At 35.1% G+C, this 57,671-nt stretch carries 25 protein-coding genes; 1 reads left to right on the top strand and 24 read right to left on the bottom strand.

From position 1 onward, the window contains the following. Positions 1–204 precede the first annotated feature (204 nt). The 24 genes from ACQKCJ_RS19965 to ACQKCJ_RS19850 all read right to left on the bottom strand — a co-directional run bounded on the left by ACQKCJ_RS19965 (position 205) and on the right by ACQKCJ_RS19850 (position 55,918). On the bottom strand, positions 205–1,218 hold the full coding sequence (locus ACQKCJ_RS19965) for a PQQ-binding-like beta-propeller repeat protein (RefSeq protein WP_271335993.1): 1,014 nt from the start codon (positions 1,216–1,218) through the stop codon (positions 205–207). 37 nt (positions 1,219–1,255) lie between these two features. After that, positions 1,256–11,065: a SpvB/TcaC N-terminal domain-containing protein gene (locus ACQKCJ_RS19960; RefSeq protein ID WP_427402773.1), complete on the bottom strand. Its 9,810-nt coding sequence runs from the start codon at positions 11,063–11,065 to the stop codon at positions 1,256–1,258. Between the two features lie 90 nt (positions 11,066–11,155). Beyond that, on the bottom strand, positions 11,156–13,120 hold the full coding sequence (locus ACQKCJ_RS19955; RefSeq protein ID WP_427402772.1) for a T9SS type A sorting domain-containing protein: 1,965 nt from the start codon (positions 13,118–13,120) through the stop codon (positions 11,156–11,158). Positions 13,121–13,151: 31 nt separating this feature from the next. Next, positions 13,152–13,883 carry an outer membrane beta-barrel protein gene (locus ACQKCJ_RS19950; protein WP_271335990.1) on the bottom strand — a complete coding sequence of 244 codons (732 nt, stop codon included), beginning with the start codon at positions 13,881–13,883 and terminating at the stop codon, positions 13,152–13,154. A gap of 14 nt (positions 13,884–13,897) precedes the next feature. Next, the gene (locus tag ACQKCJ_RS19945) at positions 13,898–14,599 is read right to left on the bottom strand and encodes an outer membrane beta-barrel protein (RefSeq protein WP_271335989.1); all 702 of its coding nucleotides are present in this window, start codon (positions 14,597–14,599) and stop codon (positions 13,898–13,900) included. Between the two features lie 278 nt (positions 14,600–14,877). Beyond that, on the bottom strand, positions 14,878–15,699 hold the full coding sequence (locus ACQKCJ_RS19940) for a phospholipase A (protein ID WP_271335988.1): 822 nt from the start codon (positions 15,697–15,699) through the stop codon (positions 14,878–14,880). A 554-nt stretch (positions 15,700–16,253) separates the two neighbouring features. Next, the gene (locus ACQKCJ_RS19935) at positions 16,254–18,239 is read right to left on the bottom strand and encodes an alpha-L-arabinofuranosidase C-terminal domain-containing protein (RefSeq protein ID WP_427402771.1); all 1,986 of its coding nucleotides are present in this window, start codon (positions 18,237–18,239) and stop codon (positions 16,254–16,256) included. A 127-nt stretch (positions 18,240–18,366) separates the two neighbouring features. After that, complete coding sequence (locus tag ACQKCJ_RS19930) at positions 18,367–19,815, bottom strand: glycoside hydrolase family 28 protein (protein ID WP_271335986.1); 1,449 nt, start codon at positions 19,813–19,815, stop codon at positions 18,367–18,369. 235 nt (positions 19,816–20,050) lie between these two features. Next, positions 20,051–21,610, bottom strand: a complete 1,560-nt coding sequence (locus tag ACQKCJ_RS19925) for a glycoside hydrolase family 28 protein (RefSeq protein ID WP_427402770.1) — start codon at positions 21,608–21,610, stop codon at positions 20,051–20,053. Between the two features lie 219 nt (positions 21,611–21,829). Next, entirely contained in the window at positions 21,830–23,467 is a 1,638-nt protein-coding gene (locus ACQKCJ_RS19920) for a sodium/sugar symporter (protein ID WP_271335984.1), read from the bottom strand. A gap of 230 nt (positions 23,468–23,697) precedes the next feature. Next, positions 23,698–24,843, bottom strand: a complete 1,146-nt coding sequence (locus ACQKCJ_RS19915; RefSeq protein WP_271335983.1) for an acyltransferase family protein — start codon at positions 24,841–24,843, stop codon at positions 23,698–23,700. Positions 24,844–25,030: 187 nt separating this feature from the next. Beyond that, positions 25,031–28,171, bottom strand: a complete 3,141-nt coding sequence (locus ACQKCJ_RS19910; RefSeq protein ID WP_427402769.1) for a glycoside hydrolase family 2 TIM barrel-domain containing protein — start codon at positions 28,169–28,171, stop codon at positions 25,031–25,033. A 66-nt stretch (positions 28,172–28,237) separates the two neighbouring features. Next, positions 28,238–29,110 (bottom strand): inositol oxygenase family protein, encoded by an 873-nt coding sequence (locus ACQKCJ_RS19905; protein WP_271335981.1) that lies wholly within the window; start codon positions 29,108–29,110, stop codon positions 28,238–28,240. Between the two features lie 699 nt (positions 29,111–29,809). Further along, complete coding sequence (locus ACQKCJ_RS19900) at positions 29,810–33,481, bottom strand: hypothetical protein (RefSeq protein WP_427402768.1); 3,672 nt, start codon at positions 33,479–33,481, stop codon at positions 29,810–29,812. A 407-nt stretch (positions 33,482–33,888) separates the two neighbouring features. Beyond that, positions 33,889–37,929 (bottom strand): hybrid sensor histidine kinase/response regulator transcription factor, encoded by a 4,041-nt coding sequence (locus ACQKCJ_RS19895; RefSeq protein WP_427402767.1) that lies wholly within the window; start codon positions 37,927–37,929, stop codon positions 33,889–33,891. Between the two features lie 53 nt (positions 37,930–37,982). Next, positions 37,983–39,812, bottom strand: a complete 1,830-nt coding sequence (locus ACQKCJ_RS19890; protein WP_271335978.1) for a metallophosphoesterase family protein — start codon at positions 39,810–39,812, stop codon at positions 37,983–37,985. Between the two features lie 33 nt (positions 39,813–39,845). Next, positions 39,846–40,694 carry a DUF4861 family protein gene (locus ACQKCJ_RS19885; protein WP_271335977.1) on the bottom strand — a complete coding sequence of 283 codons (849 nt, stop codon included), beginning with the start codon at positions 40,692–40,694 and terminating at the stop codon, positions 39,846–39,848. A gap of 71 nt (positions 40,695–40,765) precedes the next feature. Beyond that, the gene (locus ACQKCJ_RS19880) at positions 40,766–42,559 is read right to left on the bottom strand and encodes a hypothetical protein (protein WP_271335976.1); all 1,794 of its coding nucleotides are present in this window, start codon (positions 42,557–42,559) and stop codon (positions 40,766–40,768) included. Positions 42,560–43,174: 615 nt separating this feature from the next. Then, the gene (locus ACQKCJ_RS19875) at positions 43,175–43,747 is read right to left on the bottom strand and encodes a hypothetical protein (protein ID WP_271335975.1); all 573 of its coding nucleotides are present in this window, start codon (positions 43,745–43,747) and stop codon (positions 43,175–43,177) included. 11 nt (positions 43,748–43,758) lie between these two features. Then, complete coding sequence (locus ACQKCJ_RS19870; protein WP_271335974.1) at positions 43,759–46,035, bottom strand: GH92 family glycosyl hydrolase; 2,277 nt, start codon at positions 46,033–46,035, stop codon at positions 43,759–43,761. A gap of 99 nt (positions 46,036–46,134) precedes the next feature. After that, positions 46,135–48,447 carry a GH92 family glycosyl hydrolase gene (locus tag ACQKCJ_RS19865; protein ID WP_427402766.1) on the bottom strand — a complete coding sequence of 771 codons (2,313 nt, stop codon included), beginning with the start codon at positions 48,445–48,447 and terminating at the stop codon, positions 46,135–46,137. 402 nt (positions 48,448–48,849) lie between these two features. Then, a complete protein-coding gene (locus ACQKCJ_RS19860; RefSeq protein WP_271335972.1) occupies positions 48,850–50,463 on the bottom strand; it encodes a RagB/SusD family nutrient uptake outer membrane protein in 1,614 nt (537 codons plus the stop codon). 19 nt (positions 50,464–50,482) lie between these two features. Beyond that, positions 50,483–53,494 carry a SusC/RagA family TonB-linked outer membrane protein gene (locus ACQKCJ_RS19855; protein WP_271335971.1) on the bottom strand — a complete coding sequence of 1,004 codons (3,012 nt, stop codon included), beginning with the start codon at positions 53,492–53,494 and terminating at the stop codon, positions 50,483–50,485. Between the two features lie 237 nt (positions 53,495–53,731). Continuing rightward, complete coding sequence (locus ACQKCJ_RS19850; protein ID WP_427402765.1) at positions 53,732–55,918, bottom strand: alpha-N-acetylglucosaminidase; 2,187 nt, start codon at positions 55,916–55,918, stop codon at positions 53,732–53,734. Positions 55,919–56,491: 573 nt separating this feature from the next. Between ACQKCJ_RS19850 and ACQKCJ_RS19845 the strand changes: the two genes are divergently transcribed. Then, positions 56,492–57,415: a hypothetical protein gene (locus ACQKCJ_RS19845; protein WP_271335969.1), complete on the top strand. Its 924-nt coding sequence runs from the start codon at positions 56,492–56,494 to the stop codon at positions 57,413–57,415. The last annotated feature ends 256 nt before the right edge of the window (positions 57,416–57,671 follow it).

Raw genomic sequence — 57,671 nt, 5'->3', positions numbered from 1 at the left:
TATTCTACTCTTTGTAGATTCTCTTTGCTAATGCAAAGTCAATCAGCAAAACCTCTAATAAATTATCAGCTTTTCGTATAACCCCTAAAACATTTTACAAAATTGTTCTCAAAGTAAGCAAAAACTATTGGTAATAAAATTTCACCTATCAAACCTTCAATCCGTACTTCTACTAAGAATACTTAGTATAGATAAATTACCAATTTATAATTCAACTATTAGACGTGAATTGTCAGGAAAAACTATTACTGCCTGATTATTTTTTTTATATACTTCTTCAATGCCGCCAAAATCTGATTTTCCTATTAACTCTTTTTTATAATTCAATAAATTAAATTTAAAAACATCAAAATTAGAATCCTGGAAAAAAATATTATTATCAATTAAATACATTTGACCTCCACTTATATCATCTGACGAAGTAAATTTGCCCACAACTTTATCTGTCCTCGTTTTAAAATCAAATTCATTGAGTTTCTTATCATAGGTATAAAAAAATACTTTATTATTTTTTATAAGCGGCTTTAACCTCTCTTCAAACAATAATTGTTTTTTAAAAACTACTATTCCTGTTTCTTTTTCTACTAAATATGCTCCGCCATTTTCATATGAATTATTAAAACCTAAAAATATGTAATCTTCATAAAGTAATGATGTATAAATTCCATCTTCTAGTTTTTTACTCCATAATACTTTACCGTTGGAAATATCAAATGAAGATATAGAGTTACAATTCCAATTTGAGATGTAAAAATTATTGTTGTCAACAATAACTGGGTAAGGAGATAAGTCTGGACTATGGCAATCATCTTTATTTCGTAAAATATTATACAAAACTTCACCATGTTCACTATTAAAAACCATAAAACCATAATTTTTAATATTAATTAAAATTGTTTTTTCATTTAATTTGATGATAGCCTTTACAATATTTGGGGTTTTCTGTTTCCATAAAACCTTTTTAGTTTTTAGATCCCAACAACAAATAACATCGTTTGATTCTGAAAAAAATATCTTATCATTAAAAATTAAAGGCTTATAACCAAAACTATTAGAGAGATTTTTTTCTAAAACTTTTTCATCATTCAAATCTTTAACAACCAATATGGTATCCTCCGCAACATAACAAATATAATTGTCAACTTTATTAAAATTAGAAATAGTTGTTTTAGTATCCAATTGGAAAAATTTATAGAATAATAATAGTAATACTACCATGATAAAAATTGTTATATAATATCTCATAATTTAAAAATTAAAATGCTGTGAATCTTACTGCTCCTCCATTTTTAATTAAAGGATTACAACCGCCTAAACTTCCACACTTTTTATAATAAGGTACAGCTTTTTTCATACCATGATCATACCTTTCTTTCCAATTCATTAGATTTCCTTCAAATTGTAATTCTGGGGTATTACCGAAAATTACTCCCAATGAAAATAATCCTTCTTGTTTTGCCATATCAGAAAGCGTACCTAAAGTAGCTTTACTTTGTCTTTTATAAATCGGGTCCACCACATCACGCTGTTCATGAGTTAAAGTGGCTCTATCCCAATTGATTGCATCATTACCTTTAAGAGCTGGCCCATCAATCAAATCCCTTAAATTATCAAACACATCTTCAAAAATTGCTTTATTACCATCTTGAGCAAATTTTAATTCATCACTAGAAAGTTTCCAACTAATCAAAACATTTTCAGTAATAGACATTTGTTGCGCTATAATATATGCCGCACCTGCCCATACTGTTTCAAATCCTTTAGATTCGGTTTCTGATTGAAACCATCCATAAAAATCCGTCCTTTGAGAAATTGTTTTATATTCTTTATATCCATCATTTTGTTTCAAATTATACTTATTGGCACTTTTCCAAACATCAGTATTTTTTAATCGATCCTTTCGTAACCAATCACCTTTTTCGAGCTTACCTGTATAATCATCATCATACTCTTTTCTGCCATCTGGGTCTACTAAATTAACAGGATTGTTAAAACAATATCTGTACGGAGTCCAATTTGGGGTTGATTCTGCTAGTGGATCTACACTCAACCAAAGCGAGGTCTTCATATCCAAATACCTAGCGCCGTAATAACTCAGATTCGTCTCACGATCCAACTCTTTCCCATTAAACAAATAAGGACTAGAAAACGAACTGGAATGCTCCTCAAATAAAACCTCTCCAAAGGCAATATACTCGACATGCTGGCTAATACTTCCGTTTTTTGCTGTAATATACGAAGTACTTCCCAAATGATCAGGGTGAAAATAAAAAATATCCTTCTCTGGTAAACCAATTCCTGTAAATCCTTCTCCAGGTTTTATGGTTGTAGGTTCTACAGGGGGACCAAATTGTACCGGTGGTCCCGGCACATCGCCCGGAGCATTAAAAATCGGATTTCTTGGCCAACCTTCAGGTGGTTCCTGATTTTCTTCAACAGGTTTTATTACTTCACTTGGGTACGGATTACCTGTAAACTCTGGTGTGGCATAAATACCCTGTTGCGTTGGCGGTCCCGGAGGTACGCCTAAACTTTTTACATACATATCTAATGCCTTCTGCTGTTCGGCTGTTAGTTTACTATAATTGATTCCTCCCGCTGTTAATTTTAGAGGTTGTGCAAAAGTTCCGTTTCCTAACTTGCTCACGATACGTCCTGCGCCGTCAAAATAATGTTTGGTAAATTTTCCTTTACTTATTACGAAATAAGGAGATATATAACCTGTATAATCATCCGTATGCACAATGGTTGCCGCAGTTTCTCCGTTAATCGCTACGTTTTGAGAATCTCCTGAGCTTTTTATTATTCTTTCTCCCGCTGCGTCGTATGTATATTGGTGAATTCTTCCGTTATCGTTAATACCTGACAAACGGTTTTCTTCGTCCCAGGTCATTTTTCTGAAACTTAGCCCCCCAGCCCCCGAAGGGGGAGTTTCTTCGTAATACGTAGGATTACCGTTGCCATCATACACATATTGTCGCGGTTCTGTCTTTCCTGCTTCAACAATTTTGCTTGGTGCGTTAGGATGTAATTCGTTATCATAATTATAATCTAACACATAGCCTTTTTGTTCGTTGTTTATCGTATGCACTAAATTTTTAGTCGTGATATTGTGCATCTTGTTATAACTCATATTCAGCTCATAACTTGCCTTTGTAAACTCGCCCTGATAGGTTGCTTTTGCTGATTTTAATCGATAAAAATCATCGTATTGGTATTCGTGAGCCGAAGTCCCGCCCAGTGTATTGTTTACAACTGGCGCACTATTTTTGATCCCTAAAACATTACCTACCAGATCATAACTATACGAGTTATTCATGACTTGTCTCGCAGCACTTTTTACCTGCAATTGCTGTAATCTGCGCATTACAGGATCATAGGTATAATTGGTTTCTGTACCGTTACCGTACTTTAAATATTTGCGCTGTTCGAATTCGTCATAACTCAGTTGTTTGATGTAATCGTAGGTGTGGCTTTCTTTCTTCCCCTGCATGCTTTGTAGATTCCCTGCACGGTTATAGGTATAGTTTACTACCTCTCCATCCGGATAGGTCATTTTCTGGATCCTGTTCCAGGTATCATATTCGTATTGCGAAATATAGGTTTGAATATCAGTTGGAGTGATACGAAGTGTACGAATTTCTTTTTCTACTTCGCCTAATTTTCCGTAGAAAAATTCCTGTCCGCCACTGGCATCCTGTAAAAACCATAGCCTTCCTCGACGTGATGCGGTTCCGTCGGCTTTACCATAATTATACTGCACATTATTCTGCGGATTTTTAGGGTATTTAATGGTTTCTAAACGGTTGTAATTATAAATATATTCTATCGCTCCTCCATTTGAAACTGTATTTTTAATATCCTGTGTAATACGGCTTATTAAGTTCCCTGCTAAATCATACTGCATTGTTATAGTTCCTGCATCAGGATGGGTAAACTCAACACGTCTGCCTAGCCAATCGTAACTACTTTTGGTGATATGATCCATAACATCGGTTACTTTAATCATTTCTCCTAATGCATTAGTTTCAAACTTAGTCATCAAATCATTTTGCATACTTAATAAACTCTGACCTTTTGCATCTGTATAGGTTTGGCTTGTTCTATTTAAGGCATCAGTTTTTGTAGCATGCAATACTGTTAGACCATCATAATTTTCTAAGGCAAAAGCCATTGTATTTTTACTTCCGTCCGGCAATGTTACTTTTACTGCACGGCTCACTTCGTCATATTCAGTTCTAGTTGGCGTTATATCTGATATTTCGGTGCTAAAATTATTATCAATTGTTGTGGTTGTGGTTGGATAATAACTTACTATTTGTCTACCTAATCCATCATAAATAATTTTTCCGGAAACAATTTGCGCTTCCTGATCTGCACTTCCTGCTGCTGTAAACAAACTGGCCGTTTTCTTTACCTGCAAAGCTCTTCCTAATCCATCAGCATATGTAAAAGTTTCAATATTCTTATCAAGTTCCGGATCGTAATTTTTGGTTTTAGCATACGGTACCTTGGCTTCCGGGAAATATTCATACGCGATTGTATATGGTTTTCCGGAGGCAATTTCGTAGGGTGCTCTTATAGTTGCAATACGACCTATTCTGTCTAGTGTATAAAGTGTAATTTGATCATTACGATCGGTTGTTTTTATAGGTATACCAAAACGATAATTGTATTCCATTTTGTTTTGGTATCCAAATGCATCTTTGATCTCTGTCATGAACTGATGATTCTCCGGATCATACGTATAATCCAATGTCATACGCTGTGCTTTGTGATTGGCAGGGCCTGTTATTTTCTGCAGATTCCCATAAGTATCATAGGCTAAATCTGTAATTGCAATTTTATCTGCCGCGCTGTAATTTTTTACCTGAATAACTTCAGCTGTTGTGGTGTTGATGGTTGTGGTTCTTTTACGGCGTAAAACTTCGCTAGTAAACACTTCTAACTGTTTTGGTATTCCGCCATAGTAAGGCGTGCTGCTTTCATAATAACTAATTTTTGCTGTTACTTTTTTAGCTGCGCTACCGTTTCCTAAATCCTCGTATTGTGTGATATTTCCGTTGGCATCATAGGTGTTAAATCTATTGGTTTCGAGATAATCGCTTCCGCCTTCGTATACTTTTTGATTGGCGTGAATCATTCCCACAAAAATACGTTTAGCATCACATGATGGTAAATTCAACTCTGAAACAGCAACACTTGCCTGTGTCACTACATCTGTAAAACTATATTCGTTTTCACCTTCCTGACGCATTTTGTTGTTTTTATCTAACGTATAACTTCTTTTTAAAAGATTTTTACGGAAATAATCCTGGTTGTAAAATTCCTGAACAGTAGTTAAGAAAACTGAATTATCGGCAGCATCAATTTGCTCTTCAATTACTTTTCCGAAACCGTAAAATTCTCTTTCTCGACGATCATGATATCCGCCCTCATATCTAAATTTTGCTAATGAGTGATCAATCCCATCACCCACGTGACCGTCAAAAACATCAACGGATTGTAAAACCCATTTGGCCGAAGGATTTTCGTAGCTTGGTTTTACTAATTCGTAATCTACCACATAGCTGTTACCTGCGCCATTGGTTACTCCTTTCAGTTTATTGGTTCTCTTAATATTGGATAGGCGAACTACCAAATGATCTTCATCATCAGAAAGTACGTAATCCAGGTTTCCGTCACCATCCATATCGTTAAAAGTAGCTTCGGTACGAGAAGTACTGAAACCTGCAGAAGCACCCAGACTAGGGGTAATTCTAATCAAGAAAATAGGAATATCATAACTAAAACCTGTACTAAGTCCGTAATTCGTACTATTATTTTCATTCATTCTTGAATACTTAGGATACTCAACTGGTGCCATAAAACTATCACCCATATTTAAAGCGACCATCATTTTACCACCACTATAAATCACTTTATCGGTAAGTCCGTCTGAATTAACGTCAAGCATTAAAGTCTTTGAATTATCAGTTCCTTTTCCAAAATTGAATCCACCAGTAAATGAACCTGATTTGTATGACATTCCGCTAGAAGGACTTATGGCCCAATTCTCAGAATAACCCGTTGCAATACCATCAAAATTCCATTTTTCTTCGGCTAAAAATCCATAACCTGAATTTAAAGCTACTTCTCCAGTTTTCTTGATTCTGTCAGCAAGTCCGTCGCCATTGATATCAATATACATATACTGAGACTCATCTTCATTGGTTCCCATATTACCGGATAATGACATAGTTGCCGAAATACCTATTGATTCCTGTACAGATCTAAGCTCATTTACCATTGAGCAATTACTATCTGAAACAGCTACCATTTTCTGAACCGTTTTTGTAAAACCATGAGAATAACTTCCATCAGAACTAATACCATCTGATTTACTCTCTCCATGACTGTAATTGTAAATTTCGGCTTTTTGATTACTTATTCCTCCTATCGGAGAAGTAAACTGTACCTCTTTTCCACGAACATAATCAGGAAAACGGTCACCGTTAAAATCAGCCATAGTCTGAGTAACATAACTTTTTCCTGTTCCTTTACTTCCTCCCGGTCCAAGTGGTCCTACTTTTAGTCCGGCAGAATAACTGGTACTTTCGTTCTCACTTAAGATGTTTAATGCCATAGTTCCTCCACCGTCTAGACTTGGCAGACTTGCATCAAAATAAGAGGCAATATCATCTTCTCCGAGACGCGAAGTTCCCATAAATCTGCTGTCGATAAAAGTGGTTTCTTCCAGACCAGTCATATTATTTTTAGAATATATGCTCTGCATAGCTACAAAGTAGACTTTTGCAATATCATAACCCTGCTGCTCAGTTTCTGATTGGTTTTCAGGATCTAAATTTGGCTCTGCATTATAAGCATCAGATGTTTTTAATTGCGACACCGCTACTACATCAGAAGCAAAAGTTCCTGTATTATTAATAACAAATCCGCCCCATTCTCTGTGCCCTAATCCTAACTGTAATTCTTCAGCAAAAAATGGCGAATAAACAGCGTATCTATTTGTATCTGCAGACCAGATTGCAGCAAAATCACCAAGTACATTTAAATAAACTGGCATTTGGAAAAGAGCAGCACAATATTGAGTTATTTCATTACTTTCCAACTCCGGAACGCTAATTTCCAAATCAATTGGTAATCCGTTTATAACTTTTGAAAAATCTGCTACCGGCTCTAAAATTGTCAAATCTTCCTGTAAAACGGCATTTACCATTTTATAATATTTTCTGGCTACTAACTGGTTATTTTGCTTTGCCGTAATGGTTACATTGCCATTTAATTTTGCTTTAAGAGGATTAAATCCAGGGATTAAATCAAGATCAGTAGCTGCTAAATTAAGGGATAGAATTCCATCAATAGTAGCAACTTTTTTCTCAATAAGATAATTTCCCAGTCGTTTTTTATAACGTTGCAAATACACATCTATTTTCTTATTTTCAGATACAGCAGGTGCCACAGCTGGCATATTTATCGAAGGATTAAAAGTAATGGTGTTCCAATTTACATTTGTCTGACTTTCTAAAACAAAACGAATCTGCGAAGTTGCATTGTTATTTAATACTCCAATGCTACTCATATTAAAATTAACAGCTTGATTTGCTTTAAACTGCTTTTCAAATAGTACTGTTTCAACTGCTCCGGTATCCAGATTTTTTCTAAATATTCGAAGGGTTACATGATCTGATGTAATAGGTTTTACAAAAGTTCCCGCAAAAGAAATTGTACCGGCTGAAACTAATAAGCCCGAATTTGTACTGCTTACAAAGTCTTTTTCGGCATCATAATTTTTCAGTGAATATAAGTTGGCATCTACAGCATCATCATCTATTGGCAATAAACTGCCTGTATTGTCATTTACTGTGATATACGAAATCTTTGGACTCCACAAAACCTGATCAAAACTTCCATCCATCACAGAACTTACCCTGAAAAACAGCTTCTCACCTTTTGTTACGGTAATTACATCTTCTTTAGTTTTACTATTATAATCTTTTGCGTCAATAGCTTGTTTCCATACTAAACTATTTCCTTGTTGAAAAAACAATTGCACACCATCGGCTTTATCTTTTCCATCATTGGTTAGATATTCCGTTCTTTCTTTTGATAAATCTTTTTGTAATTCATAGGTATGAGAAACTTTGATCTGTCCGGTTACTGGTGCTTGCCACATACGAACCACATCATGCAGCGGATTTTTAATCTGCATCTCCTCGAAAGTCATTGCAGGTGTCGGAAAACTCAGACTAAGTTCTCCATCTCCCGAAACTGGTGAAGGTGTACCTGTACTGCTAGTTTTAAAAGTTGGAATTCCATTAACTAAACGGTTGTAATAAACCTGCCCGTTATTGGCAAAGTCAACTAATCCGTCACCGTTAAAGTCCATAAAATAACTTTTGGTTTTGCTATTTGTATATTGCTTATCAAAACCAACACTGGCACTAACTTTTGAATATCCTATAACTAAATCTACTCCCCAATTAAAAGTTTTACTGGATGAGTTTCCTATATTATTTAATGAGATTTCCTGAATTTCACCAAAACCATTAATTCCCTGGTTCGAAAGATTTTTTCGGTAATAAACATTATCTCCTTTTCTAAATACTTTGTCCGGAAGCTGATCACCATCTAAATCTTCCAGGGTAACAATAGTTTCAGATGATCCCCAACTGTTTCCTCCGTGCGCCCCTACAGTATTTTGCTTAAAATTTCCAGAATCGGCAGATAATCCAACTCCAATTCGATAATTAACCCCGGCTGATTTACCGTTCGAACTATTGCCCAGCGTATGTTTACCGGAAATATCTATATTAGGCAAGATATTATTTTTTAAGTGGTCATCCGGCACACTCCAATTCTGTTCTGGTCCAAAAGGATTATATTTCCCCGAAGCATCACGAATATCATCGAAATAATTCAGCGTATTAGTATAAAACAATTTAGACTCTGAGTCGTATTCTGAAATCGATTCAAGCAATGTTTTCTTAAAAGCGCCTTCTTTATACTTCAGTTCATAGCTACGTACCATATCGCTTTTGTAGCGGACTTCGATTTTTCGCAATAACTGATTGTTCAGTTGCTTGAAACCTAATCTTGCCGAAACTTGTACATCAGGACGATTGGCTTCGCCTAAATCTCCGTTTTTTACAAAAGTTACGTTGTAGTTTCCTTTTGTACTGCCAAATCCTGTATAATATACTTTTTTAAGATAGAGCTCGCCGTCTTTTTTATCGTATTCGTATTCAACTGTATTTCCTTTTAGATCAACCTGAAGACAAAGTGCCCAATGCCCAATATTTCCGGATGCATCCTGCAATATTCCTCCACTCGAAAGTCCTGAAGCAGTTCCTCCATAATAACTGGCAACTCCGCTTTTGTCCCTTACAATCCAATAATAATTTTTAGGGGATGATCCTTTACGGATAATTTGCTGAAAAGCACCTTCGCGTCTTGGGTAAAATTGTTTGTCTGTTGTTCTGCCTACCCATTCGGTTCTGTGTGAGTTCGGGATTAATTGTTCTCCGGCAATCGCATAAGTCTCTGTTTCATTGGCAGCATCGTATCTTGGTGCTCCCCAACGGGTTTCGATGCTTACTGCCGGTGCTGAAATATCCCAGCCCATACCTGCCCAGCTATGTCCGCCATCGCTGTCATATTGCAGGTTAAATGAAGGCTGCATCCCTCCTCTTCCGTTTGGAATCACAATAGAAAATCCGGTACTTGCCGTTCCTCTGCCATTTGCCGAAGGTGGTGCGATTGACTGAATTCCAACTAACGGACTTGCCGCTTTTAGATCCTTGATGCTTGTTGGTGTATAACCGGAAGTTTCCGGAGATTCCGGCATTTTGATGATTCCGGCAATAAAATCAGTAAAATGGGTGGTTTTTGCCTTGATGATTCCTTGTTTAATATCTAATGAATCTTTGGTCACTTCCTGCCACAATCTTTTGTTTTCATCAAAATAAAATACATTGATATCTTTCTCTGTATAACCTTCGGGAATTGTTTTTTTGTCGTACGGTAATGATAAAGTCACTGCTTTATCGAAGACGGTTCCGTGTGGCAATAATCTGAATCCTGCATTTGCTCCTGTTACATTGACCATTGCAGCGTTTAATGGTGCAATATCAATTTTTCGTAAAGCACTTACGGAGACCGAAACATCATTTTTTAAAGCTCCAACCGGAAAAACAGCAAGAAAATCTTTGTACGCTAATTTATTTTCGGTTTGAAAATGAATTATTTTTGTGATTCTTTCTTTTGCATTTTCTAAAGGTCTGAAACTATCTACTTTTAAAAACTGATTTACCTCTAAATGCTCATTTATAAGTACTCCTGTTGTCGTTTCTTTGCTTACAAGAATAGTTTTTCCTGCAGTTGAGCTTTCTAAAACCAATTCGAATTCCGGCTGATTGAGATCAATCGAAATTCCGCCAATACTCATCTTTTTTATCTGGGATGGAAAATTAGTACCTTTTATGTAAAGCTTATTGCCTGACTGTAATAAAGTAAAATGATTAGAAGGAATGGCAGATTTATAAACAATTCTAACATTTTTAATTCGGTATGAATTCGAAATTCCCTCGGGAGCGGTAAATAATAAAACATTATCTCCTTCTCGCAATGATTTTTCTGAAAGCAGCTCGGATTGTTTGTTCCAGTTTTTATTCTGGGATAAAAATTGTCCTCCAATACTAGGCTCATTGTTTAAACTTCTTGAAATCGATGCTGCCTGATCGTAACCATACAATTCATATTCTAAATAGGCACTTTCGTCATTTGATGGTAAAACATCTACCTTGAGATGAAAGACGTTATCATAAGCATCATCAACATCAGATTCATCCATTACACCAATAATTCCTTCGGAAATATCTGCACTAAATGACTTTGTGTTTTTATTTTCGTTTTTAAGAACTGTAATAGAGTCTGATTTTGAGACAGTCAGTTCCTTTTCTGGAGTAGTTTGAGTAAATAAAGAAACGATCTTGTATGGGCCAAAATTGGCTGCAAACAAAAACGAACCTATTAAAAAAACCAGTATTATAATTTTATTTTTCATAAAGCGGGGTAATCGATTATGGACAATCCATCTATTTCTTCAATTCTTTCAATCTCTAATTCGTGTAATCTATTGACAAACAGACCTGAATTACTTCACAATAACTTTGAAAGTTTTAGTTCCAAAATCTGAATTTACTGTTACCAAATACATTCCGGCAGCATTTTTTATAGCATCTTCATACAAATAAGTTTCTATCTGCGTGAATTGTTTTTGTTTCACCAGTGCTCCTGTGGGACTATAAATTGTGATGGTTGCATTGGTCTTTTTGGGAAATTGCATTGCTACCGAAAAACGACCGTCTATGGTAGGATTTGGATATAAAATCAATACGCTTGAATCTGTTATTTCTTTTCCGTCAGAGGTAACTGCAATCTTAGTGGCTGTTTTACATTCCTGACCATTTAATAGTCGAAGTTCATAAATACCGGGCTGATCGATTAGTATTTTAGGATTGTTATCTATAAAATCACCTTCATAAAACCATTGGTATTCATAATTACCTGTTGGCAAACCGGCACTTGCATCAAGTGTCAGGGCGTTTCCATCTTTTAACAGATAATCAGATTTCAGATTTGGAAATGTTCCTTGTTTATCTGCTATAAAAACAGTTTCTGAGTACAAATTCCCTTTTCCGTCACGAACGATATAATCATAAGTTCCTGATGAAAGCTGTAATCCTGTCGTACTTTTTGCTGCCTGGTTCCATTGTTTTACTACAACATCACTTCCTTCTTTTTTTACGGTAACAGTAAACGGTGCTTCACCGCCTTCTATGCTATAGTTTAAACCTCCTGATCCTGTAACTCCACAAGTGGCTTCGGTAATCCAGACTCTGCTAAACATCTCGGGGGCTACTTTCAGCGTAAATTTGGCTTTGCCAGATTTTTGTTTGTCCCAATTGAAATCATTCAGCGCCAATTTTTCTGTACTCGAAGTACTTGCCAGACGAATGTATTCGGAATCTTTTTCGTCATATGTTCCTTTGCCTGAGTAATCGACTAATAACCAGTAATAGGTGTCTTTGGGTAAAGTCCCTTTGATAAAATTTGGATTAAAACTCCAGTCCAGACTCAAATCCGCAGGATTTGCAAAATCCAATTGCCACTCTCTTGCAATCCCGATTGGCTCGCCTTGTTCTTGTTTTTTTACCAGAAGATTTTTTCCGTTATCGCTCCAGAATGCAAAAAAATTATCCGGAATTATATTCGATTTACTTTTTAATCCAATGGTCAAAAATCCTTCTTCTGCCATATTACTGCTTTTGGGCTGCAATAATCCGCTGGCATCATCACGGCCAATTCCGGTAATCGAATTTTCGAATCCTTTATGCTGATTGATGTCCCAAATGGTCTGTCCTTTACTGTTCAGGTAATTTTTATTATCAAACTGCGAAAGCGAAATACCATATTTAACGGCTAAATAACTTGCTACTTTTTGGGTTTCAAAACCTGACAATACTCTGTTGTACACCAGAATTTCGCTTATGCTTCCTTTAAATTCTTCGGGTGGTAATTTTTCAAGTTTGGACTTTTGCCCTATCGTTAATGAAGATAACTTTGCAAGACTATCGGTAACATTCTGCTGAAAAAAATGAATGTTGGCTTTATGCGGTTTTATTTTTTCCTGATACGATTGATAGGAATATTTTTTTAGATCGACCAAACGTTTATTGGTCGCTACAGAAAGTGTTTTTTTAGGATCGTTTATTGTCCATAAAAATTGCTCTTTTAAACTGTCTTTTACTTTATAAACCATAAACAAAGTTTGCTTTCTTTTACTTTCTGTCCCCAGAGGTAAAATCAACGAATCTTGTTTGGTATCAAAAACAATACTCGGATTAAAATTAAAAATAGCTCCATTATGTTTTCGGTCTGATATTTTTGCTTCCTTTTTTGTGAGGTTTTCCCAATAATAAGCATCACCACTGCTTCTGGATTTAATCCAAAACTGTGGTTCTTCTACTAATCCCGGCACTGCTTTTTGCTGAGAAAAGATCGCATTGGTCATTAATAAAGCTATAAAAACAGGTATACAAAAAATCTTTTTACACATAATTTCCTAAGTTTAAGGATGGGGGCGATGATTAGAAATTAGCTAAATCATCAAAGTCAAAAGAATAACCAATTATCAATGAAATACTATTGATTTTGTTTTTGTTCTCGCTATAACGATGTCCGTTTTCCTCTGTTGCCAGCGCATCTGTAAGTCCTAAGGTATAACGCGCTCCTATAGAAAGTTTTGAATTGAACTCGTATCCTGCAGAAAGCATTCCATAAAAATAATTTTTACCGGTTAAGGACTCTTTCAGTACTTTTTGCACATTGGCATCGGGTTCGAAATAAGCTCCTGAGTTGCCAAAAATCTCCTGACTATTAGAACTGTATTTAATATTATCACTGGCAATATTAAAACCTACATACGGACCAACTCCTAAATAAAAACCTTCAACAGGATAATATTTAAACTGTGCCCCAACATTTAGATAGCTATAGCCAAAAGTCATTTTGTATTTAAGTCCTTTTATGTCTTCATAATTTAAATCTGTTCCCTGTCCTGAATATGAAATCTCTGTTTGTATACTCACTTTGGCATACGGATATTTCCAGTTGATTACCAGACCTGCCGTTGCTCCAAACTTACCTTCTTCGGCTAGCGTATATCCTTCATAAATTCCTTTTGGAACAATGACATCGGGAAGATTAGACATTTTAGAATAAATTCCGCCGGCAAAAAGACCATAGGTAATCTCTCTGTCACCTTGTGCAAACAACGATTTTGTGCTTACTAATAGAAGAAGCAAAATAATTTTTTTCATTTTTTTTATTGAAATTACCATTGATGAAAACTATAGCCTAAAGAAAAACATACAACACTGCTTTTGTTTTGATTTTCGATAAACTGAAAGGAGGAAGAATTACTTTTTACTACATCTTTTACACCCAGGTAGTAACGTAAATCAAAATGGATACTTTTATGCAGTTCGTAACCTACGGCAAAACATAATGAGAAATCATCTGTACCATCAAGACCGTCTTTATAAAATTGTCTTGTGGCTACATCATACATTCCTCCGGCTTCGTTGGATTTATAGGTTACATTATTGGCAGATAAACTGATTCCGTAGAAAGCTCCAAAACCTAAATTCAAACCTTCGTATGGGTATACTTTGTACAAAGCTCCAATTTGCAGATAAGCATAATGCAAACCAAGCTCAAATTCTTTGCCTGTTGCATCATGATAATTTACTGTTTCGCCTGATTGTCTGAATAAAATTTCAGGTTGTATGGCAACCCGGGTATCATAAAGTTTGAAGTTTAAGAAAAAACCGCCTTCTAATCCGTAAGCACCTTTGCTTTCCATCACGCTATTGTCGAAAGTATTGTCTCTTCCTTTAATGCTTTCCGGCAAATTGCTTATTTTAGAAAATAGCCCGCCAAACTTGAGCCCGTAAGTAATATTGGTTTCATTTTGTGCATAAACTGCACCGCTAAAAAAACAACAAAATATTAATAAGTGTAATAGTACTTTCATCCAAAAAAATTTTGGCGAATATATGTATTAATTTCCAATTTACACTACCTGTGAAATCGATGAAATACAAATTAACACGATGAAATACATAATATAGGTATTTTGAAAAGAAAGTTTATAATTTTATGTTTTTTGGCAAAAAAGTTAATTTTACTAAAAAAAGATAGTTTTTAAAAGTGAAAAATTAACAAAAAAAAATCCTTTCACATATTGAAAGGATTTAAATCTTACTAATGATATTACTGAATAAAAAAGTATATCACGCTTTATTTTTTTATCTAAAAAATACCCATGTTCTCAGGTTTAATAGTAAAGCCAATACGTACCATACTCCTGTGTTCCTGATAATCGATCAAACTTTCTGTATACCCAACAAACCATTGAAGGGTGAGATAATAATTTTCGTTTTTGTATGGTCTCCAGTTTACTTGTGTCTGCAGGGATCCATATTTAATAACGCCGCTTCCTTTTCTAAAAAGAACATCTGCGCTCCATCGTCCGGGTTGTATCTGATATGTTGCACTTGCTTCTCCATATCCTACATATTGAGTGAGATATGGATTATCTTCTTTATCGACTATAGGAATCCAACCTCTAAGCCCAACAACCCATCGTGGAGAAATTTGCGATTTTAATGAAAAGGCAAGCATATTCCAGGTTCTGGAATAAATAGAATCTCTTCCGTTCGACTCGTGTTCTAAGGAGACGGTCCCGTAGGTGAGCCTTCCTCCTTTTAAATAAAACGGACGAACGAGGGCTACTCCAGGATTAAAATTAATCTCTGAAAATGGTTTTGAGCTTGCATAAATATCCCAAAAGGCTTTTTGAGTGTACATTAAATACGGAAAAAAACCACCCCATAAAGGTTTTGAATTCAGCCTTAACTTAAAACTTACCTGATATTTTACATCGGCTGTATTGCGGGTAATAGCAGTATTGATTGGTACTCCTGTTAGAAAATAATTGTCTTTGTGCACCGAGAAACTTGGCTCTTTGAGCAGCGAATCTGCCGCACGAAAATTTTTCGAATCTTCTACAATTTGTGAATTTGTTTTAACGGAAAACAAAATGAGAAACGCTAACAGGTATTTTAAATACATTCTTACAGTTTAAATTGAAGCTTATTTTTAGTTCTTTACTAAGGTAAGGTGTATGGGTATATTTTATTAACTCAAAAAACATAAGTGTTAGCTCATTAACGTAAACCTATTGATTCTAATTAACTCAAGTAGGTTAGTTAATATGTGTTGTCCCTACGGCAATGTCATTAAGGTAAGAGATTTTTCAATGCAGATTAACTATTTCTGTATCATTAACTCTATCAGAATCCGCAATCTTTTCATCTCAACAAAGAGACCCGAGCTATAGCGAACAGGCGAAGCAAATCAAACAAGAAACGCGACAAAGATTGACGAATAGCTGAACGGAAATAATAGTGTGATCTCTCCTTCGTCGAGATGACAAACTTTGTGTTTAAACTTTGCGGAGAATGGATTAAAATCCATCCCTACAATATATTTTGTTCCTCCGGAACTCTTTCTAAAATTTCATAGTAATGGGTTCTTTTGCAGCAACGGATTTTAATCCGTTGAAAAAAACAAAAGATTTGGTTATAACAATCTACTACATTACCAACAAAAAAATATCTTTATAATTATTTGATTTTCAATTTCAAAATATTCACAGAATAAGCAGGTAATCTCAATTGTGCTTTCTCTCCTTTCAATTTGTATTCGCTTTCTTTTGGGCTTATTTTTTTAGGGTCAGCAAATGTATTTTCATCTTCTAAATTTGGACTTGTCAATGTTATTAAATTTCCTGTAGACTCCAATTTACTTCCCTTTACATCAATGATAATATCCTGCACCACTGCTGCTGTGTTTACTACTTTTATGATCACTTCTTTGGTTTTAGTGTCTTTTACCGCAGAGGCATATAAGTTGTTTTGCCCTGTTAATGGTTTTCTGTCTTGGGTAATCGTTAATAAATCTGTTCCTTTATTGAGCGAAAACAACTTTTGCACATAATAATTGGCAGAGCCATAGGTTTCGAGATTATTGAACCAAATCATGTCCGGTGTCCATTGCCAGGCATCTTCATGCGCCATTAGCGGTACATAAGAAGTTAAAGTAACGACCTCAGCATTTCGCTCTAATCCCGTCATAAAAGCAGCTTCAGAAAAAGCACATTCCCAATTATTCCTGTTATTGGGATTTGCACCTGAAACACTTTGTGCAGCATATTCGCCAGCAAATATTTTTGGTCCTTTTCTGTCGTATTGATCATAACGGGCCGCATTTTCTCTAAACCATTGGGGACTTTTATAATAATGCTCGTCTATGAGTTCTGCATCCAGTTTTTTAAGTTCCTGCATTGCGTAATCAAAATGTTCTCCATCCGGAGACGGACCGCTTCCTGAGACGATAATTATTTTTGGATATTTTGCTTTTATCGCTTTTTCAAAAACTTTGTATCTTTCAATATAATCGGATCCCCATTGTTCATTTCCAACACCAATATATTTTAGATTGAATGGTTTTGGATGTCCCATATCAGCACGCAATTTCCCCCATGGCGTATCAACTGTTCCATTCGCAAATTCAATCAAATCTAAAGCATCCTGTATATAAGGATCTAATTCTTCTATAGGTGCCAATTCTCCTGTATTGTATTGGCACGCCATTCCGCAGCTTAAAATAGGCAATGGTTCTGCGCCAATATCTTCAGAAAGCTGAAAATATTCATAAAATCCCAATCCAAAACTTTGAAAATAATCCGGCGTCTGTTTGTGTCCAAATTCGACATTCCAGCGGTTCATCATCGTTTTTCTGTTCTCTACTTCTCCTACTGATTTTTTCCATTGATAACGATCTGCCAGCGTCCTTCCTTCTACGATACAGCCACCAGGAAAACGTAAAAATCCCGGTTTCATATCATACAAAAGCTGAACAATATCTTTGCGCAAACCATTTTTTCTGTTTTTCCAGGTGTCTTCCGGAAACAACGAAACCATATCTAAATCGATGGTTCCAGTACCTTCAAAAGTTATTTTCAATTTGGCTTTTGCCTCGGTTTGAGCAGCAGTAAATTGTACGGTATAATTTTTCCATTCTTTTGATGACGGAATTATAACAGTTTCGCCCAACACTTTTTGCTCTTTATCAATAAACTGAATAATTATTTTTTTGATAGTTCCATCAGGATTAGCTGCCTTTAGGGAAAGATTGTATTTGGCGTCTTTCTTAATTCCCATTCCTCTAAATCCTTCATTGATGATAGCATATCCTTTATCGTCATTGATAAGAATACGGCAAAAGTTGGGATTGGTTTTATTTTCTGATACGTTAACAGGTGTTGCTGCACCGGAGTGCATATTCATAGAAGACCTTTTGGTATTGGGCTGCTCCCATCCCATTAATGGTTTATCAAACTCAAAAGAGCGGTTTTTAATCATTTCGGCATACAACCCTCCATCAGCGGCAAAATTGATGTCTTCAAAAAATAAACCAAACATTGTAGGTTGTATTTTGGCAACGGTCTTCGCAATATCAACTTCTAATGTTGTCTTTTGGGCATTTACATAAATATTGCTTAACAACAGCGTGCAAAGGACCAATTTTATAATAGTATTGTTCTTCATTTTATTATTTTGAATTGAATCTATTGAAATTAATTTTAACATATCGAAACATAGGCTATTGTAAACTTAAAAAAAGTATTTCACTTAGCTAATAATACACATATCTGGCTATTTGAAAAAAACGAGTTTATTTTTTACTCTTTTTTACCGCTTCTAACTTCTCAGGAAATGCTGATTGCCCTTCGAGATTATTAATGATTAACGCATCTACATTTTTACTTTCGACTGCATAAGTAAAATAATCCGGTTTATTTTTTCCCCATTCTACGGAACAGTTCTGCATTTTTATTTTTTCTGCCGAATCAAAATAAAAACCGGCGGTGCTTCCTTTTACAAAACCTTCTAAATCAGACGGACGACGATCATAAATACCGCCTTGATGCGGGGTTGTTTTATCAATAAAAACGCTGACATTATCAAACACAATATTTTTTATTTTGTCTTTTGATTCTGCACTTACATATACTCCATTTTCTCCTGTGCATTGAATATTGCTAAAATAGATGTTTTTTATTTCACCCACTTTTCCCTCAACAGCATCTTTTGGAAAACGCCAGTTTGCATCTTTATGATTTCCTTTTGCCCTGCGATATGCCGTAATATAGATAGGTTCTGCTTTTCCCCACCAGGTATCTGTGGTTAATTTTGCTTCGATAATTATATTCGAAAATAAAATGTCGCTTACGGTTCCTTCATCTCGATTTTGAATTCCTAATGCACGATTGCTGTTTTTAATGATGCAATTATTGAACACAACCTGTCTGATCGCATCCATATTTTCTGAACCAATTTTGATCGCACAGCTGCTGCTGGTCATAGTACAATTGGTAACGGTTATGTTTTCGCAAGCGCCAAATTCTTCAAATTCACGTCTGTTTTTCAGACAGATGCAATCATCGCCACTTTCGATATAACAATCGCTGATACGCACATTCTTGCAATGATCTAAATCGATACCATCGCTATTGCGGACTTTCAGACTATTGAGTAATGTAATACCACTAATGACAACATCATTACAGCCTACAAGGTGAATCGTCCAATAAGCAGAATTACCGATATGAACATCTCTAATCCTGATATTTTTTCCGCCAATAATAGTCAGCACATGCGGTCTTGGATCTAAGACTGTAAAAGGTTTCAAAACATAAGAATCTTCGAGTTCCTCTCCCATAAAAGAAATCCCGTTTCCGTCTATTTCTCCCGTTCCGCTAATGCTGAAATTTTCTACATTTTCGCCACCAATCCAGATGGTTCCTTCTCCGGGATTACTGCGAAATGCACTTTTGGTATATAGTTTTTCATCCGGACTTGCCAATAATTTAGCGCCTGCTTCCAGATGAACATTAATCCCTGATTTTACATTAATTGGTCCTGCCAAAAAAGTAAATGGTGCGGGTATTAATACTCTTCCACCTGTTTTACTACAGGCATCTATTGCTTTTTGAATTGCCGCCGCATCATTGGTTTTTCCATCTCCTTTGGCTCCGTATTTTTTTATATTATAGACCTTTTGTGCTGAAGCGGTCAAGGAAAGACAAAAAAGTATTATAGCGATTATAAGTTTCTTTATCATTTTATTTTTTTATTAAAAGATTGCTTTAAAACGAACGCATGGACATCAGTCTAAAATAAACACGTATTTTACTAATTGTCACTAATTACTTTATGAAATTAATTTCACAAAGTAGGTTAACGTAATTGAAATTTGCGCGAATTAGTCGAAGCAAATCCATGTTTATAATTGATTCATACTATTCGTGTCTACACGGCAGACTCTAAAATTACTTTGTGAGTTTTGGTAATTAAATTTATTTTGATGGCAAGACAAACGTATTTTGTTCGGGTTCTATTTTTCTTTTTAAAGCCGCAGCATCCAGATTATCAGAGCGAACATCCTTAAAAATAATTTGATTCGTTTTGTCCGAAGGCACATTTACATCCCTCATAACAAGTCCGTTTACATCATCAAAAACAAAAGCCGGACGGAAATCTTCTTTTTCGAGAGTCACTTTTATATTTTTCATTACGATTCCGTTTACGTGTCGAACATAAAATCCCCATGAAGGCAATTCTCCAAACATGGTAAATTCCGGATACCCTTTTATATTTTCCAATACATCTTTTAATCGGGTCAAAGGCAGATACGCCATTCCTTTTGAAGCTCTTCCGGGATATGTAATTTCGATATTTTCGAGAGTTACATTTTCGATAGGATATCCCGGGATTCCGGCAATCGAAGAAGGGAATGGATTATGGAAATAATCTACTTCGGGTCCGCGTAAATCATAATCGATATCCGGGCGTCCGAAAGGAATTTGGGCTTTTACGTTTTTTATCGAAACATTTTTAATATAACCCGGTTTGTCTCCGTTTCTATGGCCTAACCTGATCAATATCGCATTTCCTGTATTTACGGCAGTAATATTCGAAACGGTAATGTTCTCAATTTCGGCACCATCAACAGATTCTATAGCAATGGCCGACCTGAAAGTATCAAAAACCTGAATATTTTCTATTGTTACATTTTTGAAACTCCCATACGAACCTGTTCCAAATTTAACGGCATTGGCACTCGATCTGATCGTGCAGTTGGCGATATAAATGTTATTGTTCTGCAATCCCGGAGAATCTGATTTCAGACAAATTCCATCATCAGCAGAATTGACGTCACAATTTGTAATTCTTACGTTCTCACATCCGTCAATATCAATTCCGTCATTGTTCCAATACGCTCTGCTGTCAACTTTTATTCCATCGACCACGATATTACTGCTTTGCTCAAAACACTGTACCCAACCTGAACTGTTTTTTAGTGTAATAAGTTTCATTGTGATAGAATCGCATTTTACGAAAGAAACCAATTTTCCTCTTCCGTCTCCGGGACGCAGTCTTCTGTAATTATAACTGGCATCTATTTTTACTCCTGTATGGTGCAGACTGTCCACTGCCAGAGCCAGTTCCCTGCCCTGTCCATCAATAATTCCTTTTCCTGTAACAGCAATATTTTTTGCCGTATGAGCCAGAACCAAAGCTCGTACTCCTTCTAATTTTGGATAATCATTAGGGTCTGTACTTCCTAACAAAACTGCGCCTTCTTCAAAAAATAATTCGACATTACTTTTTATTATGATGCTGCCTGATAAAAATTTTCCTTTTGAAAAAACAACTCTTCCTCCTTTATTTTTATTAGCCGCATCAATCGCTTTTTGAATTGCTTTTGTATTTAATGTCTTTCCATCGGCAACAGCTCCAAAAGCAGTTACTAAATAGTCTTTTCTTTTTCCGGCATGCATTTCAACATTAAAACTGAGCTGTAAAAGAAAAAGTAAAACGATACAACTTCTGAAAATCTTTTTATTATTATTCATAATGCTTTGTTATTTAATAAACGCTTTGAGACGTATTACATAAAAATTTTATTAAACACACAGAAATATATAATTTAAGTATAAATATGAATACAAAAAGAAATATATTTCTTCTAAACAGCTCATTTTATGTATTTTAAACAATTGAAATACCTTTTTTAAGTCTACAAAAAATCTATGTTTCTATGTGTTGAAAACAGGTTAATTATTAATTTAAAATTACCAAAAGACGGTATATAATGCTATTAATACACCGCTGATAATAAATGATCCAATAATAAACTCTGAGGAAACCCTGAACATTGATTTATCAATTTCGATTTTTAATGTTTCCTGTTGTTCTTTAGTTTCAGGGTTTAATAGGCTAATTGCAACCATTATCAATACGATTAAAAAAAACGAGATGGTCATTCTGTCTAAAAAAGGATAATCCGGAAAAGCACCATTTGTCCATACCGGCAGGAATTTTAATACTGCTGCTAAAGGTACGGTCAGCAATGCCCCCGCAAGTCCGGCTGAAGGCGTTGTTTTCTTCCAGAACATTCCCAATAAAAAAATAGCCAAAACTCCCGGCGAAAAGAAACCAACATACTCTTGTATGAATTGATAAGCCTGATCTAATGATTTTAATGCCGGAGCAACAATTGCAGCAATAAACATGGCGATTATCACGACCCATCTTCCGGTAAGGACTAATTTTCTTTCTGAAGCATTTTTATTGAAATACTTTTTATAAATATCTAAAGAAAAAATCGTCGAAATACTATTTGCTTTTCCTGCTAACGAAGCTACGATTGCTGCGGTTAATGCGGCTAGGGCAACTCCTTTTAATCCCGCCGGTAATAAATTCATTAAAGTTGGATAAGCCTGATCCGGTTTTAAAACTCCTGCGGCATCTACCATTTCTTTTTGAAACATACCGTTTTGATGCATTACATACATAGCAATCCCCGGCAAAACAGCTATAATAGGCACTAATAATTTCAAAAAAGCAGCAAATAAAATTCCTTTACGGGCTGTTTTTAAATCGGCTCCCAAGGCGCGCTGAACAATATACTGATTACAGCCCCAATAGGCCAGATTATTGATTAGCATACCTCCTACAAGTACAGAGATTCCAGGAAGTTCAGCATAATGAGGGTTTGATTTGTCAAGGATCATATGCAGGTGTCCCGGTGCTTCTTCTTTTAGAACCATGAGCCCTTTCAGGATATCTTTTCCAAAACCAAACTGCTCTGACAATAAGGTCAGGGACAAATAAGTGGTTACCAAACCTCCCATAATCAATACGATAACCTGAAACATATCTGTATATCCTATGACTTTCATTCCTCCTAGTGTAACGATTATAGAGAATAAACTTAATCCGATAACACAAAATTGAAAGCTGACGGGTGCGATTGATGAGATGGCCAAAGCACCTAAATAAATGATCGAGGTAAGATTTACAAATACATAAATCAACAGCCAGATTATGGCCATAATGGTACTCACTGTATCGCTATATCTTTTTGCCAAAAATTGCGGCATCGTAAATATCTTATTTTTAAGATAAACGGGTAAGATGAATATCGCGACAACGATTAATGTGGCAGCCGCCATCCATTCATAAGACGCAATCGCCAGCCCAATCGCAAAACCGGAACCGCTCATTCCTATAAAATGTTCAGCCGAAATATTAGAAGCAATCAGGGAGGCACCAATTGCCCACCAGGTAAGAGAACCTTCGGCAAGGAAATATTCGTTAGAACTCGTTGTTGCATTTTTCTTGCTTCGGTAAATATACATTCCGTAACTCGAGACCAGTACGAAATAGATAAAGAAAACAATGTAATCTGCGGTTTGTAATGCATTCATAATGGTGTGGTTATTTTTGGTTAGTCAGTAAAGTGCATTCTAAAATGTGTATGTTTTTAAACAAGTGCAAAGCTTAAAATAAGTCAGTCTTCCTATTATTCTTAACCCCCTCTTTTCTCTTTATTCTTTCCTCTCTTTCTATAATCTATTCTCTTCATTCTATTCTCATCATTCTATTCTCATCATTCTATTCTCTTTATTCTATACTCTTCATTCTATACTCTTTCCTCTCAAACTTTCAAAAACCATCTCCTCTTATACAAAAAATAAAGCAAAACAAGCTGCACTACTGTTACGGACAAAGCTGTAAAAACGGGTTGCCAAAGGAGAGGAAAGAACTTGATGATTCCTCCAAATACAAAATCGGCTGTATATTTAAAATCTACCAAGCCTTCTGCTGCTATATAAATCAAAATCGAATTTGAACCGATTAACAGTAAAGGGAATGCCCATTTATGAAATCCCAAAATATCAATTGTCAGATAGAAAAAAGTAAAAAACAAAATACTAAATCCACCTACAAAACATACAAAAGAGCTTGTCCATAAATGTTTATTAATCGGGAAATCATAATCCCAAATAATTCCTATTAGGATCAAAACAATTGCCGAAGCAACCATGACAGTTAATTTATTCTTTCGTGAAAAGTAGTTATCCGTCTTTAAAAATGTGCCTGAAAAAACACCCAACAAAGCCGTCGCAATTGCTGGTATTGTCGAAAACAAACCTTCAGGATCATATACTGTGCTGTGCAATCTTCCCGGCAAAAACAAACGATCAATATAGCCTTCTAAGGAACCTTCTTTGGTCAAAATACCTGCTCCAAAATCAGGAACAGGAATAAATTTCATTGTCAGATAATATCCTGCCAGAATACCTGTAAACCATATCAGTTGTTTTTTTAAATCAAAATTCAAATAGATCATACCTGCAAAAAACCAGGCAAGTCCAATGCGCCCCAATACACTGGCAAAACGGGTTTGATCAAACCCGTCAAAACGCAATAAGCCGTTGACAACAAATCCTAAAAACAATAATATAGAAGTTCGTTTTAGCATCGATCTGTATATTTTCTGTTTTTCTTTTGTTGGCAGTTCTCTTGGCGTTTTTACACCTGCCAGATTCATTTTCTTTTCGAAAGAATACGGCATAGAAACCCCGGCAACAAATAAAAAGATGGGAAAGATCATATCATAAAACGTAATCCCATTCCACTCTGCGTGGTGCAATTGCGACGACATCCAGATAAAAACGGGAATTGGTACAGCCTTCGCCAGCGCGTGCATGATATGTTCTCCGCTCATAATCCAAAACATAACAAACCCTCTCAGAGCATCCAGAGAAACCAATCTTTCACTTGCAATAGTTTTATTCATATTGTACTTATTTAAAAGCATATTTATCCTGTTGAGCCTCTTTTGTGAGATCAAAATTTTATAATTATTTCCTTTTATGGTATAGATGATGCATCAATACAATTCGCTAAAAAAGCAATTGTATGACTACAGAAATTTGAAAATTAAAAGCAGCAACAGGTACTTTACTGCTTTTAATTGTCCTTTATTACTTTGGTTCTATTGGCTTTATGACAAAGCCGTAACTGTATTCATTTTGTTTTAGTAAATACTGTTCGTGTGGATATTCGCCCCAACTGTTGTCTCCACCTAAACCCCGTTGTGCCAGATCAACACAAACAACAACTTCATTTCTTGGTGTAATATCACTTGAATGCATGTTCTTTTTTGTTAGTCCCGCATCAAAATCACTTGGATAATTATTCAAAGTACTCATTCCTAAAGGCTGTAATCCTTTTATTTCTAAACCTTTTCCGTTTTGATTTGAAAGTTTGAACCAACGGATATCTGTTTTATATCCGTTTTCCTGAGGACGAGTATAAGGAACATATTGATCGGCCACTTTACTTGTATAAATTCCTTTCAGTGACGAATCATTTCTATCTGAATAATTTTCCCAAGGTCCTCTTCCGTAATAATCCAGATTTTCGAGCGTATTTTTAAGAACGAAAATCATCCCGAAACGTGGCATATCCGGCACCGGATTAATTCCTTTTTTATAAGAAGGAACTATTTCTAAAGCGCCGTCACTACCCAAAGAATATTTGATCGTATAATCAGAAGCAATATCGTTAAGCTTCATTTTTGCACTAACATATTTTTTTCCGTTTTCTTCAATCATCTGAATATTTTCTAAACTGCTGTTTTTTCCGCCTGTTCGCCACACATTCGCTTTTACATTCATCTTATTTCCGTAATCATTATCTGTTGGAGCTCTCCAGAAATTAGGTTCCGGATATTGTTTAAAATATTCCTCTCCATTGAAACTATAATACGAAATCAAACCTGTCGCCTTGCTGATCTTCACGATAACATTGGTTGTACTCAAGATAAATTCATTTTTCTCCTCCTGAACTTTTGATGAAGAAGCGGTTGTTTTTTCAAAATAATTATCCCCATCCAAAACAAATTGTTCTTTAGCAATTGCAAAATTTTGAGGCAAAACTTCTGAACCAATTTTAGTATAAGCAAAAACATTAAGTAAATATTCTACTCCTTGTTTTGACTGCAATTTTGGTAAATTAAGTTTAAATTGTTTTTTTGATTTCGGATCTAAAGCGACATCAATTGTGCCCTCTTTTATAACGTTTCCGTTTTCTAAAACCTGATATTTAAAATTGTACTGATTCAGATTCGTAAATCCAAAATCGTTTATGATATCGATTACTCCATTCTTGATATCAACGGCTTCAAACAAAATATCCTGATATACTTTTTTTACTTCAAATGCTCCGGGATGCGGTGTTCGATCCGGCCAGACTAATCCGTTATGGCAAAAATTCTCGTCGTTGGTGTAATTCTGACTTCCCATATCTCCTCCATAAGACCAGTAATTACGTCCCGCTTCATCTTTTACCAGAAATCCCTGATCTACCCAATCCCAAATAAATCCGCCCTGCATGTTTTTACTGCTTCGAATAATATCCCAGTATTCCTGAAAATTACCGTTGCTGTTTCCCATGGCATGCGAGTACTCGCACATAATAAACGGACGGGTAACTTCTTTGCGTGCCGCATATTCTTTCATGTAGGCAATTGTTGGGTACATGGGACACACAATATCTGTGTTTTCATTTTCTCTTGCCTGCTCGAACTGTACCAAACGGGTGTTATCTCTCTTTTTGATCCATTTATAAGCTTCATGAAAAACGGGTCCGTTGGCACATTCGTTTCCTAAAGACCAAAGTATTACCGATGGTGCATTTTTGTCTCTTTCTACCAGACTGTAAATTCGGTCTAAATGTGCTTCTCGCCATTCCGGAAGATAAGCAGGATGTGTTTTGGGATTCATAAAACTTTGTCCCTCTACTCCCATTCCATGACTTTCAATATTGGCTTCGTCTACTAAAAACAAACCGTATTTATTACACAATTTTACCCAAAGGATATTGTTTGGATAATGACTACAGCGTACTGAATTGATATTCAACTGTTTCATCAGCTTAATATCTTTCATCATCGTGGCTTCATCCTGATAATGTCCTGTTACAGGATTATGCTCATGAATATTCACGCCGTGCACCATCAATCTTACACCGTTTACCAGTAATTGCCCTCCTTTTAGTTCTACTTTTCTAAAACCTATTTGAGTAGCTACTGTTTCGATTATATCTCCTTTTTCATCTTTTAAGGTTAACAGTAATGTGTATAAATTAGGCGTTTCACTGCTCCATAATTTGGGGTTTGATACCTTTTGCCCAAAATTGACTGTTTGAATTGTATTGCCTTCAAAATTTACTTTTACATCTTTAACAAATATATTTTTACCGGAAGCATCTACCAGTTTTGCTTCTAATTGTTGATTGTTTACGGCTTTTGACGTCAGATTTTTTAGAGTAACTTCTACATTTAAGCTTCCGTTTTTATACTTAGCATCTAAATCAGGTTTCGCAAAAAAATCAGCAATTCTGGTATCATTTGTACTATATAAATAAACATCTCTGTCTATGCCGGAAAGTCTCCAGAAATCCTGATCCTCGAGATAAGATCCATCGCTCCATCTGTACACTTCAACAGCCAGGCTATTATTTCCGGTTTTTAGGTATTTCGTAATATCAAATTCTGCCGGACTTTTTGTGTTTTCCGTATACCCTACTTTTTCTCCGTTTACCCAAATGTACATTGCTGATGTTCCTGCTTCAAAATGAAGATAAACATGGCGATTTTTCCAGTTTTCCGGTACTACAAAATCTTTTTTATAAGAACCAACCGGATTATCTGAATGATTTATAAATGGCGGGTTCCTCTCAAAAGGATACGTAATATTGGTGTAAATGGGCACTCCATAACCGTTTAATTCCCAGTTTGAAGGCACTTGCAATTCTTTCCAGTGTAAAGTACTGTAATCTTGCTTATAAAAATCTTTTGGACGCTGATCGGGTGTTGGCGACCAGGAGAATTTCCATTTTCCATTCAATGAAAAATACCACGGCGAATTACTGTACTGATCCATTATTGCAGACTTTTCATCTGCATAAGGAAGAAATGCCGCTCGTGCCGGTTCTCTGTTGATTTGAAATACTTCCGGGTTTTCCCAATCGTTTCTCTCTTTTTTATCCTGCCCAAAAACTGTCGTTCCGTAAATTACAAACAGGCTTAATAAAAGTATTGTGGTTTTGATTTTCTGCATTTATTACTGGTTTAGGTATCTTTAGATTGAAAGATTTATAAAATTCAAAAAATAAGCAATCTTGGTTTAAAACTTCATTTTCTCCGGCAAATATTTAGCGACTAATTCTTTATAATACGGCAATAATGCTTTTACATCTGGTTTTACGGGTGCCTTTGTATATAAATCGTAAGGATTGAATTTGCGTACCCAGTCAAACATTTCTACATCTTTCTCATTCATCAAATGGGCATAGGCATTTTCTTTGTGCTGTGAATAAAACGAGTGATAACGAATCATATATAAGGCAGGATCCGGCAGATAATCTTTCATAATCTGATACAGATATTCATCGTGTCCCCAGCTCATTTTTACTTTATCAAGTCCGCAATTTTCAGCATAAACACCAAATTTAGTATTAAATCTTTCATCTGTAAAATCTGGATTTTCTGAAAAAAATTCAGGGTATACAATTTTATCCGAGTAAGAACAACCTACCGGAAATGTATCGCCAACAACTGCCCATTGAGGTTCGCCAAACAAACATAAAATCTTTCCTAAATCATGTATAAAACCGGTCAGTACAAACCAATCCGGATGACCATCTGCCCTGATAGCTTCAGAAGTTTGTAAAAGGTGTTGCGTCTGGTCTAAATCAATATCAGGATCACTGTCGTCTACAAGTGTATTTAGAAAATCAACGGCTTCCCAAATCGACATTTCTTTTTTATTAAACTGTAAAAATTCAGCTTCTTTACTGCATACAAAATCGTAAGTCTGATAGGTATGATTTATTCTGTAAAATTCCTTAACGGTTTCTACTCTCTCTGAATCGACATAATTTCTAAACTCGTCTTTTTCTTTTACGGGTTCAGAAGGATCCGGATATCGTACTAACAAATCGTCTTCCCATTCATCCAGATTATGCAACGGATTATTACTGTCTAGTGGCTTTTTCATAAGATCTAAAATTAAATGTTACCTGACAAAAATAGCCTTATCATTAGAGAACAAAATGGACTAATACATCAAAAACATGGATAGATTTTAAATTTATGTGATTTTTTTAATAACAAAACATTAAGTAACCAATTCTTTTTCAAACACATAAAGATCTCCTGTTGATTTAGGGCTAATTATCAAATAAATAATTGCCATCTATCTCAGCTGAGAAATATAATTTAAATAAAACCTGAATATTGGGACAACAAAGCTGTTGTTTTTTGGCTAAAGCCAATTTATCTTTCATACTAATTTACCTCCAGCTAAAGCAGGAGGCAATTCAAAGAGAATTATCAATTATCAAAATAAAATGGATCGATTTTGACACGAATTTCACGAATTTTCACGAATTAAATTTGTCATAATGGTAAAATTCAGAATAATTACAATTCGCGAAAATTCGTGAAATTCGTGGCTAAAAACACCTAACCAAGACGCACTGCTGTGCGCCTCTACGATCAAAAATGTGAATATCTCGCAACAAATCATAAAAATACATAACAATTAAAATTCGCGAAGATTCGTGAAATTCGTGGCTAAAAAAAACACATAACCAAGACGCACTGCTGTGCGCCTCTACGGTATAAAAATTTCAAAATTTACTTCAATTAAATTCATCCAATTCGTGGCAAAAAAATAATTGAAACATTCTTTTTCCTAATCAAATCGCTCTTTGTATTTTTTGAATAAAGTATTCATTACCAGAAGCACAACTCCAACTCCTAATAAAACCAAGGCTCTGATTAGGAAATCTGCATTTGATAAATCGAAAAACATAAGTCGGATTACGCAAACACCTACTAAAGAAAGTGACACGTAACGGAAGTATTTCTCTTTAAGGATAATTCCGAGTATCAGTAATCCTAAAGATTCTAAAATCCAGAAGAATGTCAAGATTCCTTTGTCGAATGAGAGATATAAAAATAAACCAATGCTAAATGTAGCAGGATAAATTATAATACTGTTTCTGAACTGAAAATCTTCAATATACTTATAGATGATAAAAACGTATAATGCCAAAAGGGCAAATATGATCAGATAAACAAATTCAAATTTAGATTCGTAATACGTGAAACTAATAAAAGCCAAATGGAAATTTGCCAGTAAATAATACACGATACTGATTTCTTTTTTATCTCCAATTTTTTTATAATAAAGCCCCAGGTTTATTATAGCGGTTGTCGCCCAAAATACAGGAAGCCACTTGTGTTCTAACTGTGAGAACATAATGATCGAAAGCCAAATATTTATGACAATTTGATAATCTATTTTTAATGATTTTATAAACTCTTTTTTGTTCATCAGCAGTACTAAAACAACCAATAAAACAATACTGGAAAGTTGTAAAACCCAAGCTAACCACGTAAAATCATTTAGTTCTTTGATGCTGTAAAAAACAGATGTCATAATAGACAAAAGCCCAATAAGTATGACCGATTCCGGGACTAATTCTATTTTTTCATATAATATAAGACCAAAATTCAGGATGGCTAAAAGCATAAATAGTGGCGCTAAATAAACTACTTCTACCTGAATAAATAATAAAGCGATTACCCAAAGGTTTTGAATAATAGGTAAAAATGCAATAAACATTTTACCATCTTCTTTTTGGCTTTTTATTTGCAGGTAACTATAGCCCACAGATAATAAAACAGTAATTGCCTGTATCGCATATAAAATATTTTTGCTCACCGTATTTGCTTCGAAAGCAGCTAAATAAAGGCTTAGAAATATCCCTCCAATTAAAAGCACAAAAGAATAAATATTATAACGTTTAAATCTGTAAATTTTTTGAAAAATCCAAAAAGTAACTAATGCCAGACCTCCTAAATAAACAGGAATATAATCGAGCGAAATACAGGCAAATCCAAAAACCAGGGCGTTAAAAAGAATGAATTCAGAATTGATGACATTGAAATTTCCCCAGCCGGAAACAACAGCATTCGATTTGTTCCTGATTTTATCTGCAAATAATATATATATTTCAATTATTGATAGTCCAATGGCAATGAATCCAATTTCAGTATTGCTCAAAAATCGGGTATTATAGGCAAATAACGCGCTTCCAAATACCGAGAAAGCAAGACAAAAACCGTACAGCAAGATCTGGTTGTCCGTCGTAAGTGTTTTACGTTTGAACTGAATACATAAAAACTCATGATTGAGTAAAGCGATAGCAAACCATCCAAAAATCTGGATAATAGTATAAGGCGCTAAATATTTATATGAAAGCGAAATTAATAATAGATTGATACCAATGATTCCGATAGTTTTGACAATCGAATCATCATTATACAATAATTTTACAAACCAGTTTAACGTTACTATAGTTACAATCCCTAAAGCAAAGACAATATCCAAATTAGATTTTGGCTCTGTGAGCGTTAACATTAATCCTGTGCCAATGGTGATGACTAAAAAAGTAAATCGTCCAAAATCGAATGTGTTTGTCTTGAATCTGAATCGTAAAAGACACCACAATAAAGCAATAAATAAAAGCGGGTAATAAAACGAAATTTCGATGGTATGGTACCAGCTTATAAAAAGCAATATGGAGAAAAATACGGAGAAAACCCCGTTTAAACTCAAATCTTTCTTGAAGAAGAAAACATCAATTTCAAGATATTCTTTTTTTACAGCACAAAAAACAGGAACCAGTAATGTTGCAAATGTCATAAAAATGACCGCTGCAAAAGAGTTCGTAATATGGATTTGCTCAAAAGACGGATTAATGTACAAAAGGAAAAAAACTAAGGCCACCAAACAGAAAACATGATTGATCGCTAAAAATATTTTATGCAATAAAATTTCTTTGCTTTTATAAACAACAAACAAACAAGCGATCACCAAAAGGTACAATCCGCAAACGATAATATCATAGCCTACCATCCAATCGTTCAGCATTATGATGCTTAAAGCAAAGAGTATAAACGAAACCATTCCGTCTAAATGATACAACCAGATAATCTTTTTCTTTCTGGCAAAAAGGGTTGCACAAAGACAAAGAACCGCGGCTGTAAATAGAACGAAAATTTTGATTTTGCTTCCGGTAGAATGCAATATCAAACCTAAAGCAAATAAAACCCAGTTAACAAGGTGCGTTATAAAAGCGATTCGGTCAAAACGAGTATTAGCATAAATACTGCGGTATTGCATGTACATACAACTTACTGAAACCAAAACAATACCAAGTATGGCAAAGATGTTTTCAGACGAACTTAAAACACTGGTTCCTTGTGTAAACCAAATGTCAAATATTATAAAGGCAGAAATAACAATCAATAAATGATATTCCCATTTTTCTTTATAAGATAAAATTATTCCTGCTGTTGCCGTTAATGAAGCCAATAAAAATGTAATTAATAATTTTTCAGGAATTACACATAAAATCAGAAAACTCAGTATCACGTGAAGGGATAAAAAAGTTTGCTGTTTTATGATGTAACCAATATATAAATTGATCCCAATTCCAATCCCGATAAGCGAATATGCGAGCGGAATATTATCTATAAAAGCAAGCGCCGGAATTTGTGAGGCACCAAAACAACCAAACAAAAACAAACTTGCTCCGGCACTGCGAAGCCAAAGTCCTGTCTTAAACCATTTTTCTTTTTTCTGCAGGAAATAATACGACCCCGCTAAAATTCCGGCATAAAGCCACAGAATCAAAATCCTGAACATTGGCGAGACTTTCATGGCAGTATAAATACTCAGGTAGCCAATCCCTAAAACCATAATGGCTGTTCCTAAAATTCCGGTCCAGTTTTCGGCAAATTGCTGCTCCAGTTTCTTGATTAAAATAGAGAAAGCGCTTTCTACATAAACTTCTTCCTCGTATTTCTGAGGTTCCGGCTGTTCTTCGATCTCATATAATTGCTGAGGACGAGTTTCTTGTATTTCAATATTTTCTACTGATTCCGGTGTTTTTATTTCCGCTATACTTTCTTTATTATCATTGATATAAATGGTTGGATTCTCGAAGCTCAACGCCAGTTTTTCGAGAGCTTCTTCATTGCCTGCATTTCTCTCATTTTGAACAGAATCCTCAACAATATTGAAATTATCAGGAATGATCGGAGGAAGAACTTCCTGTATTTGTTCAGGAATTTTTCCAATTTCCTCGATTTTTGATGCTATACTTTCGGCAACAAAATCAGGTTGTGTTATTTGTTTTTTGATTTCTTCCATCTCTTTTTTCAAAGAGTTGAAATCATCTTTATTTTTTCTACAGAGAGAATCTAAGTATTCGTTTTCCTTTTTTAGATTGGAAAAATTATTAAATAAGATCGCAATACAGGCAATTAATGCCAAAAGAATAAAATTCTCCATAGTTTAAATTTAGAATCGGCTAATGTAAGAATTATACTTTTAAATCAATTTTAAAAAATAAGTTTCTCATTTTATGCTCAATTTTTTGCGTTTACTGTTAAAATTCGGATATAATGTATTGAACACCATAATAGTTTACCAAGAATCGAACGAATTATCACGAATTTGATTATTGCAAATAATGTATTTAGGTTCGCCATGAATTACACGAATTTGATTTCTGTTAATTCGTGTAATTCGTGGCAAAAAACCGCTAGCATAAGACGCACTGCTGTGCGCCTCTACGGTATAAAATGTGCTCAAAATATATTGAACTCAATTTTAAATCTGCCACGAATTACACGAATTAATTTGTGTTAATTCGTGTTAATTCGTGCGATTCATGGCAAAAAATCATAGATTGACCATTAATTAATCAATTTACTAGGCGGAAAACCAAACTGTTTTTTGAAACATCTGCTGAAATACAAAGGATCATTAAATCCTACTAAATTGGTGACTTCAGAAACATTGTATTTTTTGGTTTTTAGAAGCTCTGCAGCTTTCTTCAAACGTATTGTCCTGATAAATTCATTTGGTGCCAAATCCGTCAGTTCCTTAATTTTCCGGTATAATTTAGAAGAGCTTACACCTAATTTATCGCATAAAAAATCTGTCGACAGATCGACTTCACTCAAATTATCATTGATTAGCGTTGTGATTTTACTCATAAATTCCTCATCAATTGGCGAATGCGTCAATAAACTTATTTTACTTTCGACTTCTCCGGAGAATTTTACTTTGAGTTCTAATCTTGATTTGATAATATTTTCAATGACCGTTTTTAGCAATAAAGGTTCAAAAGGTTTTACCAGATAACCATCAGCGCCCATATCATATCCTCTTACTTTATCTACATTTTCTGCCAATGCGGTTAATAAAACAACAGGAATATGACTGATAAATTCATCGTTTTTTAGTTCTTTACAAAATTCTAATCCGCTCATAACCGGCATCATGACATCTGCAACACATAAAATAGGTTTTATTTGTCGGCAGATTTTCAGTCCTTCTTCTCCGTTTTCGGCATCATAAACTTTATAATAATCAGAGAGATAATCGACCAGATACTTTCGAAGTTCAATGTTGTCTTCTATAACAAGTATTTTTTCTTTTAGCTCTGTGTTCTGAATAATCTTTTTTGCTGCTTTTTCAGGAATAAGCATGCTGAGATTATCATTTTTCAAAGCATATTCAAATACTTCTTTACTGTCGTAAGATTCCCGATCTATTGGAAGCTCGACTCTAAAAGTACTTCCCTTTCCCGGCGTACTTTCTACAGCTATACTCCCCTTGTGAAGTGCTACTAAAGATTTTACTAACGATAAACCAATTCCTGATCCTGTATTATTGGCTTTACTATTTGATGCCTGATAAAATCTTTTGAATATTTTTTCCTGACTTTTTAGAGGAATTCCAATACCATCATCGCTTACTTCTATTATCAATACGCTTTCAATGCCGGATTTTAACCTTAGACACAAATCTACATTTCCGTATTTATTAGTGAATTTTAAGGCATTAGATAAAAGATTATAAAGGATCTTATCGTATTTATCGTTATCGATCCAGCCGTTGATACTTTCAAGATCAGAAATAAAATTTAATTTAATTTTCTTGTTGTAGGCCATTTCTTTATACGAATCAAAGATGTTTTTTGAATAGGCCAGAATATCTGTTTTCGAAACTTTAAGTTTTAATTCGCCTGACTGTGCTTTTCTAAAATCAAGTACCTGATTTACGAGATTTAAAAGTCTGCTGGCATTTTGATAAATCAGGTTGTACCTGCTTTTTTCATATTCGGTTGCATTACTGTTATTTTCATCCAATAATTGTTTGGCAGGGCCTAAAATAAGCGTTAGCGGAGTTCTTAACTCATGCGAAATGTTGGTAAAGAATCGTAGTTTTTCATTGTTGAGCTTAACATCGTGTTCTCTGTTTACTTTTTCAGTCAGCAATTCTTGTTTTAACCGGATGCGGTGTTTGATCTCTCTTCTTATAAAATAAAAAATACAGGAAAGTGCCAAAATAAAGAGTACAAAAGAAGTTGGCGTTAACCAAAAAGGCGGTAAAATCTTTATTTGATAGGATACCACTTTGCTCCAGTGCCCATCACTATTACTCGATTTTATTTTGAATACGTATTTGCCGGGATAAAGATTGGTATATTGAACAATTCTGGAGTTACTATTGGCTGTAACCCAATGTTTATCAAAACCTTCAAGCATATACTGAAACTTATTCAGCTTTTCATTTGCAAATGAAGGCGTTGAAAACTGAAGTGAAAAATTTCGGTTTTTGTAGTTCAGTTCTACTTCTTTACCATAGTTTAAATCTTTCAGAAGCGGAATCTGTCCATTGATTTCCATGTCGGGAAATACTTCTTCATTCTGAATTTTAAATTCGGTAATAACCGGTTCCGGCGACCATTTATTTCTTTTCATTGTATGGGGCGAAAAGGAAATAATACCATTTTTGCCTCCTAAATAAATAGTGGAATTATTGAAATTAAAAAAACCACCTGAGCTAAAAACATCTAATCTATTACCACTATTGACATGATAAATGTTGATGTCTTTCAGATCTGACTTGACCCAGGCAATGCTATTGTTATTGATGTTGAGCCATAAATTTCCGTTTACATCAGAAACCATATCAGTAATCCACTTTCCTGAAAGCTCTTTAAAATTGGCAATTGTTACGAAACTGTTCTTTTTAGCATCATATAGACATAATCCAAAACGGGTCGAAGCCCAAATTCTTCCTTTGTTGTCGATAATAACATCGCTTACATTGTCTTCGTGCGGTAAAGCGTTTTCTTTTTTAGAAAGTGTTTTATACGTTTCTATTTTACCTGATGGGTAATTGTATCGTACAACGCCTGTTTCTGTGGCGAACCAGACATTATTTTTGCTGTCTTTTTCTATTGCATTAATCTGGAAACCGGGTAGTAATTTTCCTTTGTCTGCCAGAACTTCTAAGGTTTTAGTATTTAATATAATCGCACCTTCGCCAAAAGACCCTACCATAAGAGACTGCTCACTGATTTTGTTGAATGCAAATACGGGGGATGTATCAAAGCCAACGCTAATTTCTGTTGATGAATTAGTACTATAATTATAAACAAGCACATTACCATCCCAGAGACCACAATAAAAAATCCTGCCATCATCTGAGTAAATACTGGCAATATCTTTTGCTTTATTGTGGAGCGGTACAAACCCTTTGGCACTCGAAATAAAGAGTCCGTTATGACTTGTTACCACAATTACTTTCTCATCATAGGTTTTAGAAAAACCACGTATACGAGGTGCCTGATTGCCAATAAAACGCGATATATCTTTGTTGAGTGTAAACTGATTTTCGTATGGATCGTATTTATCTAATCCGTCTTCTGTCCCAATCCATAATACTCCCGAAGCATCAAAATACAATGCCGAAACTAAATTATCTACTATCGAGGTATCATCTGATAATACGGAATAATACCATTTATAATCACCGGTTTTAATATCTTCTAACTGCTTACAAACTAATAATCCACCTAAAGTTCCTACCCAATATTTACCATCCGGTGCCTGGGCAACAGACAAAAAGTACGGACCTAAACTGCCTCGGATTTCTTTGTTTTCGATGTATAAATTTATAAACTGATCGTTCTTTTTATCTAATTTATACAAACCTTCGCGAGTTCCTATAAAGATATCGGACTTGGCGTCTTCGTATATAAAATTGATATACGGATTTTTGACATTCGAATTAGGAACTGAGAGTGCATAATTATTTATTTTTACAATTGCTCCTTTGCTGTCTAAGGTTATTTTTGCAACTGATCCTTTCTCATAACTTCCAATCCAGATATTGCCTTTTTTGTCTTCAAAGATTTCTTTTACGTAGTCAAAACCTTTTATCGGAATTTTTTCGAATCTATTTTCTTTTAGGAAAAACATATAAACTCCTTTGGTTTTGGTTCCTACCCAGACTCTTTTAAATTTATCAACATGAACGGAACGAATCTCTTCTTCGGGCAGACTGTTTGGATTATTTTTTTGTTTTAAGAAAGTTACAAAAACCTGTGTATCCATTTTAAAAAGGGTGAGTCCTTTTCTGGTGCCTATCCACAAATGATTCGATGCTTCATCGAGTTCTAATGCCGTAATATCGTCGTTGTTTAATTTGTTTGTGCCTGATGCGGCACTCATATAATTTTTGAACTGATAACCATCAAAACGATTCAATCCTGAAAATGTTCCAAACCATAAAAACCCTTTTTTATCCTGCACAATATGTCTCACAGAATTATGAGATAAACCATTGTTGTCATTATAATGCGTGAATTTTATATTCTGCGAATTAGAATAAAAAAATGCAATCAGACAAAACAGTAGGATATAAGGATTCGGTTTCATGAAATGGATTATAACTGCAATATACTCTTTTAGGCTAAATTATTATTATATTTTTAAGGAGTTATTCGCGAAATTTTACTGGTTTTTAAGTTAATTTCAAAATGATCCGCAGGCTGGCCTTTCATTGTTTTCAAAAATATTCCTGACCACAAAACCCACTTTTGATCTTTTGATTTTTCTAACTCTTTGCAGACCATTTCATATTGTTTTAATCTGCTGGTTCCTATCTCGCGAAGGGCGAGTTCATCTGCATTTTTTAATCTGTAGAAATCGAATATCATATCAAAACCATTCCAAGATTCAAAATCTTGAAAGGTTAAGGAATTCGATTTTAATGTTGCAGCAACTTCTGTGTTATTTTTATTGAAAAGCAGTAACTCTTTTCCGGAAAGATCCTGAATTGATTTTAAAAATGCAGTCGGAAAATCTTCGGGCAAAAACCTGAGACGTACTAATTCTTTCAAATGCCATTGGGTAAAATCTTTATAATCTTTGGCATTCAAAACTTCTTTATTCCAAATTGCGGGGCTTTTTATATTTTGCAAATGGGCGTATTCTTGTTTATAGAAAGGGAATAAACTATTGAATTTTGGAACAGAACCTACCACTACCGTTTCTACCTCAACATTGGTCTGAGAATCAATGGTCAGTATTTTATACGCCGGCATATAAGCGGCCAAAGATGGCGTTTGAATATTAAATAAAGTATTGCCTTTAGCTGTTGTTTGTACTCCTGTATCGTTGATGTGCATGTGTCCGCCAAAATGAATCTGAATGCCTGCATCTGCAAATTGTTCTGCTACCTCTTGATTGGGAACTCTTGACAACTGCATTTTGTCAGCACCAAAAAGTAATTTTAATTCGGGCGAGGCACCATTATTAAAATCAACCATAGGATAATGACTAAAAGCAATTAATATTTTACCTCTTTGTCTGGCTTCTGCCGAAACCTCTCTTACCCAATTGATTAAGTGATTTTTATAAATAAGAACATTATTATAACCAATACTGGCTCCGGAAAAATCATTGGGATTATCTGCTAAACCTGATAATTTTTTATTGGGAACATAGGCATTGGCATCTATCGCCAAAAGCCAGACGCCTTTTACGGGTTCAACCAAATAACTGGCATCGGGAAGCGATAAATTGGTGTTTTTTATGGTATATGTTCTCTTTTCTAAAACAGATTCTGCTGCAGCTTTATCAAAATTATAACCTTCATACGCATAGGTTGAAAATGGTGTCTCCCAATACAAATCTTTCTTTTGTGGAAAAAATCCAAAAGAAGCCATTTCGTTCAATGTCTCTTTATATCCCCAGTTTTTTATATCGGCGGTGATAATGGGTTCTAATTGATTGTCTTGTTTTTTGAAATTGGTTTTAGAACTGCTTATAATTTGTTCCTGACCGTCTTTGCCCAGAAAATCGGTTTTTACGGCTTCTTGCGCAAAAGGTTTTACAGCATCATGATTTCCTGTGGTTACAAAAAAAGACATGCCTTTTTCTCGTGAATATTGATCCAGTATTTTTCTCAATCCGCGAACATGAACCGGTTGTCCGTCATCGCTAAAATCACCAGGAAGAACAACTAGTTTAATGCCTCTTTTTGAGATGTCATTTAATGCTTCTAAAAAAGCAAAGTAATTTTCATTAAAAATTCGGGTCGAATGCAATTGCGAACTCATTGTTCTTATATTGGCATACTCCCCGGTTACAGGATTTTTGATTCCCTGATACTCATTGTCTTCAAATTTTGCAAAAATATCCTGTAAATGAGCATCGGCAATAAAGGCTATTTGTACAATGTCTTTTTTTTCTGCCTGTTTTGATTTACAGGCATATAAAGAAAGTAATAGCATTAATATTCCCGATACTCTTAACATGTGATATTATTTTAAAACTCAGGAACTATCAGCCTATTTTATATAAGCTTCTAATTTATCCAAAGTATTGATTTCTTGTTCTCTGGCACTTGCCGATATAATTTTTGTTTCTAAAGATTTGGTTGGTTTCGAGATTAATAAATACTGTGTTCCATCATCTGTACTTTTTTCATAATCTTTAGGATTGTATATTATAGCAGCACCTATAGGTACAATTTCTGCAGCAACATCTTCAGGATGTTTTCCCCAGACTGCGATGTAATTAGTTCCTCTTTTTGTTTCAAAATCTTTGAAATAATTTACTCCTGTAGCAAATTGTACTTTTTCTCCGGTCAAACTAACAGCTTCTACTTTTGCATCTCTTTTTCCTGAAGTAACCGTAACACGAACTAAAATATCAACTTTTTTTCCTTTGTAAGGAACTCCTCTTGAAATCATTTCCATCCAAGAAGTTGTATCTGTTTTCCCTACACGTGCCAAACGATTCGTAACAGGATTCAACGGTACTAGTTTTTCGCCGTCCCAAAGTTTTACACCTCCTAAACCTACAGTTGATGCTACTTTGTAATAATCAGCTCCCCATCCTTCTTTTTGCTGTTCCGGAGTTGGATACCATTGTGCTTTTTTTAATTCTAAACCCGGTTTTGCTTTAGAATAAACGTCTATGGCAACTTTATCACTAAAATAAATACGCAATGCCATCCACTCATTTTCAATTGCGGGCCCGTGATGCCCAATTGTTTTATATAAATCTCCCGATTCTGAACCTATGTCAGTCAGGTATGTTATTTTTTCAGATTTCATATACAAACTGGTGTCTGTATTATTTTGTGCAAAGCAAATTGAGCCAAACAACAAAGCAGTGATAAATGATAATTTCATGATTTTTATTTTATATATTTAATTTTTGTGAAATTAAACTAAGATTTCAACAATACCCAAAGATTTTATTATTAAAATAGATTCATTTTGTGATGAAATGGTGTAAATCCTGTTATATAAATACGTTTTCCACTAGTTCTAAGGGTTCCCTGATGATAGGTATATTCTTCACTATCTAAATTTTCTACGTTTAAATGTTCACATTTTCCCGGACCAAATTGTATTGTATCTCCCGCCATAACAATTTCTCCAATGCCGGATTTAAGGAAATAGTTATTTTTTTCCTCTGTTATGTCTCCCTTAATTGTAGTTTCTTCATTAAAACACATTTCAATAGTCACTTCGACATTTGGCGGGCCCTCTACTTTAAAATCTAAACTTAATGCTCCGTTGTTTTCAGTAATTTCGATTGTTGTGATTTGCTTTTTTACATTGCTTTTTATTCTCGAATCAAAATCCATTTTATTCCAGAACCTACCGTCCAGCGATTCAGATAATTTATAATCTCCATCTGCTTTGCGAAATTCCGGGGCAAGAGGCTGATAATAATCTGCTTCTTTGATTTCTTTCAAAATGTACTTATTCCCTTCTTTTACAATACCGTTGCTGCTGAAATATCCCATTCTAAAAAATGACGTAGACAATCGCATGTATTTTAGTATTGAATTTCCTTTTCGATACATTAGAAAATTAGGATTTGAAGATCTTCCTGATACAATCTGAACGGGCTGGTCGTTGCCCCCAAATAGTGTTACAGAAGTTTTTCCGCGTCTGATTCTTGCCAGATTAGAGATTTCAAAAAACTTTTCAAAATCATCATCAACCTTCCCATTCACAGCAATTTGTTTCTGAAGCGCTGCATTTTCCATAAAAAAAGCCAACGAGTCTGATAAGATATCATTTGTAAATTCCGGCAGATTTTCGATCGCATTTACCATATAAGCAAATATTGGATTACGACTATGAATTGCCATATAGCGATACTGCAAATAAAACCTAGTGACTTTTAAGGACATGAACTGATCTTGTCTTTTGGAATCAACCGTCACTAAATCGCCGTTGGGTTCTGTATAATAAAAATAAGTGATTAGGTTCTTGTGTACTATTTCTAATAATTCCGGTCTGTTGAGTTCTCTTGACATTGTAATCAAAGCTTTGTCAATAACCGCCGAGTAAACACCACTTCGCTCAGAATAATGTCCGTCTTTATTGATATAAATGCCTTCGGCCAGCCATTGATCAATTCTTTTGATATATCTCGCATCGGGATAAAGGGAATTAATACTGGATAAAGCGGCACAAATAACCCATCTGTGATTTGGAGTATGAACACCGCCCGTTGTCATAGCTTCGCCGGCATTTAAAATAAACTTTTTTAATTTATCTCTTAATTCTGTCAGATCAATTTGTTTTTCTCTCTTTAGCAAGGCTGCTGCAGGACAAATATATTCTAAGATAAAAGCCGTATCAGGAGGTGATTGCCTGTTTCCTCCGGCGTCTAATGTGCCATCTGCATATTGTGATTTCAATAAAACGCCGGTTGCACGATTTAACTTTTCAGACACAAGTCCGGATTTATAATATTCAGATCCGGGATTTAATAGTGACGCTGTCATCACGGTTATTGAATTTGCTACCAAACGAAAATTACTGACTCTGATATTTGGGTCAGCCGGTTTTTCGTTTAATATAGCCCGAACCTTCGCATCATTATTGAAAATGAGCTTTTTCATTAATTGAATATCTTCTTTATCTGTATTACGATCGAAAAATATATCATTGGCAAAAACAACATCACTAACCAATGCTCCCGCTAATGTGAGGCCTGATAATCTAATAAATTCTCCACGGCTGATTTGTTTCATGTATTATTTATTGTTTTTTAAGTTTCGAATTATCTTTTTATGCAATGAAAATTTAGGAAAACAGATATATCAAATCGAAATATTTCACCCCGATGGGGTTCTTGAATATTGATTCATTATTTTTTCTATAAATATGTCATCCCGATGGGATTTAAAAATCTCAATTTCATTTCATTAAAACTATAAATGTGTCGTTCCGCTGGGATTTATCAATTATTATCACATTTTTATATCAAGCTCCGGAGGAGCGATATATTTATAGCAAATCAAATCCTGTACACAGAATAAAGCTCCAGATGAGCGATATCTTTATAACAAAATCAGAATCCCGCACACAGAATAAAGCTCCAGAGGAGCGACATATTTATAACAAATCAGAATCCATGCGCAACATAAAGCTCCAGAGGAGCGACATATTATACCTGCAATTAATATCACATTCATAAAACCAAAATCATCACAACGACATAGCAAATTCTAATATTTCACCCCGATGGGGTTCTTTCATATTGATTCATTATTTTTTCTATAAATATGTCATTCCGCTGGAATTGAAAAAAAAAATAAATTTCAATTAATTAAAACCTATAAATCTGTCGTCCCGCCGGGACTTAATCAATTAATATTATCTGCTATTTTCACTAATGTGAAATTTATTCCTAATGGGTTTTTAATTATTTTACAGATCAACGGAAATTCGGGATTTTTCACAATCCACATTTCAGTTTCATCAACCTGTGCTACGACGTGTAAAGTATCCAGTAGTTTACCTTCTATGTCAATATTGTTATTCACTGAATTTTCGTCTAACACATAGGTTGTATTATTGTAGATGAATTTGTTGTTTTTTAGCAAATCCTGATAAGCAGATTGCGAGATCATAAAAAATGTCTCTGTTGGTCTCAGGTTCAAAACCGGTGCGTATTCTCCCTGATTAAAACTGAGGGCATTACCGTTTTTCAATGCTTCCGGCAATGTTACAATACTGCTTTTTACACCTCTGGTATCTAAATCGAAAATTAGCTTATCACTGATTATTCTGGATGTAAGTGTCAAAGTTCTCGTTTGCCTGTGAAGTTTACATATATAGCTTAATTCTGTATTGTTCTTAAGGGTTGGAATGTATTTTTGCGCTGTTCCTATCTGATGCATGGCACACACAAGAAGGATTAAAATTGTGTTTTTCATCTTGTGCTTCTTTATTTTGTTGGTGGTAAAATTGCAGTTCCCCAAGCGGAAGGTTTTGAATCCATTTCGAGAACCAATTCGCCGCCTTTGGCAACATCATCGTGTAAAATCCAGGCTTTGCTGTAGTGCTTTCCGTTTAGTAAAGCTGATTTTATATATCGGTTTTTATCACTCATTTTTTTTGCCGAGATTTTAAAATACTTCCCATTTTCTAACTGCAGCGTTGTTTCCTTAATCAGTGGTGTATTCAATAAATAATACGGCTGACCTGCATTAGGATACAATCCCATCATATGAAATGCCAGCCAGGAAGACATCGCTCCTGAATCATCATTACCGGGCAAGCCTTCATGTGAGCTATTGAAATTATCCTTGATAATGGTTCTGATTCTGTCACTGCTTAAATAAGGTTTCCCGATCCAGTGGTACAAACACGGGGTTAAAAATGATGGTTCGTTTGCTACGTTATACAATTTGGTATCAAAAAAAGTATCAAGTCTTTTTTGAAAAGCTGCTTCTCCTCCGGATTTACGAACGAGTTCGGGAACATCATGCGGAATACTTAATGAATATTCCCAGGAATTGCCTTCGTAAAAAAAGACGCACCAATGGCACACGTACCAAGGCGATTCAATGATAACTGGGGTATATTTGAATGTTGGCTTTTGAATTTTCGATTCTCCAAAAACAATATCGTCCAGCCATTTCCCTGAAGCATCTTTTGGCATGATAAAACCTGTTGATCCGTTATTTACATAATCTGAGCGCCAAAGATTTTGCCAGTTGTCGGCTTGTTTTATGTATTGATTGTAGAGATCCGTATGGTTCAGTCCTTTGGCAATTGTTGCAATATTATAATCATTATAGGAGTAATCAATAGTTCGGTTTCCTGCTCGATCTGTACCGTAGGGCACATAACCAAATTTCAGATAATCTAATAATCCGCCCCTGCCTTCTTTTTCCTCATTTCCTCCGGGTGGTACTGTGGCATCTTTAAGCATGGCCTGCAAAGCCAGTTCATAATCTATACCTTTTAGATTTTTTACAAAAGCATCGGCTAAAACGACCTCTGCATTCGAACCGCCTTGTGTACGGCCATTATCATTTCCGCTGCGGCCTTCGGGCAGATAACCTTCGCGTTTGTAAATGTTTAGCATGGCATTGACAATTTCGACCTGACGTTTGGAATCTATTAGTGTAATCAAAGGGCTGGAACTTCTAAAAGTGTCCCAAATACAATAAAAATCATCGTAATAAGGCTCATCGTTTGTCCACAATGGATTCTCTCCTGTTCTGTCTGTCGGCATTATCATGGTGTGATACAAACCTGTATAAAACATTTTTCTGTATTCTTCAGATGTATCTGCCGAAAGCTGGATACGGCCTAACAATTGTTCCCATTTATTTTCTAAGCTCGCTAAAACTGTATTAAAATTCCAATGCGGAATTTCTACTTCGATATTGTTTTTTGCTTTTAATTCGCTTAAAAAAGAAATTCCGATTTTTACATTTAATTCTTGTTTTACTTCGTTACCAAAAGAAAATAATGCTGCTGTTTTTTTTCCTGAATCAAATTGAGCAGATTGATTGTTGTAAAATTTCCCGTCTTTCCAGGTTACATACTTTGCAATTGGCTGATCAAAAACTGCCCAAAAATAAACGGTATAGGCACGGCCATTATTCCATCCGCCGCGAATTCTGCTATAACCGCGAACTTCTGTATCGGAGACGATTTCTATTTGAGAACCTACAAATTGCTGCGCTTCCCTTCCGTCCGATTTTGATTCTTCTCCTAAGAAAAAGCCCGGATCAATCTTTACATTTTTAGCTGTGTTTTTAGGATAGGTAATTCGATAAAAGGCAACTTTCTCTGCTGTTGTTATTTCTGTTTTGATATTATTTTCTTTGAAAACGGTTTCATAATATCCCAGCTTTACAATTTCTTCTGCTCTGTAAGATGTTTGATCTAACTTATCTAAAGCACCTGAAAAAGGCATGATTTGAATGTTTCCATACTTTGGCCCGCCACCGGTACCGCTTACATGAACCTGACTGAATCCTGTTACTTCTTTTGGCAACGGAAGCCAGCCGCTATTTGGACTAACTGTGCAATCCGGACTTGGTTTCACCATTCCGTACGGGCATGATGGACCAATAAAAACCCTGCCAACTCCTTCTGATCCTATCATGGGATCTACATAATTGTGAAGCTGCTTTTGGGCATTTATTTCGTGGGTACAGCATAATGCTATTCCTAGAAAAGTTATGATTTTAATAGATAATTTCATTTGCTTTATCTGATATTTCTTTTTTAATAAACAGTTCTTTTTTTCACACTAAGAATCTATGTTTCTATGTCTGAAAAATTAATCACCCAACTAATTTATTTAGTGTTTTGGTGTCTCGGACATTTCTAAATTTAATTCTCCTCCGTCTGTAATGGCTGAATGAGAAATACTGAAATTTTGTACCGGAATATTGTTGTATTTTATTTCCTTGATATAAATGTTTTCCGGACTGTTATTATTGGCATTAATAACAAACTTTTTGCCTTTATAATAATTTGGATTTAATTGAATCGACACTTTATTAAATATTGGACTTCCTATCTGGTACTCGGGATTTACCTCTGTACCTCCATTCATTTGAAACAAACCAATTTTAAGCAACACATTCAGGCTTCCCATTAATCCCTGATCTTCATCTCCGTTATAACCTGTAGCCGGAGATAAACCACTAAAAGTTTCTTTTACTACATTTCTTGTCCAATACTGTGTTAAGTCAGGTCTCCCTAATAAATTAAAAATAAAGGAGGTTTGTATCGAAGGCTGATTTCCAAAATTGATCGGAATACGGCTGAATTCGGGATGTAATTCGGCATCGTGTGAAGTACCGGAAGTAAATTTTAATTTTTGAGAAGCTTGAAATTGACTGTTTAATTTTTCTGCCGCTTTTTCTTTTCCGCCCATCAATGCTACTAAACCGTTGATATCATGAGGTACAAACCAGGTCGATTGTGCGCCATTAGATTCTATAAAACCATTTTCATATTTATAGGGATCAAAATTTTCAAGCCATTTTCCGTTAACATCTTTTGGACGCATCCATCCGATTGTTGTATCAAAAACATTTTGATAATTTTTAGCTCTTGCCATAAAATAATTATAGTCATCATCATGCTTTAATTTCTTCGCCAATTGTGCTAATGTCCAGTCTTGATAAGCATATTCCAGTGTTTGGCTCGCACCATCCTGATGACTTCCAAATTCACCTTCAGGAATGGGATAAGGAACAAAACCATTATCGATATAATATTTTAATCCACCGCCAATGTCCGTCGTATGTTCATAGCCCGCTTTTCCCATAATACCGTTGAGCATATGGTTTTTTTTGAGTGCGGTATAGATATTTCCTAAATCTTCTGTTATAATTCCTTTTTGAATAGCACTTACAATAAATGGTGTCGTAGAAGCCCCGGTCATGACAAATGTATCATTACCTCCGGATGGACCACGCGGAATCATTCCGCCATCTTTATAATATTGCATTAAGGACTGAACAAATTCACCCATAATTTCTGGATAAGCAAGACCCCAAAGCGTATTTATTGTCCATTGTGCTCCCCAAAATGAGTCTGAATTGTATTGATTAAATTTAGGTTTTCCTTGTTTATCTAAAGGCAATTGTCCTATTCTGAATTTGTCTCCTGTATTATCAGGATAAGCGCCATTTGCATCACTAATCATTTTTCTACCCTGCAAAGCATGCCACAGATCTGTATAAAATCGTCTTTGATCTGTTGTAGTTCCGCCTTCTACTTCAATTCTGCCCAGCAAATTATTCCATTCGTTTTTTGAATCTGTAACTACCTGATCAAAATTCCAATGTGGTAATTCCTGCTGTATATTATTTGATGCATTTTTTACTGATGTATAGGAAATCCCTACTTTCATTAATACCGTTTTATCCGCTTTGTCTAAATTTATTAAATAATTATTTGTCTTGTTATCGTGTTCGATCGAAGTAATAGGTGTATTCAGTTTAATTTTAAAAAATACGGTTAAGGGTTTCGGACGTCTAAAATTGGTACTCAATACTAATGATCCGGAAAGTTCATCATCACTATTTTTCTGCAATATTCCGTTTGTATTATCGCAAGGTCCCAAGATTGTATTGAGATTAAAAAGAATTGCTTTTTGCTCTTTCTCTGGAAATGTATAACGATGAAAACCTACTCTTTTTGTACTGGTCAGTTCCGCTGTAATTTGATATTTATCTAATAGTACGGAATGATAACCCGGAGTTATTTTTTCGGTTTCATGACTGAATTTAGAATAAAAACTGGTAAAAATGTCTTTTTTACTGGCTGTGGAAATAGTTACAGGCATTACGGAAACGCCGGACATTTGCCATTCATGAATATGACTAAAACCTTTTATTGTGTCTGTTGTATACTTGTAGCCGCCTCCCCAATCGCCATTGATTTCTGTATCGGGACTTAAGTTTACCATACCAAACGGACGGCTTGCAGAGGAAAAGAAAAACCATCTTGAATTTTCGGTATCCAGCTGAGGATAGACCATATCTACTAATGGTTTCTTTTTTGCAACAGCATTTTTTTCTGTTTTACATGACACTAAAAAAACAAGAAAGAGACTTACTCCTATACGTCCTATTTTATAAATTTTATCCAATTTCATTTATTCTGATTGTATTGATAGGGACTACGCTTTTATTTGTGGGGAATTGTGTAAAGTGTATTCGGTAATTGTTGCCATGATTTTCTGAATTTTGAAAATGCGGTATTAAAAACCAACACTGGCAATCTGGCTTTTTAATAAAAAAGGAGAAGGAATTTTAATCCTCTTCTCCTTTTTATAAAGTTGCAATCTGTTTTAACTCGCTGATTGTGATTAATTTTAACACATAGAAACATAGTTTTAAATTCTCAAAAAAGGCGTTTCACTTATTTTTAATGCACGGAACTATGTGCAAGAAATGTTTCTTATTGCCTTCTTTTTTACTTTAGAATCTATGTTTCTGTGTATTTAACTTTTTAATAATTACACTCAACGGTTATTCAATTTACTTTTAGAAATAGCCTAATATCCGGCATTCTGTGTCAGGGCGGGATTTAAAACCAAAGCATTGGTTGGAATTGGGAATGTACGACGATAGGTATCTGAGTTTGTTTTGAATCCCCATGATCCTTCATATTTCCCAAAGCGGATCATATCGTTTCTATGCCATGCTTCCTGCGCAAATTCGCGACTTCTTTCCTGATAAAGTTCTTCCAGAGTAACACCGCTCCATGCTGCAGAAGTAGTTCTGTTTGAACGAACCATATTGACCAATGCCAATGGTGTTTGTCCTAAAGTTGCGGCACCTCCGCGAAGAATTGCTTCTGCTTTCATCAGGATAACATCTGAATAGCGTAAAAACGGTACATCGTTATTTTGATTACGGCTTGTTGACGTTGCATCAGGATAAAACTTAATATTTCTATACCCCATGTTCCAGGCAATTTCATCATTTCCGCAGTCAAATAAAGCAGCATTCTGGCGCAGTACAATATCCGGCGTTAAATTTACCTGATACGTATAGGCCGCACTACCATCTGATCCTGTATAAAACTGGTCGTAACCTTTCTTTGTAGTGCTTACCATTACAGGCGTAACACCATCATTCATGAATTGTAATCCGGTTAACCATTGTTTGTTACGAATATCAGTAACATCGTTGAAATAGGCATAAAATGATGGAATTGTACTTCTTGGTGCACTTGGTGTAAAAGGAATTCCAAACTTTGCTCTTTCAGAACGGGGCACATCATAACGGGCATGATACATTTGACCATTATATCCTACCGTTACTGCTGAAGCGTCATAAGGAACAGCAAAAATAAACTCTTTCATTTGCGGTCCGTTTGCAGGATAAAACATCTGAAGATAAGTGCTTCTTGGCTCAATCGCATACAATCCGGAATTAATAACGCCATCGCAAGCTGCAATACAATCATCATAACGTGCTGTTCCGGTATAAACTTCAGCATTCAGATACAATTTTGCAAGCAATGCATTGGCAGTTTGCTTATTTGGTCTTCCGTAAGTGGTAACTCCTGCAACAGGATTTAAGTTAGGAAGTGCTTTTTTTAATTCTCTTTCGATAAAATTAAAAACGTCTTTTCGATCTGATTTCGCGTGAGCAGTAAAATCTCCGTAAACGGTATCCAAAGGCACATTTCCGTAGCTGTCCATCATCATATAATAAGAGATGGCACGCATGGTTTTTAGTTCTGAAATCATAGTTGCTTTATCAGCACCTGTCGGCATTGTTTTATCTAAAATTGAAATCGCCTGATTGGCTGTTCCAATCACTTTTGACGACCAATCCCAAAGACTTGAAACCCAGCCATTGTCCGGTGTCCAATTGTGGTAATGCAACATACTGTAGTTCTGATTATCGAACCAGTTCCCTCCTCTTGCCGGCATAATTGATTCATCTGTGCTCAATGATTGCGTGAACCACCATGCAAAGGAATACTCGCCGCGAAAAGCAGTATATACCGGACCTGCGGTCTGAATATATTGTGTTGGATTCTGAGGAAAAACTTCTGGTGTAAGCTGCGTTGTAATGGGCACATCAAGGTCGTCGCAAGACCATAATAAACCAACCATAAGTATTGGAAGTCCTATATGTTTTAATATATTTTTCATGTTTTTTAGAATTTAATTTTTAGAATATCACGTTTAAACCAAACAAGAATGTTCTGGTTTTTGGATAGAAGTTATTTGAATCTACACCCGGAGCTGTTCCTCCTTGTTCTACTTCCGGATCAATTCCTGTATATTTAGTAATTATAAATAAATTATTTACTGTTTCGTAAATACGGATTTTCTTGATGTATTTACCCACTTTACCAAAATCATATCCTAAAGTTAAATTATCTAATCGAAGGTAACTTCCGTCTTCTATAAAGCGCGTTGAATACTTATAGGCATTTAAATCATTTGGCGATTCATTTTGCGCATCAACAAGAATATTCGTTGTCATTGCAGTACTTGGCCTGAATAAATCGGCACGGGTTGCGTTGAAAATTTTGTTTCCAAATACTCCGCGGAAAAAGATATTCAAATCAAATTTCTTGTAAGTGAAATTATTATCCCATCCCAATAAAAATTTAGGCTGCGCACTTCCTGCATAATGATAATCTGTACCAATGGCAGGATTGGTTGTTAAGCTGCCGTCTCTGGCAACATATTGGGAAACACCATTGGCATTTTTTCCTGCGTACTGAAGCGTAAAGAATTGCCCCAATGGTTTTCCTTCCTTAAAAATTTGTAACGTGCTTCCTGTCTGACCACCTCCATCTGGCTGTACTCTGCGTATTGAATCTCCTCCAACAAATAATGGGTTCTTCAATTTTGTAATCTCATTTTTATTTGTTGAACCATTTATAGTTGTTGACCAGCTGAAATTTTTAGTTTTAATGGCATTAATACTCAAAGACCCTTCAATACCACGATTCGACATATTACCACCGTTGGCTACAATTGTTCCTACAGGCACTAATACGGGATTTACAGCATAATTAAAAATCATATCTGTTGTTTTCTTTTCGTACACATCAACAGAACCTGATACTCTCCCTTTTAATATCGTAAAATCAAGACCAAGATTTGCGGTTGCTGTTTTTTCCCATTTCAAGTCGGGATTCGCTGCCTGGTTTGGTCCGTAAGCTCCAATTTGTTGTCCGTTATAATAGAATGTTCCAAGACTTCCAGAAATAAATTGAGCGGTATAGGCATTAAATCCGGAAGAGTTACCGGTTTGTCCCCAGCTTCCGCGAAGTTTCAAATCGCTAAAAACATTCTGACCTTTCATAAATCTTTCTTTATCAATTCTCCATGCACCACCTACTGAAGGAAAGTACCCCCATTGATTATTGGTTCCAAATACTGAACCTCCATCTCTTCTGATGGTTCCCTGCAGAAGGTATTTGTCTTTGTAATTGTAATTTAAACGTCCAAATTGAGAAATCAAACGTCTTTTTTGATACGCTTTACTGTCTCCAAAATTTACAACATAACCGTTTACAGAAGTATAATTGCTTAAAGCAAGGTTATTATAACTCACATTATCTACAGGAAAATTAGTTGCTGATGCCTGAAATCCGTCTCCAAGAACATCTTCCTGCCATGAATAACCAATGACTGCCTTGATTTTATGATCGCCAAAAGTTTTGTCCCAATTCAAAAAACTCTCTACAATTGTATTACTGTTTTGGTAAGAATTTCTCATTGCTGATCCGTTTACACCAAAATTCACTAATTGTTTAACCTGAGGCGGATCTGGATTATTGTAAAAAGCAGAGCTATTGTATTGCTGATAATAACTGTCATAAAACTCTCCGTGTAATGAATTTAATTGTTGGTAGGATAAATTTAGATTATACGAAAATCCATAAGGAAGTTTTAATTCTGCTGTAAGGCTCCCCACAAAATTATTTGTTTTCGTATCATCATCTCCGTGTTCAATTAAAGCAACAGGATTGAAATAACTGGTTTGAACGAAATTTTCGAAAAATGATCCGTCCGCATTTCTAATTGGTGATACCGGAAGATGGCTTACAGATTGTTGCAGCGCTGTATTACGCTGAGGAACATTGGTATATTTCGTATTAGAGTTCGTTACATTCAAACCAATTTTCAGGTTATCATCAAAAGCAAATTGCTCTACCGCTAAACGTGCAATAATTCTGGAGAAATCACTGCTCAAAAGAACTCCTTCTTTGTTTACTGCCGTTACACTTGCAAAATAATTACCATGCTCACCACCTCCGCTTAAAGAAAGGTTATGACTGCTTGACTGTGCTCCTGAACTTCTAAGAATTGCTTTTTGCCAATCTGTATTTGCTCCCTTATCATTTTCAGGCGTAAAATTTAAATTATTTTTTGATGTAAATGCTCTCAATTGATTCGCATCCATCATATTAAGTTGATTGGAAACATTCTCAACACCAAAATAATTGCTGTACGTAATCTGGCTTCTGTCTTTACTTCCTTTTTTAGTCGTTACCATGATTACTCCATTTGCAGCACGGTTACCATAAATGGCAGTAGCGGCAGCATCTTTTAAAACATCAATACTAACAATATCTTCTGATGCGATAACAGAAATATCAACACCAGGAATACCATCTACCACATAAAAAGGTCCCTGAGAGCCATTTAATGTTGAGACTCCACGCAAAACTACCGAAGATTGTTTTGTTGGATCGCCACTTGTTGAAACATTAAGTCCCGACACTTTTCCTTGCAGCATTTGACCCACATCACTAATTACTCCTCTGTTTAACTGATCTCCTTTTATAGAAGCGACAGATGTAGTTAGATTTTTACGCGATCCTTTTCCATACCCAACCACTACAACTTGTTCTAAATTAGTTGAGCCGGAATTTAATTTGATCGTGTAATTTGTTTTTGAACCATCTAGTTTGAGACGTTGTTCATCGAATCCTATAAAAGAAATAATCAATGTGGCATTTTTGTTTGAAACAGTCATTTTAAATTTCCCGTCAAAATCTGTCACAATGTTATTCGAAGTACCAATTTCGAGCACATTGGCTGCTGGTAATGGCATACTCTTCTCATCCAGAACCACACCTGATATTTCAGTTTTTTGTGCCCATGAATTAATTGAGAAGCCCAGAAAAAAGGCTAGTAATAAAAGCTTAAGTTTTTCCATATTATTATTTGGTTAATTGGTTAAATAGTAAGGCGAAAATAGTATTAATGAATTCTTAACAAATGGACAGGTTATTCACAAACATGGATTTTTTTAGTAAACACAGCAGGAATAAGGGGTTCAGCGATTTATTTTTTTGTGCATCAGAATTAAAAACAAAAATATCCTGACAAAAAAAGTACTGACTTAATTCAGATCATCTGCTTAATTATCCTTATTGGTCTGCATTTATCCCTGTTAACGATGCTTGTACATTGCAGCACTTTCACTCCATTTTACTTCCCAGTTTTTTATTGATGCTCTTACATTCGATTCATCAAATGAAGTATTATTGATTTCTGACTCTCTTAATGCCAGCAAAAACATTTTCCATCTTGGCCAGTAAAATTCTGCATACATACCACGCCATGATCGGGAAGCATAATCATTTAGATGTCCTTCTCCTCCCCAAAGTGTAATTATTGTTTTTGCATTTTTCACATATAGTTTTGATTCTTCAGTATTGCTTCCGTAATCCCACGCAGATTGCAGCCAATGGTTTAAATCATTCAATGGCTGTCCCGAAAGCATATTATCTATACGTAAAGCCTGATTCTCTATTTCCTTAAATAATTCATCTCCTTTTGGCACGTCTTTACGTTCATAAGCTTTTACACATTCTATCAATAAATCATCTATACAAAGCGAATAGTAATGTCTGGAAACATCTATTAAATCATAAGTATAAAGGCTGTTTTTATTGAAGTTTTCACTTTCTTTCTTCAAAATATCCAAAGCTTCTTTTAGCTTTTGTTTATCTCCCGGATTTCCTTTGAATTCTGTTATTTCCAGAGTTGGTCTTTTAAAAAATAAATACGCTCCGGCCCTATCATCCCACCAGCGCGTTTCCCAATACTTGGTACTGTATACTGATTCCAGCAATAACTGCCAGGATTGAAAAACAGTATCCGAAATATTTTTTCCGTATCGTGCTTTCAAATATTTTTTTAGCCAGTCCGCTATTGGTTCCTTACCTTGCGTCCAGGGCAGATCGTAGATGTACTCGTAAACTATCGAGTTATTGTTTAAGCCCTCAGGCATTACTCCATATCCTACAACATTTCCTTTGTTTGGATTTTTAAGTAAACTGGTCAATTCATTTTTATAGAAATTCAGATCCCCATACACAGGATTAGATCCTCCGTAATTGTGCACATATCCATACGTCCATTGTTTTCCGTAAAAAGCCTCCTGATTTTCCCAAACTTTATACCGGTCATTAGCATAATCCTGAATTATCATTCTGTCGTTTGGTACTTTGCTTAAAAAAGCACTGGTAGCTTCTTTAGTCCAAAATTCTTTATTATCACCAAAAAGCCAGCCCTGCATCACCCATACTGCTCCGGGAGAAGCTTCATTAATAGTTTCGAATATTGTTTTTCCGTAATCTGAAAGCTCGTCATATTTGTGTTCTTCAGAAACAGGCGGCGTTATTTCGTTGAAAGAATCAGCCAGATAAAAATCAGAATGTCCGTATAGTTTAGTATAGATTTCGATAAAGCGTTTTCCTATTTCTTTAAACAAAGGATCTTTGGAATCTAATAAATAGGTACTCGCAAAACCTCCACCGGACCAGGATTTCAGTTCACTTATTTTTGATTCGGGATGTTGCTCTGCAAATGCTTTTGGTACATAACCACTAAAAGCAGGCACTACGGGATACATCCCCAGAGCTCTCATTTTTTGCAAGATCTGTTTTTGAAGCGTGCTTTTCTTCTTAATCCATTCCTGAGGCAATGGTCCTTCAAGACTATTTATATTCCCCATTCTCTGCCAGGGCAAAAAAGCAGGTCCGGTAAAATGCGCTGCTAATTGACTGTCTGTTACCCCATATTCTTTCCATAATTCCTGCCAGACTGCTTCTTGCCCTTCCATTGCTGTAGGCAGATTAATGCCGTGAAATGCCATCCAGTCTATTTCTTGTTCCCAGCGTTTCCAATCCCACCAAGGAGTAGTGTAACCAAATGTACAGGCGTTTAGATATTCCCGGTATTCAAACGGAGTCGATTCTTTTTTTGAATACTTGGGCCAGCTTGTAGGCAAATCGACTCTGTTTCCTTCCCAACTGACGATAACTGCTCCAATATCCCTTAGAAAATTATATGCTGCATAACAAAGAGCAGTATTAGACGTTCCCTGAATTTTTACCTTATTGCCTTTGGTCGTTATTTCAAACCAATCTGATTGATTCTTATTTTCGATAATTGTAAAATCAAATTCACTCGCTCTTTTACCAATAAGTCTTTCTAGTACAGCTTTTGAACTTTTCGTGTTTTCGATATTTTGACTGTACACATCGGGTACTAAAAAAAATAGCATTACAAAAAAAGGAATTACAAATTTTAAGGAGTTATTGATTCTGACTTTCCAACATTCTATTTTCATATGGTATTATATTTATCTAATTAATGTCTACTATATATTCTGAAATTGATACAAAAAATAGGGAGACATAATCTCCCTATTAAAACAAAATCAAATTTTCAACCCAATATTCTTATGAAACATTACTACATGAAACTTTTTGAATTGTTTCCCGACATCATTAATAAATGAAATACTGAATTGAAGATAAAAGTATAGAGAATGAATTTCTCAGTCATGGACACATCATTCAAAACTATAGACATATCCTGTATGAATGCTAAAATCTTAAAACAGCTATAAATATTAAATCCCACTTTTAAAGTATTGTAAATATGATGCCTGATTTTTTACTTGAAAAGAAATACAAATTTGAAGTTTTCAGCTGATTGATTTTAAAACCGCAAGTTTTTGTAAACCAAAAATCTACATGGAATAGGGTTGTTTTTTATTTCGTATACGCCATTATGAAACGGAAAAAATTAAAATTATAATTTGTATTTTCGTTTAACTGAAAATTTACTGCTTTAAATCACTCTAACTTTTACCACTAAAAAGTTAGTTGATAATGTATAACACCCAAACAAAACGAACATGAAACTATTGAAAATATTTGCCGGATCAATTATAGTATCATTTCTTGTTTCTTCCTGCTCTACTGTTTTAAAGAGTACAAAAATTAATTATCTAACAAGTAACTATTGTCAGCCAACCATTCAGTATGATTATTCTCAACTCGAAACTCCAAAAAATAAAATACAAAAACAGGATAGCATTTTAAATGCCCATTTATCCAAACATGATCTCTTAGTCAGCCAGGCTATTGGTATTGAAACTTATTTAGCAGAATACCTGCAAGTAAAAAAAGATACTTTAAAAAGATTGGTCCTAAAACAAAAAATCACTGATCGCCTCATGCTTACAACTATAGAAATAAATGCATTGGCATCAGAACTAGATTGTAATGGCGAACGCATCAATAAATTAGCAGACTATATTGATGACATCAACAATAAAAAAACTAGAAATCTAACAGTAGCTTCTGTGACTTTAGGTGCATTAACAACTGTGGCCACTGTTTTAATAAAAAATAATAATGCCGGTAATATAGTGGGTGTAACAGGCGGATTATTAAGTGCGGGATTAGGAGCATTAACTATTTCTCCAAAAGGTAAAAAAATCGAACTAAGGCTTCAAAGGAATCTACTGGGGAATATTTGGTACAATGATAATACAAACGAAGCATATCCTAACTCTATATGGACTCTTATAAACGAAAAACAATTTAGCAATTCCGGAGAAAATGACCTGCAGGAAAGTATCAAAAACCGATGGACACAATATAATTTTGATGGTAAAATAGATTCTAAAACACAAAAACTCTTTTTTGATGATGGCGGAATCTACACCGCAGACGATTTACACTCAAGAGCGAATATGCTAAATGAACTACAGGCTACTATTCGTTCTCTTGAACAGGATTTAAAAAGCTTAGCAGTGAGACTTAATAGTTTTTAGAATGTTAATTCGATTGAGCGGATTTTAGCGAATGTACAAGGACAAGCCAACTAAAGATTTTCGAGAGCTTAACTTATATCTGGTTTACCGCAAAAGGATATCTTCTTATTCAGATTGTCTAATCTTTTTTGCCTAAACTACAAAGCATTATAAAACATTATCCCAGTATTTTGTAAAACAAAAAACCCTGTTTCGCTAGAAACAGGGTTTTCAAAAGAAAGGCGACGACATACTCTCCCACATAACTGCAGTACCA

The organism is Flavobacterium sp. NPDC079362 (genome assembly GCF_050267765.1).
GTDB lineage: Bacteria > Bacteroidota > Bacteroidia > Flavobacteriales > Flavobacteriaceae > Flavobacterium > Flavobacterium azizsancarii.
This window is presented reverse-complemented; position numbering and strand designations above follow the sequence as displayed.

Excerpts from the sequence above, each read along its gene's own strand:
- ACQKCJ_RS19965 (WP_271335993.1), bottom strand. The coding sequence starts at position 1,218 with ATGGTAGTATTACTATTATTATTCTATAAATTTTTCCAATTGGATACT.
- ACQKCJ_RS19960 (WP_427402773.1), bottom strand. The coding sequence starts at position 11,065 with ATGAAAAATAAAATTATAATACTGGTTTTTTTAATAGGTTCGTTTTTG.
- ACQKCJ_RS19955 (WP_427402772.1), bottom strand. The coding sequence starts at position 13,120 with ATGTGTAAAAAGATTTTTTGTATACCTGTTTTTATAGCTTTATTAATG.
- ACQKCJ_RS19950 (WP_271335990.1), bottom strand. The coding sequence starts at position 13,883 with ATGAAAAAAATTATTTTGCTTCTTCTATTAGTAAGCACAAAATCGTTG.
- ACQKCJ_RS19945 (WP_271335989.1), bottom strand. The coding sequence starts at position 14,599 with ATGAAAGTACTATTACACTTATTAATATTTTGTTGTTTTTTTAGCGGT.
- ACQKCJ_RS19940 (WP_271335988.1), bottom strand. The coding sequence starts at position 15,699 with ATGTATTTAAAATACCTGTTAGCGTTTCTCATTTTGTTTTCCGTTAAA.
- ACQKCJ_RS19935 (WP_427402771.1), bottom strand. The coding sequence starts at position 18,239 with ATGAAGAACAATACTATTATAAAATTGGTCCTTTGCACGCTGTTGTTA.
- ACQKCJ_RS19930 (WP_271335986.1), bottom strand. The coding sequence starts at position 19,815 with ATGATAAAGAAACTTATAATCGCTATAATACTTTTTTGTCTTTCCTTG.
- ACQKCJ_RS19925 (WP_427402770.1), bottom strand. The coding sequence starts at position 21,610 with ATGAATAATAATAAAAAGATTTTCAGAAGTTGTATCGTTTTACTTTTT.
- ACQKCJ_RS19920 (WP_271335984.1), bottom strand. The coding sequence starts at position 23,467 with ATGAATGCATTACAAACCGCAGATTACATTGTTTTCTTTATCTATTTC.
- ACQKCJ_RS19915 (WP_271335983.1), bottom strand. The coding sequence starts at position 24,843 with ATGAATAAAACTATTGCAAGTGAAAGATTGGTTTCTCTGGATGCTCTG.
- ACQKCJ_RS19910 (WP_427402769.1), bottom strand. The coding sequence starts at position 28,171 with ATGCAGAAAATCAAAACCACAATACTTTTATTAAGCCTGTTTGTAATT.
- ACQKCJ_RS19905 (WP_271335981.1), bottom strand. The coding sequence starts at position 29,110 with ATGAAAAAGCCACTAGACAGTAATAATCCGTTGCATAATCTGGATGAA.
- ACQKCJ_RS19900 (WP_427402768.1), bottom strand. The coding sequence starts at position 33,481 with ATGGAGAATTTTATTCTTTTGGCATTAATTGCCTGTATTGCGATCTTA.
- ACQKCJ_RS19895 (WP_427402767.1), bottom strand. The coding sequence starts at position 37,929 with ATGAAACCGAATCCTTATATCCTACTGTTTTGTCTGATTGCATTTTTT.
- ACQKCJ_RS19890 (WP_271335978.1), bottom strand. The coding sequence starts at position 39,812 with ATGTTAAGAGTATCGGGAATATTAATGCTATTACTTTCTTTATATGCC.
- ACQKCJ_RS19885 (WP_271335977.1), bottom strand. The coding sequence starts at position 40,694 with ATGAAATTATCATTTATCACTGCTTTGTTGTTTGGCTCAATTTGCTTT.
- ACQKCJ_RS19880 (WP_271335976.1), bottom strand. The coding sequence starts at position 42,559 with ATGAAACAAATCAGCCGTGGAGAATTTATTAGATTATCAGGCCTCACA.
- ACQKCJ_RS19875 (WP_271335975.1), bottom strand. The coding sequence starts at position 43,747 with ATGAAAAACACAATTTTAATCCTTCTTGTGTGTGCCATGCATCAGATA.
- ACQKCJ_RS19870 (WP_271335974.1), bottom strand. The coding sequence starts at position 46,035 with ATGAAATTATCTATTAAAATCATAACTTTTCTAGGAATAGCATTATGC.
- ACQKCJ_RS19865 (WP_427402766.1), bottom strand. The coding sequence starts at position 48,447 with ATGAAATTGGATAAAATTTATAAAATAGGACGTATAGGAGTAAGTCTC.
- ACQKCJ_RS19860 (WP_271335972.1), bottom strand. The coding sequence starts at position 50,463 with ATGAAAAATATATTAAAACATATAGGACTTCCAATACTTATGGTTGGT.
- ACQKCJ_RS19855 (WP_271335971.1), bottom strand. The coding sequence starts at position 53,494 with ATGGAAAAACTTAAGCTTTTATTACTAGCCTTTTTTCTGGGCTTCTCA.
- ACQKCJ_RS19850 (WP_427402765.1), bottom strand. The coding sequence starts at position 55,918 with ATGAAAATAGAATGTTGGAAAGTCAGAATCAATAACTCCTTAAAATTT.
- ACQKCJ_RS19845 (WP_271335969.1), top strand. The coding sequence starts at position 56,492 with ATGAAACTATTGAAAATATTTGCCGGATCAATTATAGTATCATTTCTT.